We start from the raw sequence: 45099 nt of genomic DNA, 5'->3' as shown, positions 1-45099 counted from the left end.
TCGATCTGGTCAGGAGGCTTGCAGGGTGCCGAGGGTGGCGGTGACGGTGCTGTTCGAGCCGTCCGGCTTGGTGATTGCGACTGGCACCTGCTGGCTGGGCTTCAGTGTCGCGAGTTCGGCGGACAGCGCGTCCATCGAGGTCACGGCGACCTTGTTCAGCGAGGTGATGACGTCGCCGGCGACGATTCCGGCGTTCGCCGCCGGGCCGCCGGACGTGACTTCCACCACGCCGACGCCGACCGGCCTGGAGTTGGCGTCGATCAGCGACCGTCCGGTGATGCCGAGCGAGGCGAGTCCGGAGTCGGTAACCTTCCCGGAACCGATGATCTGGTCGGCGATCCGCTTCGCGGTGTCCGAGGAGATGGCGAACCCGATGCCCGGGTGCGCACCGCCGAGGGTCTGGTCCACGGCCGTCAGCGTCGGAATCCCGACCACCGCCCCGGACAGGTCGACGAGCGCGCCGCCGCTGTTGCCCGAGTTGATCGACGCAGAGGTCTGGATCATGTCCGTCAGCGTGGCGGCGGGCGTGTCCGAGCTCTGCGGCTCGGTGACGCTGCGCCCGGTGGCGGAGATGATCCCGTCCGTCGCCGAACTGGAGAGCCCGATCGGATTGCCCATCGCCAGCACGATCTGGCCTACGACCGCCTTGGACGAGTCGGCGAAGGCCGCCGGCTTGAGGTCGGACGGCGGGTTGGTCAGCTTGATCACGGCGAGGTCACCCTGCGGGAAGCTGTTGACCAGCTTGGCGTCGTAGGTCTGGCTCGAGGTGGACAGCGTCACCTTGTAATCGGACGCTCCGGCGACGACGTGGTTGTTGGTGACGATGTCGCCCTTGGTGTCGAGGATGATCCCGGACCCGAGTGAGGAGGGCAGCGTGATCAAAACGACCGAGGGCATCACCGTCGCGATGACGTTCTCGTAGTTGGACTGCAGGTTCGCACCGCCGGTATTCGCGGTCGACGTTGAACTCGACGAGCTCGAACCGCCCGAGGAGGAGCAACCGCCGAGCGCCAGCGCTCCGACCGCCAGCAGCGTGGCCGCGGCCGTCGTCACCGCCACCACCACCCGGCCGCGCCGCCGAGTCACGCGCCGTCCGTTCAGAGCCTGTCCCAACACCTTGGACCACCATCCCGTTTCGCGCCGCCCACTCCGTTCCAGGAGACGGCCGCGGGATGGCACCGCGCATGTCGGGTCCGCCGAACGTGTTACGCGGCGGCGGTGATGAGGATGACGTCCAGCTTCCGGGGGCCGTGCACTCCCTCGACTCGGTCGAGTTCGATGTCACTGGTGGCGGATGGTCCGGCGATCCAGGTCTGCGGGCGGACGGGGGAGAGGCGGCCGTGCTCGAAGGCCCGCGGCACGGAGGTCACGACCTGGTCGGGGACGCGTACGACGCAGATGTGGTGGTCGGGCACGAGGGTCAGCAGGCGGCGGCCCTGGCCGGGCCCGCCGTCGAGGACGATGGTGCCGGTCTCGGCGATCGCCAGGGCGCACGCGCTGATCACGGACTGGACCTCATCCAGCCGCTGCGGCGTCAGCTCGGGAGAGTCGGGGACGAGGGTGACGGTCGGGAGCAGTTCGCTCAGCCAGGCTTCGGGCAGCGCCTCGGGGATGGCGACGCTCGTGGAACCGCGTTCGGTGAGCAATCTGGCGATCATGGCGGGCAGTTCGGCCTCGCTGCCGCGGTGGACCTGCGCGCGGTAGTCGGCGAGGTTCTCGGCGAGGAGGTCGACGGTCTCGGCCGCGGTGCGCGTGCCGTGTTCGTGAAGGTAACCGCGTGCCATCCCAGCGGGTTCGTCCTTGGGCACGTCGGCGAGGGCGCGGCGGATGCGGGCGAGGATCTCCTCGCGGGCCGTGGCCGTCACGGGTGGGTCTCCTTCCACCACTGCCGGAAAGTCTGTCGAGGCAGTTCCGGTAGATCCCTGGACTCGGTCCATGCCTTGGCGGGACCGATGGGGAGCTTTTGGGCCTTCGGGATCAGTTTTCTGCTGCGCACGGCGGCGGCCTCGGCCGCGCGGTAGGCGGCGGGATGCGTCATCGCGTAGGTCGCGGCCTTCATGGCGGCGCGCTCGGCACGGTGGCCCGGTTCGGTCTCGGTGACGCGGGCGCGGAGGTGGACCAGTACCTCCGGGATGTCGATGGCGACGGGGCAGACCTCGTAGCAGGCGCCGCAGAGGGACGAGGCATAGGGGAGCGAGGCGTCCAGCGCGGTTCCGGTGCCGCGCAGCTGCGGGGTGAGGATCGCGCCGATCGGGCCCGGATAGGCGGAGCCGTACGCGTGGCCGCCCGCGCGCTCGTAGACCGGGCAGACGTTGAGGCAGGCGGAGCAGCGGATGCAGCGCAGAGCCTGGCGGCCGACGGTGTCGGCGAGGGTGTCGGTGCGGCCGTTGTCGAGCAGCACGAGGTGGAACTCGCGCGGCCCGTCGCCCTCGGTGGTGCCGGTCCACATCGTCGTGTACGGATTCATCCGCTCGGCGGTGGAGGAGCGGGGGAGCAGCTGCATGAAGACCTCGAGGTCCCGCCAGCTCGGGATGATCTTCTCGATTCCGACGACGGAGATCAGCGTCTCGGGCAGGGTCAGGCACATCCGGCCGTTGCCCTCGGATTCGAGGACGACCAGCGTGCCGCTCTCCGCGATCATGAAGTTGGCGCCGGAGACGGCGACCTTGGCGCGCAGGAACTTCTCGCGCAGGTGCAGGCGCGCCGCCTCGGCGAGGTCGGCGGGCGTGTCGCTCAGCTCGGCCGGGGCCGGACGGCCGTAGCGCGCCATGTTGGCGCGGAAGATGTCGCGGATCTCGGTGCGGTTGCGGTGGATCGCCGGCACCAGGATGTGCGAGGGCAGGTCGTCGCCGAGCTGCACGATCAGCTCGGCCAGGTCGGTTTCGTAGGCCGAGATGCCTTCGGCGGCGAGGGCCTCGTTGAGGCCGATCTCCTGGGTGGCCATGGACTTGACCTTGACCACCTCGGTCTCGCCGGTGGCCTTGACGAGCGCGGCGACGATGCGGTTGGCCTCGGCGGCGTCCCGCGCCCAGTGCACGGTGCCACCCGCCTCGGTGACCTTGGTCTCCAGTTGGACAAGGTACTGATCGAGATGGCGGAGGGTGTGGTCCTTGATCTGCTTGCCCGCCTCGCGGAGCCCGGACCAGTCCTCGAGCTCGCTGACGGCCTTGGCGCGCTTGTCGCGGATCGTGTGCGTGGCGCGCGTGAGGTTGGCGCGGAGCTGCTTGTCCTGCGTGGCGAGGCGCGCGGCGGCGGGGAAGGACGGCATGCCGAGGTAGGTGCCGCCGCTCACTGGGCCACCGCCTCGTACGGCGCGTCCTTGGTGGACGCGAGGACCTCGGCGAGATGCAGGGTCCTGACCGGTGCGGCGGAGCGGCGTGCGGTGCCGCCGATGTGCATCAGGCAGGAATTGTCCGCGGCGACCAGGTATTCGGCGCCGCTCTCCACCGCGTGCGCGACCTTGTCGGCGCCCATCGCCGCCGAGACGTCCGGATTCTTCACCGAGAAGGTCCCGCCGAAGCCGCAGCACTCCTCCGCTCCGGGCAGCTCGACCAGCTCAAGGCCCTCGACGCGGCTGAGCAGCCGGGCCGGGCGATCCCCGAGCTTCAGTAGGCGCGCGCTGTGACAGGTCGGATGATAGGCGACGCGATGCGGGAAATAGGCGCCCACGTCCGCGGTCTCCAGGATGTCGAGCAGGTACTCGGTGAGCTCGTAGACCGGCGGCGGCGCCGAGCTCCCGAGCAGCCGCGGATGGATGTCGCGGACGAAGGCCCCGCAGGAGCCGGAGGGCACCACGATCGCGTCGTACCCGCGGAAATCGCGCGCGAACTTCTCGGCGAGCGGCTTGGCCTCGGCCGGATACCCGGTGTTGTACTGCATCTGGCCGCAGCAGGTCTGCGCCTCGGGGAAGTCGACCGCGACCCCGAGCCGTTCCAGTACGCGGACCGTGGCGATCCCGGTGCTCGGGAAGGCCACGTCGTTGACGCACGTGACGAACAAGGCGGTGGTAGGCATCGCGGCTCGGATCACTCGATTCATCGGAGGTCTTGGGTCCTGATTGCGATACTACCGCCCGATTCCGCGCCTGATCCAGTGCGAATGAACGCTGGTTCCAGTTCGTTATCCGCCAGCCTGCATGAGGGGAAGGATCCGCCTGACCGCGGTGATCGGCATCATGTCCCACTCGCCGTACTGGATCTGCTGGCCGGTGGTCGGCGCGTGGATGACCAGTCCGTTTCCCACGTACATGGCCACGTGCGCGCCGTCGAGGTAGAAGATCAGATCGCCGGGCTGCAGGGCCGAAAGCTGGGCCGGGACCGGCTGGCCCACGTTGATCTGATCCCAGGTCACCCGCGGCAGCTGTACGCCGGCCGTCTGCCAGGCCGCCTGGACCAGGCCGGAGCAGTCGTAGCTCGGGTCGCCGGTGCCGCCCCACTCGTACCACAGGCCCAGCTTCGACTCGACGAAGTCGATCGCCAGCGCCGCCCGGCCGAGCGGCTGCGGCACCGACGCGATCTGCTCGGCGGTCACGCCCGAGTAGTCCAGGGACCGCTGCTGAGCCGCCGTCAACTGGCCGAGCAGCGACTGCGCGTGCTGCTGCTCGGCGAGGATCTCGGCGCGCGCGGCGGCCGCCTGCTGCTCCATCGTGGCCTGCTGCTCAAGGGCCTGCGAGGCCTGCGCGCGAAACTGCGTGAGCTGCTGCTGTTGCTGCACGACCGTCCGCAGGCCGACGGATTCGCCGCGACCGAGCGCCTGCAGGCTGACGGCCCGCTGCAGGAATTCATCGGGCTGCTGCGCGAACATGAGTTGCAGCGTGGGGTCGATGCCGCTGCCGCGGTATTGCGTTTCCGCCAATTGGCCCAGCGATCCGTAGTACTTATCCACCTGCTGCCGGATCGTCGAGGCCTCGGCCTGAATGGCGTTCACCTTCTGCTGCAGCGAGGCCATCTGCTGGGTCGCCTGGTCGTACCGCTGCGTGGCCGTCTCCGACTGCGCGCGCAGGCTCTGCACCTCGGCCTTGACCGAATCGAGCGTGACGGCCTGGCCGGTGCCCGGCGCGCACACCCCGGCCACCACGCCCACGGCTGCGGCCGACGAGGTCACGGTGCACACCCCGCGTACCCCGCGCACGCCGCGCACGGAGCCGGAGCCGTTCATGCGTTTCGTCCGTTTGTGGGACACCATCGCGGCATCACTCCAGACAAGGGAAAGGCGGGGCCCCGAACGCCGGCCGGTCGATACGGCGTCACCCTACGCTCCGCGTGATGGATTGGCCGCGTAGGGTGAGCGCCGCTTTGCCGGATCGTTACCGCTCCAACGTCCTTTCGTCGCCACTTGCCCGTTTTCTGGAACCCGATCGGGGTACTGCGGGCCTGGTGGCGCGCTCGGGCTGGCCGGATGGGCCCGGCTCGGATAAAAATTCAGCGACAGCGTCGCGGCGGCCCCCTAGAATCTTCGATTCAGTGAGACAAACCGTACGCTCAGCCCATGAGCGGATATTTGACAACCCGAAACCGCTCCCCAGCGATCGAGTACCACGGAGGCATCCATGTCGGCACAGGCGATTTCCGCGGCAGGCCCAGCGCCTACCCCTGTGCCGCCCTGCCGACCGTCCCGCACCCGGTCCCGACGGATGACGACCGCCGCCGAGGCCGCCGAGACCCCCGAGCCCATGAACGACGGACTCGGGTGGAGCGAGCCGGAGATCGCCGAGCTCGCCCGCCTCGCGCCGGGCCTGCTGCCCGGCCGGATAATGACCTGCGATCCGGTCGGCGCGCTGGTGCTGACCGAACTCGGCGCCACCGCCACGACCTACTGCGCCACCCTGCTGCTCGCCGTCGCGCGCGCCCGCTCCGTCGGACGCCTATGGCCCAAGCCGGGTGACCGGGTGGCGCTTCGCCGGTGGCCGGACGGACCGGTGACCGTCGAGGGCGTCGTCGCCTGACCTGAACAAGCTCCAGCACACGACAAGCTCCATCAAACGTCGAAGAGCCCCCCACCCGATCCACCGCGGGTGCAGGGGCTCTCGGCGTTCTCGCGCTACTTGTGCGTCGTCTGCACGATGCCGCCCCACGCGGCCCGCGCGCCGGAGTCGCCGACCTGGACCACGCGCACGAGGCAGATCGCGCTCGCGCCGATCGCCAGCGCCGCGATGACGACCATGGTCGCGTGGTGGTCCGCGTAGCCGCGCTTCTCGGCCAGCTCCAGCGCCAGCGCGAGCACGGCCACCGCGGCGACGAACCAGACCAGTGTGCTGCCGAGCGCCTTGTGCTGCGCCGCCACGCTCTGCAGATAGGAGTTGTGGTTGTACAGCTGGGTGCCCGCGAGCTGCGTGGCGTACGTCACCGGGACCATGATCACGGAGAGCCCGGCCACCCACCAGCCGAACCTGCGGCGCCAGGCCGGGCGGATCGCGATCGCGAGGACGCCGAGGCAGGCCAGCGGAATGCCGACGACCGTGACATGGATGATCAGAACGTGCGTGGGCAGACCGAACACGGTATACGGCATGGATGCGTCCTCAGCTGGCGTCTCGACTCACTGTTTCAACCGCGAACAACGTACGCCCCCGCCGTTCGGTTCAGACATCCACAGTCCCGCCGGAACGCCAATAGAAGCCGTCCTCGCGGGAAAGGAACGCCGAGTCGATCAGATAGCGGCGCAGCGCGGCGAAGTCCGGGTACAGGTCGCGCAGCATCATGTTCACCTCGGCCTCCGCGTACCGGGTGCCGGGCTCGAAGGCCTGCGCGATCTCCTCGAGCACGATCTGCCGCTTGCCGAACTTCTCCGGCAGGTACACGAGCTTGCCGTCGCGGAAGCAGTTGAGCAGCACGGAGAGCCGCGCCGGGTCGGTGGTCGAGAAGGCCTTCGCCGCCGCCTCGTCGCGCTTGCGGTTGAGCTCGCCGAGTGTGCTGCGGAACACGTCCGGGGCGGCCAGGAAGCGCTCCTCGCCCGCGTGCCTGGCCAGCCCGACCGCGGTCAGATTGGCGAGTGCGCGCCGCGCCTCGGCCTGGCTCACGGCCGTCGCCTGCGCCACCTGAGCGGCTGTCAGCCCCTCGGCCGGCTCGGCGAGCACCAGCGCCGAGAAGACCCGCAGCTTGGTGGTGTCGGCGAGCACGGCGACGAGTTGGCGCGGGTCGGGAATCCGCTGATCGATCTCCTCCATACCAGCGGAGCCTAGTTGACCTCGTCGCCAGGACGCAGGGGGATTATCCGCTCTCACCCCACCAGCAGTTCCCCGCGCAGCGGCAGTTCACGCGAGGACGGGCCGACCTTGACGAGGAACGCCCCGTCGGGCTGCGCCCACGCGTGCCGTGACTCGTCCCAGTGCGCGAACGCCCGCGCGGGCAGCGTCAGCCGGATCCGCGCGCGTTCGCCGGGCTTCGCGACCACCCGGCCGAACGCGGCGAGCGCGCTGACGCCGTCCACCGGCCTGGTCAGGTACACCTGCACGGTCTCCGTGCCCTGCCGCGGGCCGACGTTCCGCACGGTCACGCCGATCTCGACGTCCGCGCCCGCGTGCACCGGGCCGACCGGCAGCTGGACCTCCTCGTAGTCCCATTCGGTATAGCCGAGGCCGTGGCCGAAGGGATAGCGCGGGTCGATGCCGGTCCGCGCGTACGCCCGGTAGCCGACGCTCAGGCCCTCCTCGTACCGCAGGGCCCCCTCGTGCGGCTTCGCGATGCCCACCGGCACCAGCGGCTCGGTGCGCGGGATGCTCACCGGCAGCCGGCCGGTCGGTTCCTGATCGCCCGTCAGCACGTCGGCGAGCGCGAGGCCGAACTCCTGTCCCGGAAACCAGATCTGGAGGATCGCACTCACTCGTTCGGCCCACGGCATCAGCACCGGCATGCCGCTGTTGACCACCACGATGGTGCGCGGGCAGACGGCCGAGACCTCTTCGATGAGTGCGTCCTGGCGGCCCGGCAGCGCCAAGGTACTGCGGTCGTAGCCCTCGCTCTCCTCGCCCGGCGCCGGGCCGACGATGACTACGACGGCGTCCGCCTCACCGGCGGCCGCGAGCGCCTCGCCCATCAACTCCGGCGCGGTGCGAATGCGTTGCGCGGCCAGCCGGAACCGGACGAATCCGGGCTCGTAGTCGCCCGGCCTGCCGGTTGCCGTCAGCCGTACCCGCTGCCCGGCGCGCAGGTCGCGTTCGACGCCGGATTCGAAGGGCTGGGAGAAGACCTCCATCGGGTCGTTCACCTGCGGCGCGATGGTCTCGGTCGCGAGCTCGCCGTCGATGTCGAGGCGCAGTTCGCCGATGCCCGCGACGGCGAACCGGTAGCCGCCGTCCGCGGGGGCCGTGTACATCGTGCTCAGGGCCAGCTGCTTGGCGTTCGCGGCGACGCCTTCGGGCAGCGGGTCCCAGAACGTCAACTCGGAGTTCGGACGAATGCCCGAATAGACGAGTTCGTCGTCCTCGTCGTAGATCTCCAGCCGCGCGCCGGGTCCGCCGTCCACCGGATCCTCGGTGCACTCGGCATCGGGGCCCGAAGTGCGGTAGCTGTGCGCGCAGCCCTCCGCGACGGTGATGCTCACCCCGCCGCCCAAGGCCCCGCGCAGTCCCTCGAGCGGGCTCATGGTGACCGCTGGGCCCACCTCCGCGCTGCCCGCGCCCTGATACACCGGGTGTACCGCGTTCGGGCCGATCAAAGCGAGTTCCTTGATCTCCCTCGGCAGCGGCAACGCCTCGCCCACGTTGCGCAGCAGGGTGAACGAGCGCGCCGCCGCCTGGCGAACCACGTCGCGCCGCGCATGCGGCCCCTTGCGCACGTCCAGTGCGGGAGCGGGATCGCCGGGTGCGCCGACAGCGCCGCAGAATTCCGCCATTCGCAGGAGCCGCTCGACCTTGTCATCGATCAGCGACTCGGGGACCAGGCCAGCCTCCACCGCGTCGACCAGCGCCTGGCCCCACGGCCCGTCCGGACCCGGCATCACCAGGTCGAGGCCCGCCAACGCGGTCTGCACGGTCGCGCGCGCCGCGGACCAGTCGGAGAACACGACGCCCTGGAAACCCCACTCGTCCTTCAGGATCCGGGTCAGCAGCTCCTCGTGCTCGGTCATCGAGATTCCGTTCACGCGGTTGTACCCGGCCATCACCGCCGCGCATTCGGCGTCGGTGACGCAGGCCTCGAAGGGGACGAGATAGACCTCGCGCAGCGTCGCCTCGTCCGCCCGCACGTCCACCGTCCACCGCTCGACCTCGGAGTCGTTGCCCACGAAGTGCTTCACGGTCGTCGCCACGCCCTCGCTCTGCACCCCGCGCACGTACGCCGCCGCGATCCGCGCCGCGAGCACCGGATCCTCGCCGAAGGACTCGAAGCCGCGGCCGCCGTACGGCGTGCGGGCCAGGTTCACGGTCGGGGCGAGCAGCACGTCGATGCCCTTGGCCCGGGCCTCCCTGCCCATCTCCCTGGTGACCTGCTCGATCAACGCCGGATCCCAGGTCGCCGCGAGCGCGATCGGGGCGGGGAAGCTGGTGGACCGGTCCGCCGGGTCCATGTTCGTCCCGCGCACGCCCGCGGGCCCGTCCGAGGTGCGCAGGCCGCGCAGCCCGATCCGTGCCAGAGCGGGCAGTGTGAACGCGTCCGCCCCCGTCAGCAGGCCGATCTTCTCCGTCAGGGAAAGCTCTTCCACCCTCGGCTCCTTCACGTGGGTTGGGCAAAGGCGCGCGGCCCGCCCGCCGCCCGACAGGCGGGAGCGGGCGACGGACGGGCCGGGCGCGGTTACTCGTGGGCCTCTAGGAGACCGGGGTGAGGTGCAGGATCGTCACTTCCAGGAACGGGTCGTTCGGCCTCGGGTCGTTGAACGAGTTCGAGGACGTCGGCCAGCCGGTGAAGTGCTTGGTGCTGTACTCGTTCCAGCCCGCGCCGTAGAGCAGCACGGCGTCCGGGACGTCGGTCGCCATGGCATTGGCCACGATGCCGAGGTCCTTGGTGATCTCGGACTGGCTGTTGGTCGAGGCCCAGTCCTTCAGCGCCGCCTGCACGGTCGGGCTGTTGTACCGGCCGAGGTCGCCGTTCGCGGTCTGGCCGATCGGCGCCGAGGTGGAGTAGTCCAGCCAGGAGTCGTACTGGGTGTACGCGGTCGGGCCGCCCGAACCCCAGTGGATCGCGGCCTGGAAGGAGCCGGAGGCCAGGTCGGCGGCCCACTTGTCCGGGGTCACGCCGTTCACCGACACGTTGAAGCCGAGCGGGCCGAGCTGCGACTTGATGAGGTTCGCGTCCTCGTAGTAGTCGGTGTACGAGCTCGGATCCTCGATCGTGAAGGTGACCTGCTTGCCGCCCTTGGCCCAGATCCCGGAGGAGTCCTTGGCGTAGCCGGCGTTCTGCATGGCGGTTGCGACGCCGCTCGCGTTGGACGTGGCCTGGATGTCGTTCGCCAGGTTGCTCGGCACCTGGCTGGTGAAGTTCGGCAGCAGCAGGCCGCTGTCCGAGGTCGCCACCGGCTCGTAGCTCTGCTCACCCACCTGCGAGAGCTGGGTGCGGTTGATCGCGTCGCTCACGGCCTTGCGCACGGCCACGTCGTTGAACGGCGCGGTCTGCGTGTTGTAGACCATGATGACGGTGTTGGTCGCCGGGAACCAGTAGTGGTTGTTCTTGGAGTCCTTGTTGATGTAGGTCGTCTGGATGTTGGAGACGTCGTTGCCCGCCCAGTCGATCTGCCCGTTCTCCAGGGCCTGGTTGGCCGTGGTGTTCGAGGAGTACGCCGGAACGCTGATCTCCTTGACCTTCGGCGCCCCCTGCCAGTAGCTCGCGTTCGCCTTCAGCGTGTATCCCTGCGGGGCGAAGCGGTCCAGCGCGAACGGGCCGGTGCCGACGGGGTTCGGGTCGGTCCAGTGCGCCGGGTCGGACTGCGCCGACCAGACGTGCTGCGGCACGATGAAGACCTCGCCGGAGATGGCGTACAGGTTCGAGTACTCGGCCTGGCTGAAGGAGATCGTGGCGGTGTCGCCGCTGGCCGTGGCGCCGGTGATGGGCAGGCCGTAGCTGTTCAGGGCCTTGGTCTGCTGCATCAGCTGGAAGGTGTACGCGACGTCCTGCGCGGTGAACGCCTGGCCGTCGCTCCACTTCACGCCGCCGTGGATCTTGAACGAGATCGAGGTCCCGGTCGAGTTCCATGAATACGAGTCGGCGAGCCACGGCGCGTAGCTGTTGGCCGCGGTGATGTTCCACTGCAGCAGCGGCTCGTACACCAGGCCGGTGGTGTTCTCCGTGTCCCCGGTGCTGGTGGAGACGAACGGGTTGAAGTTGTCCGTGTAGTCGCCGACCGGGTTCGTCTCCAGCGTCAGCGTGGTCGACGCGCTGCCGGCGCTAGACGGCTTCGGGCTGCTCCCGCAGGCCGTCAGCCCCAGGGTCAGGGCGCCGAGCGCGGCCGCCCCGGCTATGATTCTTCGTGACATCTCTCGCACTCCTCTGTGTGTTGATGTCAACCTAGGTAATGTGTTCAGGCTGCCCCCGCCGTGCCAGCGGCGGGGGACGCTTGGGCGTTCTCGGTGTTCTCGTGCAGCCAGCAGGAGCTGGTGTGGGAGTCGCCGACGGACAGCGCCGGCGGGGTCTCGACCTTGCACTTCGCCATCGCGAAGGGGCAGCGGGGGTGGAAGCGGCAGCCCGTCGGCGGATGGATCAGGCTCGGCGGGGAGCCGGCCCCGGCCAGCCGCGGCGCGCCGTCCCGATCCGGGTCCGGAACCGCGGAGAGCAGCAGCTGCGTATAAGGATGCTGTGGCGAGTCGGCGATCGTGACCGCGGGCCCGGACTCCACCACGCGGCCGGCGTACATCACCGTGATCGTGTCCGCGAGATAGCGCGCCGAGGCGAGGTCGTGGGTGACGTACAGGATGGCCAGCTGCTCGCGATCGCGCAGGTCGGCCAGCAGGTTCAGCACGCCGAGCCGGATGGACACGTCGAGCATGGACACCGGCTCGTCCGCCAGCAGCACCTTGGGGCGCACCGCCAACGCGCGCGCGATCGCAACACGCTGACGCTGGCCGCCGGACAGCTCGTGCGGCATCTTCTCGATGAACTGGTCCGATGGCGTGAGCGCGACGCGTTCCAGCAGGGCCTTGACGGCGTCGTCCTGCGACTTGCCGTCCGCGGTGCCGTGGATCTTCAGCGGACGGCCGAGGATGTAGCGCAGGCCGTGCACGGGATTCAGCGACGCGAACGGATCCTGCAGCACGAGCTGTACCTCGCTCGCGTACGCGCGTCCGGCCGGGAGGGCGTCGCCGCCCTCCCACAGCAGCTCGCCGCCGGTCAGCGACGTACGACGTGCCAGCAGCCTGGCCAGCGTGGTCTTCCCGGAACCGGACTCGCCGACCACGGCGGTGACCGTGCCGCGGCGCAGCGAGACGCTCACGTCCTCGACCGCGTGCACCTTCGCCCCGCGCAGCGCCCAGCCGCGGCGCACCGGGAAGTGCTTGACGAGATTCTTCGCTTCCAGAACCGGAGTCCCGGCGGTCTCGGTCGTCTCGGTGGTCGCGGTCACAGCGTGCTCCCGATCTTCGGGGCCCTCATCAGGGACTCAGGGGCCTGGTGTCCGTCCGTGTGCAGCAGGCAGGAGGCGCTGCGCGGCTCGGCAGGCTCCCAGCTGATCGGCAGCAATGCGGGGGCCTGCGTCTCGCAGGCGTCCATCGCGTAGCCGCAGCGCGGGTGGAAGGGGCAGCCGCTCGGCAGATTGCGCAGGTCAGGCGGCGATCCCGGGATGCCGGTCATCGTCGTGCGCTCGCCGTGCAGGCCGGGGAAGGAGCCGAGCAGGCCCTCGGTGTACGGATGCCGCGGGTTCCGGAACAACGTCTCGGCGGGGGCGTGCTCGACGATCCGGCCCGCGTACATCACCGCGATCGTGTCCGCGAGCTCCACCAGCAGCGACAGGTCGTGCGTGATGAACAGGACGGCGAAGCCGAGCCGTTCGCGCAGTTCGCCGAGCTCCTGCAGGATCTCGCGCTGGGTGACGACGTCGAGCGCGGTGGTCGGCTCGTCCATGATCAGGACTCTGGGTTCCAGGGCCAGCGCCATCGCGATCATCACGCGCTGCCGCATGCCGCCGGACAGCTCGTGCGGATAGCTGCGCAGCCGGTCCTCGGTGATGCCCACCATGTCCAGCAGTTCGGCCGCCCGCTGCCGCCGCTCGCGGCGGCCGAGCTCCTTGCTGTGCGCCCGCAGCACGTCGGTGAGCTGGACGCCGATCGTGAACACCGGGTTGAGCGAGTTCATCGCGCTCTGGAAGACCACTGATATCTGCGACCAGCGCAGTTCCCTGATCTGCTCGGCGTCCAGGTCGAACAGGTCCTGCGCGCCGTCCCTGCCGTGGAAGAGCGCGGAACCCGCGGTGATCACGCCGGGTTCGCGCAGCAGCCGGGTGACGGCGTAGGCCAGCGTGGACTTGCCGCTGCCGGACTCGCCGGCCAGGCCGAGCACCTCGCCGCGGCGCAGGGTGAGCGAGGCGTTGTCCACCGCGTGCACCGCGTCGGGCCCGAACCCGTAGTCCACACTCAGCCCGGAGATTTCCAAGATCGGCTCGCTCGCAAGCCCGTTCACACTGTCTCCTCGATGATCTCCGCCGGGCTGGTGACGACGACCGCGGCGGTCGGCCGCAGGACCGGCGTCAGGCCGAGCGTGCTACGGCGGGTTACGCCCGCTGCGCGCAGGCCCCTGCGGGTGAGCCCGGCGGCCTTCAAGCGCGGATTGATGAACTCGTCGATGCCGAAGTTGAGCAGCGCCAACGACGTGCCGAGCAGCGCGACGGCAACGCCGGGCGCGGCGAACCAGACCCAGGCCCCTGATGCCGCCGCCTGGTCGCCCTGCGCCCAGAAGAGCATCGAGCCCCAGCTCCACGGCGTGTTCACGTCCACCGCGCCGACGAACGTGAGCGCCACGTACGTGCCCATCGCGTAAAGCGTGGTGAACAGGAAGGACGAGGCGACGACCGGCACGAGGTTGGGCACGATCTCGAACGTGATGATCCGCCAGGACCGCTCGCCGACGATGCCCGCCGCGTCCACGAAGTCCCGCTTGCGCAGCGAGAGCGTCTGCGAGCGCAGCACGCGTGCCCCCCACGCCCAGCCGGTGAGGCTGATGATGCCCGCCATCAGCGCCGTGGACGACTTGCCGCCGGCCGGCAGGTAGCTGTTGATCACGATCAGGAAGGGCAGCGCCGGGAGCACCAGGAAGATGTTCGCCAGCATCGACAGGAAGTTGTCCGCGAGCCCGCCGAAGTAGCCCGCCGCCACGCCGATGATCACCGACAGCACGGTCGCGATCACCCCGGACAGGAAGGAGACGACCAGGATCGCGCGGTCCCCGCTGAGGAACTGCGACCAGACGTCGTAACCCTCCTGCGTGGTGCCGAACCAGTGCGCCGAACTGGGCCCCAGCCAGGGCTTTCCGGCGATCTGCAGCGCGGGGTACGGCGCGAGCGTCGGCCCGAAGACCGCCAGGAAGACGAAGACCGCCAACAGGATCAGCCCGGCGAGCGTCTTTCGGTTTCGCAGGATGCGCATGGCTCAGGCCTCCTGTCGGGTGCGCGGGTCGAGCAGCACGTAGACCGTGTCGGCGAGCAGGTTCGCCGCCAGCACGGCGAAGGTGATGATCAGGAAGATGCCCTGGATCAGCGGATAGTCCTCGGACTGCACCGCGCTCAGCAGCAGGCTGCCGATGCCCTGATAGGAGAAGACGAGCTCGGTGAGCAAGGAGCCTGCGACGACGAAGCTCAGGGCGTTGGCGAAGCTGGAGATGCTCGGCAGCACCGCGTTGCGCGCCGCGTAGTAGATCACCCGGCTCTTCGGCAGCCCCTTGGCCTGCGCGACCAGGACGTAGTCCTCGTCCATGGTGGTGACCATCATGTTGCGCATGCCCACGATCCAGCCCGCGACCGAGGCGAGCACGATGGTGAGGGCGGGCAGGATCGCGTGGCTCACGGCGCTGCCGATGAACCCCGGATTCCAGCCGATGACGTAGTTGTTGGTGTCGTAGCTCTTGAAGTCCGAGTTGGGGAACACGTGCGCCTTCTCAGCGAACAGATACAGCAGCACGGTCGCCAGGAAGAAGTACGGGATCGCCTGGAAGAACGTGGTGACCGGCAGGATGTTGTCGAGCACCGAGCCGCGCCGCCAGCCGACGAGGGCGCCGATCAGCGTGCCGAGCACGAAGCTGATGACGGTCGCCGTTCCGACCAGGATCACCGTCCACCACAGGGCGCTGCCGATGGTCTGCGCGACCGTGGATGGATACTTCGATATGGATAGGCCCAAATTCCCCTGCAGCAACTGGCCCCAGTAGTGCCAGTACTGCGCCCACAATCCCTGCCCGGTGCCCACGCCGAACTGGGCCTTGAGAGCCTCGACCGAACGCTGGTCGAGTTGCCCGCCCGCACTCGCGATCATCGTCTCGACCGGGTTGCCGGGCATCATGTGCGGGAGGAAGAAGTTCACGGACACCGCCACGTAAGCGGTTACCGCGTAGAACATGAGTCGTCTTACGAGCACGTACACGAACTGGCTCCCGTCGCCGGTGACTGTTGCCGGTGATGCTTTGCGAAAGGTCCTGGGGGTGCTGTGAGGTGCTGGGGGATGCTTGCGGAGTGCTGTGGGAAGCTGTGGGTTACGACAGTCCTCGGCCGCCGGCGTTCTGCGGCACACAGCCGCAACTGCCCCGCAGGACGAGCTCGACGGGCAGCGTCAGCTGCCGCTGCTCGGGCTTCTTCCCGTCGATCATCGAGTAGAGGGCGTCGAAGGCCGCCGTGCCCATCTGCTGCACCGGTTGGCGCACCGTGGTCAGCGGCGGACTCGTGTGCCGGGCCAGCGGGATGTCGTCGAACCCGGTGACGAGGACGTCCTCCGGGATGCCGTAGCCGCGCTCGCGCAGCGCGTACACCGCGCCGAGCGCCGACTGGTCGTTGGCGCAGGCGATCGCGTCCGGCAGCGTTCCGCCGCCGTCCAGCAGATTCCTGATGACGCGCGCGCCGCCGTTCGCGCTGTACTCGCCCTCCCAGGCCGGACCGAGCAGAGCGGTCACGCCGTGCGCCGCCGCCGTCTCCTGTACGGCCTTGGCGCGCATCACGCTGTCCGGGCTGTCGGCGTGGCCGGAGAGGAACGCGATCGTGCGCGCGTCGTGCACCTCGATCAGGTGCTGGACGAGCTCGCGCATGCCGGTTGCGTTGTCTCCCACAACATTCACGCTCGCCCGCGTCGGCGTCCCCGCGAGGGTGACCACCGGCAGCCGGTCCGCCAGCCGCACGATCGCGGCCGGGGTCAGCACCCGGTCGTGCAGCAGGATTCCGTCGCTCTTACCGGCGAGGCTGTGCAGCCGGGCCACCGGCAGATGGTCGTGCACGTCCACGGAACTCATCAGCAGATCGAAGTTCCGCCGCCGCGCCGCGACCTCGATGCCGCGGTTCATCACGTCCACGAACGCGAGGTTCTCCGCCTCGGACTCGAAGACCGGCTCGTCCGCGCTGTCCAGCCACATCTGCCGGTAGACGACCGCGACGACCTCCTTGAGCCTGCTGGACAGCGCCCGCGCCGCCCCGTCCGGAACGAAGCCGAGTTCCGCGACCGCCTGCAGCACCCGTTCCCGGGTCTCCGGCCGCGGCGTCGTGTGCCCGTTCAGCACGCGCGAGACCGAGGCGATCGACACGCCGGCGCGCTGCGCCACGTCGTAGATCGTCAGTGCCTGGTCCTTCGCCTTCATGCCGCCAGAACCCCATCCGCCTCGTCGCGAACCAATGAGAAACCACCGCGAAACCACTGCGAACCACCTGATACCCACCCGAGTAAGCGCTTGCGTAAGCGCTTACTCGAAGGCGTCGCGGATGAACGTACCGCCCCCCGCCGGTTCCTACAAGTCCTCCGAGACAACAAAATCGGACGGCGAGAAGCCGATCCGGACGGTCGCCTTGCGGCTCGCGGTGGGTGTTCGGCCCTGCCTACGGCGACCCCTGGGGGTGGGCGGGCTGAGTATTCGGGCCGAACGTAGGCCCGGTGCGTAGCGAGGAACGAGCGCGGCACCGGGCCGTGGGTAGGGCCGAACGCGAACCGCGGGCCGTGCTGCGAAGCCCGACCGGCGACTCCGCCGACCCCGCCGGCCTACGCCGGGCGGCGGGACTGGATGAAGCGGAAGCGGCCGGCGACGAAGGCGTGGTCGGCGTAGGTGGCGTTGGCGGCGGGGTTGGCGCCGGTGCCGTGGTAGTCGGAGAAGGCGGCGGACTGGTTGACGTAGATGGGGCCGACGAGGTTGATCGACAGGTTGGCGCCCGCGTCCCAGGTCGCCTCCTCGGCGGCGGCGATGACGTCCTCGGAGGTCGAGTAGACGGCGGCGGTCAGTGCGCCGTGGGCCTTCACGGAGTCGCGGTAGACGTTGATCGAGTCCTGCGTCGAGTCCGTCGAGATGATGAACGAGATGGGGCCGAACCACTCGTGCGTGTAGACGTCGGCGTCGGTCGCGTCCACGGCGGCGATCAGCGGGGTGCGGACGGTCGCGTCGGGGAATTCGGGGTGGGTGACGGTGCGTGTGGCGAGGACGGTCTTGCCGACGTTCGCGGCGCGGTCCAGGCGCTCGAGGATGAAGGGGTTGACGACGGCGCCGAGGATGGCGGTGGCGCGGGCGTCGTCGCCGAGCAGCTTCTCGACGGCTCCGGCGAGGTCGGCGGCGAAGTCGTCCGGGGACTTGAGTTCGTCGCCCACCCGGATACCGGTGCGGGGGACGAGGATGTTCTGCGGGGTGGTGCACATCTGCGCGGTGTAGAGCGAGAGTGAGAAGGCCAGGTGGCCGAGCGCCGCCTTGTACTCGTCCTCCCGGAACGAGTCGACGATGATCGTGTTGATGCCCGCCTTCTCGGTGTACACCTGCGCCTGCCGCGCGTTCGCCTCGAGCCAGTCGCCGAACTCGTTCGAACCGGTGAAGTCGATGATCCGCACCTCGGGGCGCAGCGCGAGCGTCTTCGCGAGGCCCTCGTCCTTCGCCTCGGGGGCGAGCGCGACGAGGTCCGGCGGGAAGCCCGCCTCGGCCAGCACCTCGCGGGCGATCTCGACGGTCAGCGCGAGCGGCGCGACGGCGAAGGGGTGCGGCTTGACCAGCACCGCGTTGCCGGTGACCAGCGAGGCGAACAGGCCCGGGTAGCCGTTCCAGGTCGGGAAGGTGTTGCAGCCCACCACGAGCGCTACGCCGCGCGGGGCCGCGATCCACTTCTTCGCCAGCCGGGTGGGCTCGCCGCGGCCGCTCGGCTTCTCCCACACCGCCTTGTCCGGGTGCGCGTTGAGCGCGGAGTAGCCGTACGCGACGGCCTCGAGGCCGCGGTCCTGCGCGTTCGGGCCGGCCGCCTGAAAGGCCATCATGTACGCCTGGCCGGTGGTGTGCATCGCGGTGAGCGCGACCTCGAAGCTGCGCGCGTTGAGCCGGTCCAGGATCTCGATGCAAACGGCCGCCCGGGCTTCGCCGCCCGTGTCGCGCCACGCCGGGAGCGCCGCCTGCATCGCGGGCAGCAGCACGTCCGGGTCGACGTGCTCGTAGCCGATGCCGAGTTCGAACCCGTAGGGGGAGATCTCGCCGCCGACGGTCGTCCCGTCCGCGCCGGCCTCGCCCAGCGACCACGTCGTGCCCCGGCGCGCCTCGAACGCGGCCTGCGCCTGCTCCTTGGCCTCGGCGGGATAGGCCTTGGCGTTCTCCGGGAAGCGGGTGTAGTACTCCCGGGAGCGGATCGCGCCGAGCGCCGCGTCCAGGGTCGGACGGTGCCGGGCGATGAGTTCGTCGACGGTGGCGGTCATCTGGGCTCCTCGTGCTGGGTCGGCAGGCGAAGAATCGTTGCTTCGAGCCAGACTAACCGACCGTTCGGTAGGATCGAAGCGGACCTTGTGTGCGGAAGCGCACAGCGGCGCCCCGAGTGAGGGAGTTTCCCACGTGGCAGTGGCCAAGCGCGCGGATCGGCACACCCCCGAATCGCTGTTGGCCGTGGCGGTGGACGTGTTCAACGTGCGCGGCTACGACGGCACCTCGATGGAGGACCTGGCCAAGGCGGCCGGAATCACCAAGTCCTCGATCTACCACCACGTGTCCGGCAAGGAGGAGCTGCTCCGCCTCGCCGTCTCACGCGCGCTCGACGGCCTGTTCGGGGTCCTCGCCGAGCCCGGCGCCACCGAGGGCGCGGCGGTGGACCGGTTCGCCCACGTCATCCGGCGCGAGTGCCTGGTGCTGGTCGACATGCTGCCGTACGTGACGCTGCTGCTCAGGGTGCGCGGCAACACCGCGACCGAGCGCGAGGCCCTCGAACTGCGCCGCGAGTTCGACCACCGGGTGGCCGAACTCGCCGCGGCGGCCATCGCCGACGGGGACCTCCGCGCCGACCTCGACCCGCGGCTGACCGCGCGCCTCGTCTTCGGCCTGGTCAACTCGATGGTGGAGTGGTACCGGCCCGGCGGCCCCGACTCCGGGCCCGAGGTCGCCGACGCCCTCGCCTCGCTCGTCCTGGACGGTCTCCGCCCGCGCTGACCGCGGGTCCCGGGACGGCTCGGCGCTGCCCGGCACGCCGTCAGCCGTCGGCGATCCGCGGCCTACTTGTACGCCATCGAGAGGTTGCCGCTCTCCACCGGGATGCACTCGTTGGCCGAACCGCTGGCGAAGCTCTCGTGCGAGTCGGCCGGGGCCGAGGCGGCGCCGCTGGTGTTGACGGACGGGGTGGCGACGGACGCGGCGGCGGTGAGCTTGGTGCCGCTCGTGAAGTCCTGGCCGATGAAGACGCTCACGCCCTTCCAGGACGTGGTCGCCGACACCTCCGAGGTCGAGATGCCCAGCGCCGCGGCGACGGCGTCGGCGTCGGCCTGGGTGACCTCGTTCGGGTCGTAGGTGACCTGGCTGGACGAGACCGACTGCGCGTTGCCGGAGGAGACGGAGTTGGAGAAGCCGCCGGAGATCAGCGCCTGCTTGATCGTCGTCGCCCGGCCGCTGACGCCGTCCGCGTTGTAGACGTTCACCGGGACCTGGGACTTGGTCACGCTCGCCGCGGAGGACGTGCTGGCCGCGGCCGTGGGCGAGGAGGCCGCCGTGGTCTTCGCCGCGCCGGACGAGGACTTGCTCGACGAGGTGCTGGTGAACGAGGTGGAGTCCTGGAGCGCCGCGAACACCGACTTGGCCGCCGAGGAGGGGATCACCCGGCTCTGGTTGTTCGGGTCGTACTCCCAGGGCATCGTCAGCATCGTGATGTTGTTCGTCGGCACCCGGTTCAGGCTCTCGACCAGGCCCTCGAGGTTGGTCAGGCCCGTGTAGTTGTCGCTCACGGTCATCGAGCCCGCGGCGGCCTGGCCTATCGAGATCAGCGTGTTGAGGTCGGTGAAGTTCATGCTCTTGCGCAGCGTCTGGATCAGCTGGGCGAGGAAGTAGTGCGTCGCCTGCTCGCGGCCGAGGTCCGAGCCGTCGAAGAAGGAGTCGCGGGTGCGCAGGAACTCCAGTGCCTGCTGGCCCTTGATGACGCTGTCGCCGGCGGCCAGGTTCAGGCCCGAGTTCTTGTCGCTCACGGACTTCGTCACGCAGACGGGCACGCCGCCGAGCGCGTTGGACATCGTGACGATGCCGCTGAAGTCGAACAGCATGTAGCCGGTGAGGGTGATCCCGGTCAGCGCGTGCACGGCGGCGACCTGGCACTCCGGGCCGTCCTGCAGTGCCGAGTTGATCTGGTAGGTGGTGTACGCGCCGGTCAGCGAGGTGGTGCCGTTGCTGACCGAGCATTGCGGCAGGGAGGCGACGGTGTCGCGCGGGATGGACAGGATCGTCGCGTCGGTGCCCTCCGCCGAGACGTGCAGGATCATCTCCGAGTCGGCGTTGGCGCCGGGGTTCTGGCCGTTCTTGATGCAGTCGCCGCCGAGCTTGCAGTCCGAGGCGGAGTTGCGGGTGTCCGAGCCCATCAGCAGGATGTTCTGCGCGACGTGGCCGTACGGGTCGGCGGGCAGCGAGGCCTGGGTCATGCCGCTGGGCATCAGCGCCGTGTGCTTGATCGAGCCGACGGTGGTCTGGTAGATGTACACGCCGAATCCGGCCGCGGCGAGCACGACCAGGCCCATGCCCAGCGCGCCCCACTTCGTGGCCTGCTTCACCTTCGACTTCGGCCGGTTGGCCAGCTCCTGCTGCTTCGCCCACGCGTGCTGGGCCCGGCCGTTCGGGTCCACCTCGTCGAGGTCGAGGTCGTCGTTGACATGGCTCGGACCGGTCGACGCGCTCGTCTGGCGGCCCGGCCCGGTGCCCGCGGCGGCCCCGCGGCGGCGCCGGCTGCGGCCGCCGCCGGCCAGCTCCTCGTCGTAGTCGGGCTCGTCGGCGCCCGGTGCGCTCCACACCTCGGCGCGGTCCCGCGGCTCCTCGTCCCAGGGCTGCGCGGGCCGCGGCCTGGGCACGCCGCGGCTGTCAGGGTACTGACCGCCCTGCGGCTGCCGCGGCGGGGCCTGCCCGTAGCCGGGCGCCTGGCCCGGACCCTGCGGGTTCTGATACGGGCCTGGGCCCTGCCGCCGGCCCTGGCCGCCCTGCCCCTGCCCGTGACCCTGGCCCTGCCCCTGCGGGCCCGGACCGTACGGCTGCTGCCGCTGTCCCTGCGGCGGGCGCTGGCCGTAGCCGGGCGGCTGCTGCGGCGGCGCGTACGGGTCGTACCTCGGGTCGTCATCCCCGGGATACCAGCTCCGCCCGTCGCTCATGCAGACCGACTCCCTCTCCTGCCTTGCCGAACCGATTGATCGATTGTCTGCCTTATCCCGACTCCATCGTCGCCCAATCGGTTGCAGTTCCGGCGACCGCATTGTCGCAAGTTCGCTCCATCTCTCTGCCCAAAAGCCCTTGAACCAGCGGAGAACGGGCGCTCCGCGATCATCGGGCCGGGGCGAAAGCCCGATGGCAAGGTCTGATCGGACGGGGGTTCACCAGCGGGGGGTGTCCGAACTCTGGACAATTCACGGGGCCCGCGGCCAGACTGGGAGCACAACCTACCGACCGTCCGGTCGGGAAATGGGCACCCGCTGGATCAGCCGATGGAGACCCCATGACGCTGTTGGAACTGTCCGCGCGAGACCGGGAGGGTGCGACGGCGACCGCCGTTCGGCCCGCCTGGGACAGTGAGCCTCTGCGCTACCTGGACGAGCACGGGGCGCCCGTGGAGGGCGGAATTCGTCCGACCCCGGACACACTCGATCCGCGAACGCTGCTGCGCGGATACCGGGCGCTGCGCTTCGCCCGCGCGTTCGACACCGAGGCGACGAACCTGGTGATGCAGGGCAGGCTCGCGGTCTACCCGTCCTGCCGCGGCCAGGAGGCGTGCGAGGTCGCCGCCGTGCACGCGCTGACGGAACAGGACTGGCTGCTGCCCACCTACCGCGACTCGGCGGCCCTGGTGCTGCGCGGGATCCCGGCCGTGGACGCGCTGACCCTGCTGCGCGGCGCCTGGCATTGCGGCTACGACCCCAAGCAGTGGCGCACGATGCCGCAGTGCACGCCGCTCGCGACGCAGGGCCCGCATGCGGTCGGACTCGGCCTGGCGGCGAAGCTGTCCGGGGACGCGTCCGTGGCGCTGTGCTTCTTCGGGGACGGCGCGACCAGCGAGGGCGACTTCCACGAGGCCTGCAACAGCGCCGCCGTCTATCAGGCCCCTGTCGTGTTCCTGGTGCAGAACAACCAGTACGCCATCTCGGTTCCGCTGCACAAGCAGACACACGCGACGAGCCTCGCGGACAAGGCCATCGGCTACGGGATGCCCGGACTCCGGGTGGACGGCAACGACCTGATCGCGCTGGGCGCGGTGCTCGCCGAGGCCGTGGACCGGGCACGCGCCGGCGGCGGACCGACGCTGATCGAGGCGGTCACCTACCGGCTGCAGGCCCACACCAACGCCGACGACGCGGCCCGCTACCGGCAGTCGGCCGAGGTCGAGTACTGGAAGCGGCGCGACCCTATCGAGCGGCTCGGCCGGTACCTCACGGCCACCGGCGCGCTCGACGCGACCGTGGAGGCCGAGATCGACGAGGAGTGCGAGCGGTACTGCGAGCGGATGCGCACGCGGTTCGCCGAGGAGCCCGCTTACCACCCGGACGAGATGTTCGAGCACGTATTCGCCGAGCCGACGCCGCAGCTGTTGGCGCAGCGGGAGATGATCCGCGCGGAGTACGGCTCGGGTGTTGAGGGGGCGGCGAAGTGAGCGCGGCGAGCTCGGACGCGGCGGTCTCCGCCCCCGCGGCCCCGCTGACCATGGCCAAGGCGATCAACGCCGCGCTGTCCGACGCGATGGCCGAGGACGACAAGGTGGTCGTGTTCGGCGAGGACGTCGGCGCGCTCGGCGGCGTGTTCCGGGTGACCGACGGCCTGACCGCGAAGTTCGGCGAGGAGCGCTGCTTCGACACGCCGCTGGCCGAGGCCTCGATCATGGGCACCGCGATCGGCATGGCTGTCTACGGCTTCAAGCCGGTCGTCGAGATGCAGTTCGACGCCTTCGCCTACCCCGCCTTCGAGCAGGTCTTCAGCCACCTCGCCAAGATGCGCAACCGCACCCGCGGCGCCGTGTCCGTCCCGGTCGTCGTGCGCATCCCGTACGGCGGCGGCATCGGCGGCGTGGAGCACCACAGCGACAGTTCCGAGTCCTACTTCGCGCACACGCCCGGCCTGCACGTCGTCACCCCGTCCACCGTCGAGGACGCCTACAGCCTGCTGCGCGAGGCGATCGACTCGCCGGACCCGGTGATCTTCTTCGAGCCGAAGCGGCTGTACTGGGGCAAGGCGAACGTCGCGCTTCCGGTGCACACGGGCCGGATCGGCACCGCGGCCGTGCGCCGGCAGGGCACGCACGCGACGCTGGTGTGCTACGGCCAGACCGTCCCGGTCTGCATGGCGGCGGCCGAGCGGGCGGCGCAGGAGGGCATCGAGCTCGAGGTGCTCGATCTGCGCAGCCTCGTTCCGCTGGACGACGCGGCGATCGAGCGCAGCGTGGGCAGGACCGGCCGCGCGATCGTCGTGCACGAGAGCGTCGGCTTCGGCGGTTTCGGCGCGGAGCTCGCGGCCAGGATCGCGGAACGCTGCTTCTATCAGCTGGAGGCCCCGGTCACCCGCGTCGCGGGCCTCGATGTGCCGTTCCCGCCGCCCAAGTACGAGCACTGGTATCTGCCCGACGCCGACCGCGTGCTCGACGCGGTCGACCGGGCCATGTCAGCGGGCTGAATCAGCGCAGGTTCACCCAGGTGCCGTGGTCCACGGACCGCAGCACGCTGGTGAGCCCGGCCTCCTCGAAGGCGAGTTCGAGATCGGCCCTGCCCTCGGAGAAGTGCGCCCAGCCGTCGTAGTGCGCCGGAAGGACGACCGGCGCGTCGAGTACGGCGGCTGCCGCGGCGGCTCGGCGGCTGTCCAGCGAGAGCGGACGGCCGCCGTGCTTGACCAGGACGCGCGCCGCGCCCGCGTGCAGGACTGCCGCGTCGATCCGCGGCACACGGCGGGAGATCTCGGCGACGGTGCGGATCGAGGCGTTGTCGCCGCTGACGTAGACCGTCGGCAGACCCTCGCCGGACAGCACGAAGCCGACGACCTCACAGTTGACGAAGCCGTCGGCCTCGCGCTCGGCGTCCTCGGGACCGTGCACGGCGGGAACCGCGAGCACGGTCAGCTCGCCGTTCCCGTCCGGCCGGGCGATCGTGTGGCTGGACCAGGGCTTCAGCCCGACGGCGTGCGCACCCAGCCGCGGCGCGGAGCTGTCGGTGGTGAGCACCAGCGGGGCCTCGAGGGTGAACGCGCGGCCGCGGGTGTCCAGATTGTCAGGGTGCTGATCATGGCTGACCAGCACGACGTCCACCGCGCCGAGCTCGGCGGCGTCGACCAGCGGGTCGCTCAGCTTCGTGAGATAGCCGCTCGGCCCCGCGTCGTCGAACGTCGGGTCGGAGACGATGCGCAGACCGCCGAGGTCGATCACCGCCGTCGGGCCGCCGAGGACGGTCGCGGCGCATTCCTGCCTGTCAAGCGAAACCATGTCCGTGTCCCCATCTCATTCCACTCGGTCGAGCGCACGCACCGGAACGCCCGGATCGGCCGCCGCGTAGAGGCGCGCGAACGCGTCCCAGACCGGGATGTTCTCCTCGCGGTTGAGCGGCTCGCTCAGCCAGAACTGCGCGCCGGGGACCTCCTCTATCCAGGCGTGCACGGCGTGGCTGGACGAGGCGTGTGCGGCGACGAGCTCCTCGATGCGCGCGGAGGCGACGTACCAGGTGCTGCCGACCTGCCAGGCGCGGACCAGGAGCCGCTCACCCTGCACCATCGTGCCCTGGCTGCGCAGGATGAGGTAGCGCAGGCCGTCCAGGGGGCGGGCGCGGGTCCACAACTGCTCGAACTGGCCGACGGCGTAGACGCCGAGCTCGGAATGGCGCTCGGTCTCCAGCTGCGAGGTCATCGACGAGCGCCTGCGATAGGGCAGGAAGCCGACCACGACGCGGTCGTCGATCTGGTGGACGCTGATCTCGGGGAGCTGGTCGTAAAGACGAACCCTGAGCCGGTCGGGGTCGATGCCCTGGGACGGCAGCTGGGCCGCGAGGTGGCGCAGGCGCTGGATGTTCCGCTCGACCATCTGGTCGAAGTGCGTGTCGCGGATCTCCTTCGCGCGTTCCTTCGCGGCGGAGGTCGTCGGGGCGAGCAGCAGGATCTTGATCGTGGCGCCGTTCGACATCGACTGGAGCGCGGCCTGGACGAACGCCTCGGCGCCGGTCGGGTCGCCGTCCTGGCCGATGAGGATGGAACTGGTGTCGAGGATGCGCACGCTGCGTTCGGCCTCGCCGAGCCATTCGAGGATCTTCGTGGTCGGCAGCCGGTCGAAGTCGAGGGTGCGGCCGCGCGGCGCGGGCTGGCTGGCCGAGGGCCACATCAGGTAGAAGTGCGGCTCGCGGCGGCGCTCGGCGGAGTACTTGCGGTCGTGCTGCTCGAGCAGCTGCCGATGCAGGGTGGAGTCCGTGGGGACGGGCTCGGCCTCGTGCTCGGTTCCGTCGTGTTCGCCGAGCCAGAAGTGCTGGTCCGGCTTGGCGGCCAGGGCCTGGTCGATGCGGTTGGAGATGTAGTAGGTCTCGTCGCCGAGTTCCAGGTACCGCACCCACATCGGTTCGGTGCCCTCGACGGGGGAGAGCCGGATCGGGGCCAGCCGGCGCACCGAACGCGATTCCTCCCAGAGTTCCTCGTACTTCTCCAGGATCTGCAGGCCGGTGAGCGAGCCGGCGTTGATCTCCAGCTGCGGCGCGTCGTGGGCGAACTGGTAGGCGGGCAGCAGCGCGAAAAGCAGGGTGTTGTCGCGCTGGTAGAGCGTGAAGGGCGCGGCGACGGAGTACAGCCGCAGTTCGAAGGTGCCGACCGGGGCGACCGGTGCCGCGTCGGCCGGCGCCGGCGGGGTCGCGGTGTACACGCCGGTGTCCTCGCTGTCGCCGAGCACCGGGATCGGGTTGGGCGCGCCGAGCTGCCGCAGGTCCGTGGCGAGCTGCTGCTCCATCGTGCCGAGCGCGGAGATGTTGTTGTGGATCTGCCCGTCGATCGACAGCCCGGGATACGACGCCTCCAGCTGCTCCTGGCGCAGCCGGGACGCGTCGGTGGCCGGACTCATCAGCAGCACCTTGACGTGCACGCCGCGCAGCACGGCGGCGTGCAGCGCGGGCAGCGAGCGCAGGCCGTTGGTCGAGTCGAACAGCCCCGAGTACGTGTCGAGCACCCGGATCTCCTGCTCGGCCTGCACGATCCGCCGCGCGAACAGCCGGAAGTCCAGGTGCGCGTGCTGCCGGATCTGCACCGCGGCGCGGGAGACGATCGGTTCGATCATCAGAAGGATGATCATGCCGCCGATCATGTCGCCGGCCGAGTTCAGCAGCAGGTTCGGCCAGAAGCCGTGGGTGAACCCGGTGACCACGGCGCCCACCGCGAGCCCGAGGATCAGCAGCGCGAGCGCGCTGAAGCCGACCAGTTTCGGCTTGCGGGTGTACCAACGGCTCAGCCGGAGCATCCAGCCGAACGGAACCAAGGATCGTCCCCTCGTTGTGCGGAGGCGCTACCCCTGCTCGGCCTCCGGGATCCGCGGGTACTGCTCGTCCGCGCCGTCCGTGGACGCGGGCCTGGTCACCAGCTTGCGGTCGTCGCTGGTCAGGCAACGGCCATTATCGATGTCGAACTCCCAGCCGTGCAAGGCGCAGGTGAGCACGCCGTCCTCGACTGTACCGAAACGAGTGAGGTCCGCCTTCAGATGCGGGCAGTGCCGCTGCACCACGTGCTCGCCGGCCAGCGCGAAGTCCTCGACGCCGGCGGACTCCGCGTAGTAGCCCTCGACGAAGGTCATGTGCTCGACCGAGAGGGACTTGAAGAAGGAGTAGACGTACTCGTTGAACGGCCCCTTGCGCGAGGCCTGGAAGCGGCAGGACAGGAAGAGCTCGTTCACCCAGTCGGGCGTGCGCTCGCGGACCAGCTTCTCGATCAGCGGCCGCTTGGCCCGGAACGAGTAGCGCACCTCCTCGCCCGCGTACGGCTTGATCTTGCGGTCAAGGAAGTCGAAGACGATCTCCTCGTCCGGGCCGCCGTCCACCGCCGCGACCTCCAGCAGGATCCGGCCGTTGAGCCCCGCGCAGGTGTGGTCCGCGGTCTCCAGCAGCGGCTGCACCCAGTCCTGCAGCCGGCCGACGAGGTCCGAGCGGTCCTGCGGCAGCGCGCGCAGGATGTCGTCGATGACCGGCTGGACCTTCTTCTTATAGTCCGTCAGATAGCCGCGCCGGTCGTCCCGGATCCTGGCCACCTCGCGCTCCGGGATCTGCTCGAGGCTCGCGCCGCCGTCCGCGGTCAGCTGCACGCTCGTGCCGGTCAGGAACAGGTGCGCCCGGTCGAAGTCCTGCTCCCGCAGATAGTCCAGGAACACGAACTGGTCGGGGAAGACGTTCGCCTCGTCCCGGTCGAAGTCGTTGAACTCCCACAGCTCGTCGTCCAGGAAGCAGGGCGGGCCGGCGAACGGGAAGACGTGCGCGGCCTGGTACTGCTCGATGTACTTCAGGGCGCGGGCCATGCCGTTGCGGCGCTTGCGGGTGCCGACGGTGTGCTTCATCCGCTCCGGGAAGTCGTAGACCATCGGGTACCAGATGGCGCCGGAGTACTGCAGGAAGTGCCCGTGCAGCGGGCCGAACTCCTCGATCGGGCCGGTCTCGACCGGCCGCGAGTCGTTCTGGTTGTAGATCCGCACCTCGCCGTCGTCCACGGCCAGGCCGGAGTCGCCGAGCGGCCCGTCGGTCGGCGAGACCAGCGCGTTGATCAGCACCCGCAGGCCGGAGTCCAGCGTCACGGCCTCGTTGTCGCGGGTCTGCACGAAGTGCTTGAAGCCCAGGTCCTCGAGCGCCTCGCGCAGGTCCGGCACCGCGTAGTCCGGCAGCAGCACGGTCGCGTTCTTGTTCATGTGCGCGGCCAGCCAGTCCGGGTCGAAATGGTCCCGGTGCAGGTGCGAGACGTACAGGTAGTCGGCGGCGCCGAGCGGGGCCGGGTCGATGACGGTGTTGTCCGGGAACGGCACCCAGGACCCGAAGTAGGCCGGGGTGAACCAGGGGTCGCACACGATGGACCCGGCTGCCGATTCGATGAACAGCCCGGCGTGGCCGATCGATGTGATACGCACTGCTCGCTCCTCGTGATGAAACGCTGACCTTCGGTAACGCCCGGGCCGGGGGCGCTCGCCCCAACCTATCGCGGACGCGGTCACTCCTTTCGTCACATGGTCACGAGCCGGTACGGTTTCGGCCAACACCCGATCGCGAATCCACGGCGATCCAGGGCCTGGGGAGGAAGGCACGGCGCCGATGCAGCAGGAGCAGGCGAACGGGAGCGGCGCCGGCCTCGGCGTGCTCGTCGGGGCCCGCGCGGACGGCGATCCCGCCGCGTCCGTGGCCCTGGCCAGGCTCGCGGACGGCCTCGGGTTCGGCGAGATCATGATCGGCGAAGCGACCGGCCACGACGCCTTCGCCCTCGGCTGCGCGCTCGGCGCGGGGCCGGCGAAGCTGTGCCTCGGGCCGCTGCCAGCCGCGGTGCGCGACCCGGTGACCACGGCCCGCGGCGCGGCCACCGTGGCGGCGCTGACCGGCCGGGCGACGGGCGTGGCGCTGGCCGCCTCGACCTCCACGGTGGTGGAGGACTGGCACGGCCGCTCCCGGTCCGACGCGGTGACGATCGTGGCCGAATCGGCCCAGGCGCTGCGCGGGCTGCTCGCGGGGGAGCCGGTGGACTACAACGGGGCGCTGGTGCGCACCAAGGGCTACGTCGGTTCGCTGCCGCCCTCGAACGCCCAGCTGTCGGTGCTGGCCTTCGGAGCCGAGCTGATCGAGGTGGCGGCCGCGCGCGCGGACCGGCTGATCCTGCCGATAGGCACCGTGGAGCACGTCTCCCGGCTGCGCGCCCGGGTGCATGCCGCGTCCGAGCGGGTGGGCCGCGCGGCGGCGCCGAAGATAGCACTGTGGCTGCCGGTGGCCGTCGAGCCGGACGCCGAGCAGCGCCGCACGCTGCTCCGCGACCTGGTGCCGTACCTGCGCTCGGCCGGGTTCAGCGGGATGTTCAGCGAGGCGGGCTTCGGCGAGCTGGTCCGGCTGGCCAGGTCGGGCGCGCACGTGCGCTCGGTGGTGGCGGCCGCGGCCCCGGAGCTGCTGGCCGCGGTCGCCGCGGTGGGCGACGTGGCGGCCGTGCGCGCGGTCCTCGGCGAGTTCCGGGCCGTCGGCGTGGACGATCTGATCCTGGTCCCGGACCGCCCGGAGACCCTCGAGGCGCTCGCCGCCTGACTCACTCCTCGCCCGCGGCGCTCTCCTGCCGGGGCTCGAGATGCCCGTTCGTCGCCCCCGGCGAGTCCTGCCGCGGCAGCTTATAAGTCCTCGAATAAGGCCGGTGCGACCGGGGTTCGGCCGCCGAGTAAGGCTGCTGCGGGTACGCGTCGTGCGTCCCCGGCTCGACCAGAGTGGTCCGCGCGGCCGAGCGCTTGGTCCGGGAACGCACCGGGGCCCGCGCCGCTTCGCCGCGCCGCCGCAGCTCCTCCTCCCGGTTCCCGCGCCGTACCGCGAGCACCGTGAGACCGAGCACCAGCAGTCCCGAGCCGAGCGCGCCCGCGCCCAGGATCAACCCGGTGGCCGCCGTACCGCTCAACGCGCTCTCAACGCCCAAGAAGTACACGGGTGGCCCCCCCTCTCGCGCTCGCGTTTCTCACTGAGGGTTCCCGGCCCGTGCGGCGGACAACCCCGTCGCCCATTCGTTCCCTCCGGCGAGCGACCGCGCCGCACCCGCCTTAGTTTCAATGCATGGACGTCGAAACCCCGGAACCCACCGCCGTCGTACCGCTGGTCCTCGTCCTGCACGACGAGGCGGTGCAGCGCGACGACCTCGTCGAACGGCTGCGCGGCCACCTCGGCATGCGCTTCCGGGTGCTGGCCGCGGCCGGGGTCCGCGAGGCCGCGGACGCGCTGGCGCACGCCATCGGGGTCGGCCGGCCCATCGCGCTGGTGATCAGCCTGATGCGGCTGCCGGACGGCAGCGCCATAGAGCTGTTCGGCCACGTCAAGGCGGCCTCCCCGGCGACCCGGCGGATCCTGCTCTCCCGGCCCGAGGACACCGAGGCGACGCTGCAGGCGATCACCCTGGCGCAGGTGGACCGCTATCTCGCGCTGCCCGCCGAGCCGCTGGCCGAGCGGCTGTTCGCGATGGTCGACGACCTGCTCGGCGAGTGGTCCGCGCAGCACGGCGGCTCGCAGCTCGGGGTGAGCGTGCTCGGGCACCGGTACTCGTCCTCGGCGTACGTGATCAAGGACTATCTGTCCCGCAGCCTGGTGCCGTTCACCTGGTTCGACCTCTCGGACGATCCGCAGGCCCAGGCGCTGGCCCGGGATCTGAACCTGCCGAACCCGGCCCCGACCACGGTGCTGCTGGACGACGGCCGGGCGCTGTACGGTCCGTCCATCGCGCAGCTGGCCGAGGCGCTGGAGCTGACCGAGCCCGCGACGCTGGACCGGTACGACCTGGTCGTCGTCGGCGGGGGACCGGCCGGCCTCTCGGCTGCCGTGGCAGCGGCCTGCGACGGCATGACCGTCGTCGTGGTCGAGGACGACTGCCCGGGCGGCCAGGCGGCGGGCACCGTGCAGATGGACAACCACCTCGGCTTCCCCGCGGGCCTGACCGGCGCCGACTTCGCGCACCGCGCGCTGGCCCAGGCCAAGCGGCTCGGCGTGCAGTGGTGCAGCGCCAAGGTGGCGACCGGCCTGCTGCCGCTGCGCGGCGCGCACCGGGTGATGCTCGACGACGGCACGGTCGTGGTCGGCAGGTCCGTGCTCGTCGCGACCGGAATGACCTGGCGGCGGCTGGACGCGCCGGGGGTGGAGGACCTGCTCAACTCAGGGGTCTACTACGGATATTCGAAGGCGGAGACGCGGCAGACGCGCGGCGAGGACGTGGTCGTCGCGGGGTCCGGAGACGCGGCGGGCTCGGCGGCGCTGGATTTCGCCAAGCACGCGCGCTCGGTCGTGCTGGTCGTCCGCGAGCGGTCGCTGGACGAGGCGGCGGTCTGCGCGGAGATCGCCGAGCGCATCGCGGCCGAGCCGGGGATCCGCGTCGTGCCCGACTGCGAGGTCGGCGAGGTGCGCGGCTACGGCAGGCTGGAGAAGGTGGTGCTGCTGTTCAGCGCGACCGGCAGCACGGAGGTCCTCACCGCGTCGAACCTGTACGTGCTGACCGGCACGGTCCCCTTCTCCGGCTGGCTGCGCGACGTCGTGGCACAGGACGAGTACGGCTTCGTCCTCACCGACGTCGAGGTCGCGCGCAGGCCCGAACTGCTGCCGATGCCGTGGTCCGAGGAGCGCCAGCCGCTGCTCGCCGAGACCTCGATCCCGGGTGTGTTCGCGGCCGGCGACGTAAGGGCCGGATCGGTGAAGCGGATCAGCTCGGCCATCGGTCAGGGTTCTGTCGCGGTCGCCGGAATCGGCAGGTATCTGGCGTCGCTCTCGCCCGCCGACTGAGTACGAGTGGTCTAGGCCGTAGGTCTAGCATTGTCCCTACTGGTCTAGGAGGGGACGATGCAAGAGCGGCAGAGCGACGCGTACGTCCCGCAGACATCCGACGTCGACACGCCCGATTCCCCCGCGGTCCGCGCAGTCCCCGGCGTTCTCCCCGCCGTCCTGCGTCCCCCCACCTTCGACCCGTGGCCGGACACCTCCGTCCACGTGGAGTGGGGCAGGACCGGAGCCGCCCTCGCCGCCGCCCGCGGCGACGTGGTCGTCGTGGTGGACGTGCTGTCCTTCTCGACAACGCTGTCCATCGCCGCGTCCCGCGACTTCACCTGCCTGATCTACAGCGGCGCCGAGATCGAATCCCTCGGCGGCCCCGCCATCGCCGCGATCCGGCTCGGAGCCAGGCCGCTGAGCCGCCGGCGCAAGGTCGGACAGGGCCAGGTCTCCCTCTCGCCCGCGAGCCTCCTCGAAGCGGAGCCCGGCCAGCGCGTCATCTTCACCTCCCTCAACGGCGCCGCCGTCGTCAGCGCCGCGTCGAAGGCCCCCGCCGTGCTCATCGGCAGCCCCCGCAACGCCACCGCCTGCGCCACCCGGGCCACCGACCTGATGACCGCGGTCCGAGCGGGCCGGGTGACGGTCGTCGCCTGCGGCGAGCAGTGGAGCTCGGTCGAGGCCGCCGCCGAAGGCGCCCGGCCGGCGATCGAGGACTGGCTCGGTGCCGGCGCGGTCTGCGCGCGCATGGCAGACCTCGGATACTCGCTCTCCGCCGAGGCCCGGCTCGCCGCGTCCGCCTGGGCCCATCCCTCGGCGCTCGACGACGTGGCCGACTGCGTCTCCGCCCGCGAACTGCGCGCCGCGGGCTTCGCCGCCGACGTCGAGCTCGCCCTCCAGGTGGACGCCGACTCGAAGGTCCCGGTCCGCATGGCCGGCGAGCAGACCGGCCGAGTCTTCCTGGGCGGGTGACCCGTTCGGCGACGCGTCGGCAGGGGCCTGACGGCCGCTCAGCCGGCCTGGCAGGGCGAGGTCACGGCGGACCGCGGACCGGCGAAGTCGGGGATGGGGCGCGGGTCGGCGACGGGGCGGTACCGGCCGTCGACGAGCTCGTACTCCCAGGCGGGTCCGTTGGTCAGCAGGCCGTGCAGCGCGCCGATCAGCCGGTCGACGTCGGCGGACGTCGAGCCGACGCCGAACGAGGCGCGGATGGCCCCGTCGGCGGCGAGGCCGAGCTTGCCGACGAGGGGGTGCGCGCAGAAGCGGCCGTCGCGGACACCGATGCCGTGCTCGGCGGAGAGGTACGCGGCGACCCAGCCGGCGTGGTAGCCCGCGACGGTGAAGGAGACGACGCCGATGGAGTCGTCTTCGAGCTCGGCGGCTTCGGCCTTGTCCGAGTGCACCGGGGCGCCGGTCGGGTCGGGCGCGTCGCCCGGCCAGATGCTCAGCACGCTGATCTCCGGCAGCCGCGCGAGCCCGGCCAGCAGCCGCTGCCGCAGGGCGCTCTCGTGCGCCGCCAGGGCCTCGCCGCCGACCGTGGCGAGTTCCTCGCAGGCCCGGGCGAGCGCGGCGGCGCCGAGCACGTTGGGGGTGCCGCCCTCGTGCCGCGCGGGACCGGTCGCCCAGTCGGTGCCCGTCGTGCCGACCTCGCGGACCGCGCCGCCGCCGGCGAGGTGGGCGGGGGCCGCGTCGAGCCAGTCGCCGCGGCCGACGAGCACGCCGGTGCCGTACGGCGCGTAGAGCTTGTGGCCGGAAAGCGCCAGGTAGTCGACCCCCGATTCGGTCAGCGAGACGCGGCGGTGCGGGGCGAGCTGCGCGGCGTCGACGGCGATGCGGGCGCCGTGCCGGTGCGCGATCTCGGCCAGCTTCCTGATCGGGAGCAGCTGCCCGGTCACGTTCGAGGCGCCGGTGACGGCGAGCAGCGCGGTCGGGGTCGCGGCCAGCGCGGCCTCGACGTCGGCGAGGGTCTCGCGGAGTGTCGGGGCGGCCTCCAGCACCACGTCGCCGCGCCGCTGCCAGGGCAGCAGGTTGGCGTGGTGCTCGATGTCCAGGTAGAGCACCGAACCGCCCCGCGGCACGCAGTGCGCCAGCAGGTTCAGCGCGTCGGTGGTGTTGCGGGTGAAGACGACCAGGTCGTCCTCGCGGGCGCCGAGGAAGCGCCCGATACAGCTGCGCGAGTTCTCCAGCAGCGCGGTGGACACCTGCGAGGCGTAGCCCGCGCCGCGGTGCACCGAGGCGTAGTACGGCAGGGCGGTCGCGAGGTGCTCGGCGACAGCGCGAAGGGCCGGCGCGGAGGCGGCGTAGTCGAGGTTCGCGTAGGGCGCCGAGGCCCCGGTCACCAGCGGTACGGGCAGTCCGGCGCCCACCACCGGAAGAAGCGCGTCAGTGCATTCGGCCGTTGCGAAAACAGTCATGCTCTCGGTCATAGCGGTTCACCCCAAACGGGATCAGGGAAACGCGACGACCGTTATGCCGGGGAGACGGCGTACCGAGTGCCGTACCGGCGCGTAGGGAGCATCACGAATCCGCGCTTGCCGTGCGCCTGCCGCACGGCCCGGTCCTCACCCGGGGCACCCCATCGCGGACGAAGGGTTGCCGGCCAGCGAGCCGGGGCTTGTCGCTGGCACTCATGACCTTGATCAGAGAAATTAGCACGCGGTGCCCGGCCGCGCACCCGCTGTCCGAACCGTAAGACGCATTCGCCGGTTACCATCGTTGGCGCGGGCGGTTGCGATGAGCGATGGGGAACCGGTGGAGATCAGGCGTTTCGTAGGTGCGGAGGCCGGCGAGGCCGAGCTGCGGCAGTGGCACGAGCTGTACATCGTCGAGCGGAAGCGGGACTTCCCCGGCTTCCCGCTCCAGCCGTTCCCGCACTTCGCGGCGGTCTGGCGCGATCCGCGGTTCATGGACCTCGGCCCGCGGCACGCGTGGGGCGCCTACGCGGGCGACGAACTGCTCGGCTTCGGCTCGGTCGTCTACCCGGACAGGCAGCTGCTCGACTGGGCCATCGTGCGGGTGGTGGTCGGCGCGGCTCACCGCAGCCGCGGCATCGGCATCGCGCTGCTGCGCGAGATCGTCGCCGACGCCCGATCCAGGGGCCGTCTCACGTTCGTCAACGACCAGGTCAGGCTCGGCTCGGTCGGCGATCGCTGGGCGCGGGAAATGGGCTTCGCGAACGTGCTGAGCAACCGCTGGCAGATGCTGCACGTGCTGGACGTGGATCCGGCGCTGTGGGATGTCCCGGTTCCCGCGGGCTTCCGGTTCGAGCAGTGGTCCGACGCCGCCCCCGACGATCTCGTGGCCGAATTCGCCAGAGCCCGCAACGCGATCGGCGACGCGCCGACCGGCGGGTCGTCCTACGAGCATCGGGAGTGGACGGTCGAACGCGTCCGACGGAACGAGGCGGACGTTCGCGAGACCGGGGACGAGATGCGCCACGTCGTCGCCGTGCACGAGGAGACCGGCGCCCTCGCCGCGCTCACCGGGATGCTGCTGCGGCCCGGCCGGGTGGATCTGTGCTGGCAGCAGGACACCGCGGTCGTCGAGCGCTTCCGCGGACACGGGCTCGGCCGCGCGGTCAAGGCGGCGATGATGCGCTGGCTGCTGGCGGAATTTCCCGACCTGGAGCGGGTCGTCACGAACAATGCGGCCGACAACGCGCACATGCTCCGGGTGAACGAACAGGTCGGCTACGTCTACTACGCCGACATCGGCATGTTCGAGGCCTCGGTCGAACAGGTCGGCACGGCCCTGAGGATGTCCGCCGCCATCCCGGGGCCTCGTGCTGCATCTGAATCAGAAGACGAACTCGTCTGAGCCTTCGCTACCGCGCGCTGTACTTCTGCAGCCCCGCCTGGACGTCGGCGAGGTCCATCACCGGAATCACGTCGATCTTGGCGTCCAGCTCCTGGAAGAACGGCTCGGCGATGCTCGGGATGTCCGAGGCGTCCACGAGGTCGAAGACGATGTATCCGGTGCGCAGGCCGTCCTTCGTCCCGAAGTACGTGGCCTCCGGCTTGACCGCTTCCAGCGAGGACGTCATGATCTCCGCCAGCTTGTTGTTCCGGATCGCCAGATTGGCCTTCTCGGTGTCCATCGAGACCGTCATCAGAACCCGCATCACACCACCACCTGAAATTGATTGCTTTATTGCATCTGACAATCAATTGTCACCCGCGTGGGTCAAAAAGGACCCGCATGGCGCAGTTGATGCGCCATGCGGGTGAGGATGCTTAGCGCGGCTCAGGAGCCGGCCGGCTACGCCTCCCGAACCGCCTTCGCGAGTTCGGTGCCGAACACGGACTCGTCGCCCTCGACCGCGACGACCAGGTCCGACGGGCGCAGCACCGCGCGCAGGGCCGTGTCGACGTCGTCGAGGGTGACTTCGAGCAGCCGGGCGTGCTCGGCGGTCACGTAGTCGCCGGGCAGGCCGTGCCGCACCATCTCGATGAGGCGCGAGCCGACGGCCCCCGGGCTCTGCAGGCCGATCGGGGTGGCGCCGGCCAGGTAGGCGCGGGTCAGCTCCAGCTCGGCCGGCGTGGCGCCGTCGTCGAAGAACTCGTGGATGATGCGCAGCGCGTCGGCCACGGCCGGGGCGGTGGAGTCCGTCTGCACCTCGGTGGTCATCGCGTAAAGGCCCTGCGGACGGCCCAGGTCGAAGGACGAGTGCGCGCCGTAGGTGTAGCCCTTCACCTCGCGCAGCTCCTTGTTCAGCCGGGAGCTGAACGAGCCGCCGAGGATCGTGCTGGCCACGCGCAGCGCCACGATGTCGACCCCGGCCGCCGTCAGTTCGGTGCGGGTGGCCGCCGGGTGCCCGATGCGCAGCGTGGACTGCACCGCGCCGGGGCGGTCGGCGATGGTCAGCCGCTTCGGATCGGGCAGCGGGGCCTCGGCGTCGGGGGTGTGCGGGTTCTCGGTCGCCGCGTCCGCGAAGACCGCGGCGGCCAGCGCCTCGAGGTCGAGCACGTCCAGGTCCCCGGCCACCAGCAGCACGCCGGGGCCGCGCAGCCACTGCTCGTGGAACGCCCGCACCGCGGCGCCGTCCAGCACGGCGGCGCTCTCCGGCGTGCCCCCGGCCAGCCGGCCGTAGCGCGTCCGTTCGCCGTAGAGCGCGTTGCGCAGCGCCTGCTGGGCGCGCACGCCGGGCCGGGCGAACTGCTCGCGCTTGGCCGAGGTCAGGTCACTCAGGAAGCGGCGGGTGTCCACGTCGCGGAACGCGGGCCGGCGCACGGCCTCGGCCAGCAGGCTCACGCCCGCGGCCGCGCGGGAGACCGGCAGGTCGATGGTCACCTTCGTGCTCTGCCAGCCGCTGTCCACGCCCCAGTGCCCGCCGAGCGACTCGACCGCGGCGCCGAACTCGTCGGCCGTGTAGTGCTCGGTGCCCTCGTCGAGCAGGCTCGCGGTGGCCCGGGACAGGCCGTCCAGCGCGAGGGCCTCGGCGGCGGGCGCCGGCTCGGCCAGGGCGCCGCCGCCCAGCATCACGCCGAGCCACGCGAGGGGCTGGCCCGGCAGGTGGGCTGCGACCACCTCGCCGCCGGACAGCGCGAGCCTGCGCACCTCGGGGAAGACATACGGCCGCTGGGCCGCCGGAGCCGGACGGGAGGCCAGTCGAGGTGACGTCACGTCAGTTCCCTTCACTGTCAACGGAGACCTCAACGGGCCGGTACTCGAGGGTGACCCGGTTGCCGGGGGTGAAGATCCGCTCGGCGGCGGCCCGCACGTCCTCGGCCGTCACCGCGAGCAGCTCGGGCAGCCGGTCGCGCACCCGCTCCGCGTCGCCGAAGAGCACCGCGTGCCGGCTCAGCTGGTCCGCGCGGGCGCCGACCGAGGACAGCTCGCGCGCCCAGTCCGCCTCCAGCATCGACCTGGCCCGGTCCAGCTCCGCCTCGGTCGGCGCGTCCACCGCCGCCCTTTCACAGACCTCGAAGTACGCCGCGTGCAGCTCGGCCGCGTCCACCCCGGGACGCGGGGTGACCATCCCGCTGAGCAGCGACTCGTACCAGGCCAGCTGCCACGAGGCCAGGTACGAGCCCTCTGCTTGGGCCAGCTCCCGCTTGGTGACCAGTTCGGTGAACAGCCGGGCGCCGCGGCCGCGGCCGAGCACCGCGGCGAGCACCTCCTCGGCCGCCGCGCCGGGCTCGCCGAAGCGGGTGGCCCGGAAGCCGAAGAAGAACCGGGGCAGCGGCACCGGCTCCTCGATCACCTCGTGCACCGGGCCGTCGATCGCGGCCGGCAGCGCGGCCACCGCGGCGGGCTCCGGCCGGGGCCGCGCGGACAGGCCGCCGAAGTACTCCTCGGCGAACCGGCGCACCTGCGCGTCGTCGGCGTCCCCGACCACGGTCAGCACCGCGTTGTCCGGGGAGTAGTAGGACTCGTAGAAGGCCGTGAAGTCGGACTGCTCCGCGCTGTCCAGCTCGGCCATCGAGCCGATCGTCGAGTGGTGGTACGGGTGGCCCTCGGGGTACGCGAGCGCCAGCAGGATCTCCGCCCAGCGGCCGTACGGCACGTTGTCATAGCGCTGCCTGCGCTCGTTCTTGACCACCTCGCGCTGGTTGTCCAGGTTCTCCTGGGTGAGCGCGAGGCTGCCCATCCGGTCCGCCTCGAGCCACAGCGCCGTCGGCAGCGCCGCGCTCGGCACCGTCTGGTAGTAGTTCGTCCGGTCCGCGCTGGTGGTCGCGTTGATCGCGCTGCCGCCGACCTCCTGCAGCACACTGAAATGCTCGGTCTTGCCGACCTGCGCCGAGCCCTGGAACATCAGATGCTCGAAGAGGTGCGCGAAGCCGTGCTTGCCCGCGGGCTCGTGCCGCGATCCGACGTCGTACCAGAGGTTCACCCCCGCGATGGGCCCGGTGCGGTCCTCGCACACCACCACCCGCAGGCCGTTGTCCAGCGAGAACTGCCGCACCGGCCAGCGGAAGCCGCCGTCCGCTGCGGTGGTCTCGGCGGTACTGTCGGTCGGCTGTCGCACGCGCCCTCCAGGCAGGCTCTCAGATCCACACGCTCCTGACGCCCAACATACATGCCGGGCAGCACGATCGAGGTGTGCCGGACCCGCTCAGGAATTCGTCGGGAATTTCCCAGCTTGCCCGAAGGTTCTGGATGCATGCTGCGGTACCGCGCCGGGGAGATCTATACCGAGCGGACCGGCAGAGAACAGGGGAGCGTGTGATGCGATTCGAGTTCGGTGCGTCGAAGATCCTGCCGAAGTGGGTCGTCGTCTTCTTCCTCGGCGGCGCGGTGGTGCTGATCCCCTGGATCGTGCTGATGTTCACCGTGCCCGGTGTGGTGAACGTCTCCCCGCGCTGGACCCTCGTGTGGGGCGGCTTCGACTGCTTCCTGGTGCTCGGCTTCGCGGTGACCGCGTTCAACCTGATAAACCGCTCGCCGCGCGGCGCGGTGACGGCGGCGATGACCGGCACGATGCTGCTGATCGACGCGTGGTTCGACGTGCTGACCACGCACCGCGGCGGGCTGCTGCTTTCGATCCTGATGGCCGTGTTCGCCGAGATTCCCTGCGCGGTGATCTGCTTCTACGTCTCCCGGCGCATCATGAGCCTGTTCGAGCAGGCGAAGGACTACCTGGCCGAGGCCGGGTACACGGTCTGCAGCGGACGGCTGGTGTCGCCGGACGGACTCACCGGCCTCCCCGACGAGGCGGTGGCGGTCGGCGCGGTGCCCGTCGGCGCGGCGGCCCTCGCCGCCGCCCCCGTGCCCGCGAACGTATCAGGGCCCGGATCCGCGGGGCATGCCGCGGATCCGGGCCCGGTCGGCCGCAAGTCCTCAGAGCGCGGTCTTGGCGCTCCAGTAGGCCAGCAGGGGCTCCTCGCCGAGCAGCTCTAGTCCGGGCGCCGCGTCCGGGATCCGGTGGTTGATCCACAGCGCCAGATCCCGGGCCGTGCCGCGCACCGCGGCCGCGCCCTTGACGTGCGCGTGCGACCAGCGGAAACCGTGCGGTTCCAAGGTGATCAGCCACTCGCCGGGCAGCTCGCTCCCGGCCAGGTCGGTGGCGTGCAGGTGGATCGTCTCGCCGTCGCCGTGCAGATCGCGCACCTCAGGCCGGAAGCGCTTCGTGTGCGGCAGGTTCGCCAGGAACTCGTCGATGTTGTCCACGGCCACCGCCGGGTCCAGCGCGCCCGCCGTGCCGACGACCGCCAGCTCCGCGTCCACCCGGTGCATCGCCGTCTCGTGCAGCTGCCTCCGCAGCCAGAAGCGCACGTGCTGGTCGGCGCCCCACGCGTAGCACGGCGCGTCGAGGTCGGCCCCGCCCAGCGCCTCGACCAGCGCCCGGCCGCCGGCGGCGAACCACTCCGGCGCCGCGGACCAGGAGTCCCTCGGGAAGCCGAGCTCCTGCTCGCTCAGCTCGATGCGTTCCTGCGGCAGCCGGGTGACGATCGCCGTCGCCCAGCGGTGGATGTGGCCGAGGTGTTCGACCAGCCCGGCGAGCGTCCAGCCGGGGCAGGAGGCGACCGGGCGGTCCGGATCGGCCTCCGTGATGAGCGCCGTGACGCGCGCCACGTCCGCCGTGATCAGGTCGAGTACTCGGGGGGATTCGAGGGCATGGCAGGCGGGCGACGGAGCGAGGGTGGGCACCGGTCGGACTCCTTCACGGATGACGGCACCGTCCGCGGGTACGCGGAAGCGGCGAGTTGGCTACGGTCTGGTGGTGGAGCGTTCTCGCACAACGCCCCAGCCGAGGGAATGAAATACGCGGTATCGCTGGATTCTGCCCCCTTCAGGGCGTGGCCATGCGTTCCGCGGCTGAGTTGATTCAGCATGCCCGCTCGGCGGCCGGGGCGCCACGTGAGATAGGTCATGCGCCCTGCGGTTCGAGGGCCGCGGACCTCGGTACAGTTGAATTCCTTAAGAAGATCAGTGGAATCCCCTCAAGGGAGTCTGAGTTGAGTTGGGGACTGGCCGGCGCTTTGATCGCCTGCCTCTGCTACGGGGTGGCCACCGTCTTTCAGGCGATGGGCGCGCGCCGCGTCGAGGGTTCGGAGGGTGTGGACCCGCGGCTGCTGATGCGCGTGCTCGGCTCGCTGCCGTTCCTGCTCGGCACCGGGATGGACGCATTCGGTTTGATCTTCAACCTTTTCGCGCTGCGCCAGCTCCCGCTGTTCGAGGTCCAGGGCATCGTGAACACCAACCTCGCGGTCACGGCCGTGTTCGCGGGGCTGCTGCTGAACATCCGGCTCACCAACCGGGACAAGCTCGCGATCGCGGCCGTCGTCGGCGGGCTCGTGCTGCTCGGCCTCGCCGCCGGGCCCGAGGGGCACGGCAGCTTCTCGGGTGCCGGACGCTGGGCGCTGCTCGGCGTCTCGCTGCTGCTCGCGGTCACCGCGCTGGTGCTCGGCAACGTCTACAAGAGCGCGCACCCGGCGCTGCTCGGCACGGTCGCCGGCTTCCTGTTCGGCGTCTTCGGGATCGCGGTGCGCATCCTGCCGTCGATAGCGCCGGCGCGGCTGGTGACCGATCCCGCCGCGTACGCCGCGCTGATCGCCTCGGTCACCGGCTTCCTGTTCTTCACCACGGCCCTGCAGCGCGGCTCGGTGAACGCGACCGCCGCCGCGCTGGTCGTGGGGGAGACCGCCGTGCCCGCGATAATCGGCCTGACCCTGCTCGGCGACAGCGCGCGCCCCGGCTACGGCGTCGTCGGGGTGTTCGGCTTCCTGCTCGCGGTCGGCGGCGCGCTCGCCCTGGCCCGCTTCGCCGAGATCCCCGCGGAGGACGACGGCGGCGATTCCGGGGAGCAGAACGGCGCCGAGGCGCACAGCGGCGTGGCCTCGGCGGGATAGTCGGAACTCTCGGCGGATCCTCAGACCTCTGAGGTAGGCGTCGCCTGCTCCGGGGTCAGCTCCTCGCGCTGCTCTCCGGCCATCTCGTCCAGCGTCTCCTCGTCCCGTACGCGCTGCCTGCGGTGCTTGACGACCACCACCGCGACGATCGCCAGGATGATCGCGCCGAACAGCGAGTAGCTGACGACCGAGGTGTAGTGCTCCACCCGCTGCCAGGCCGAGCCCGCGAGGTAGCCGAGCAGGATGTAGCCGGTGGCCCAGGTGATGCCGCCGATCGCGTTCCACAGCAGGAAGGTGCCGTACTTCATCCGGCTCGTCCCGCACAGGCCGGGCACCAGCGCGCGCAGCACCGAGATCCAGCGCCCGGCGAAGACCGCGCGGCCGCCGAGCCGGTGGATCGACCGCTTGCCCTGCTCCACGTGCTCGGGCTTGACCAGCCGCCTCGGCAGCTTGGCGAGCAGCGTGTCGCCCCAGCGCTCGCCGACCCAGAAGCCGATCGAGTCGCCGATGATCGCGCCCAGGATCGCCGCCGCGAGCACGCCCGCGAACGAGACCCGGTGCTCGTACGCGAGGAAGCCGCCGACCACCACGGCGGTCTCGCCCGGGATCACGAAGCCCAGGAAGACCGAGGATTCCAGCGCGGGCAGTATGAACACCAGCGCCAGCGCCGACCATCCGCTGAAGATCAGCAGATGGTTGATGATCGTGTTGAGCATGTCAGTCCCCCGTGTCGTCGCCGAGATACGCCAGCAGCGCCTCGTGCAGCAGCCCGTTCGATGTCATCCCCGAGCCGGCGGCCGGCGAGGGATCCCCGTCCACGGCGCTGAACCGTCCCCCCGCCTCGGTGACGATGACGGCGGGCGCGGCCACGTCCCACAGGGAAAGCTCCGGCTCCGCCGCGATGTCCACCGCGCCCTCGGCGACCAGCATGTGCGACCAGAAGTCGCCGTAGGCGCGGGTGCGCCAGCAGGAGCGGGACAGGCTCAGGAAGCCCTCCAGCTTGCCGTACTCCTCCCAGGAGATCACCGAGGAGTAGGCGAAGGAGGCGTCCTTCAGCTCCCTGACCTGCGAGACCTGCAGCCGCGAGGCCTGGGACAGCGAGCGTCCGGTGTACGCGCCGTTGCCGTGCGAGGCCCACCAGCGGCGGCCGAGCGCGGGGGCCGAGACGACGCCGACGACGGGCTTGCCGTCCTCCATCAGCGCGATCAGCGTGGCCCATACCGGCACCCCGCGCACGTAGTTCTTGGTGCCGTCGATCGGGTCGACGATCCAGGTGCGCCGCCCGTCCGCGCGCCCCGCGACGGTGCCGAACTCCTCGCCCAGCATCGAGTCGCGCGGACGGGACCGGCCCAGCCCGGTGCGCAGCAGCTCCTCCACGGCCCGGTCGGCGTCGCTCACCGGGGTGAGGTCGGGCTTGGTCTCGACCTTGAGGTCGAGGGCCTTGAACCGCTGCGTCGTGAGCGAATCAGCCTGATCCGCCAGCACGTGCGCGAGCCTGAGGTCGTCGTCGTGTCCCGTCACACCACCAACGTACCGTCATCCGCCGCCTAAGAGCCGGTACCGGGCTGCACCGCCTCCACGTGAAGGGTGACGACATCGCCCTTGCAGCCGGTCGAATCGTAGGCGACGTACAGCAGGTTGCTGGTGTTCGGCGGATAGACCTGCAGGTACGTGGTCGGCACCGGCTGGCAGGTGGGCGGCGGCCAGTTGGCCGCGTCGCCGATCTGCAGAATCGCGTAGGCGTGGCCGCCCGGCTGCAGCGTGACGAGCTTCGGGCTCACCTGCGGGTTGCGGCCAGCGGGCTGGCCGACCTGCTGGACCGGGGTGCCCGCGCCGAGGGAGACACCGGGGTAGCCGTACATCGTGCACGGCTTGTTGTCGAGGTTCTTGAAGACGATGTTGACGTAGATCGAACCGGCCGTGCCCTGCTCCCCGCTCACGGTGCCGTTCAGATACCGCGTCAGGCACGTGCTCACGCCCGAGGAGCCGAAACCGCCGTTGCCGTTGCCGGTAGCGGTGCCGCTCCCTCCGGAACCGGTGCTCGTGCTGCCGGTCGACGCGCTCGTGCCGGTGCCCGCCGTCGTCCCGGTGGCCGGCGCGCTCGTCGTCGTGCCCGACGCCGACGTCTTGCTCGCGGTGCTCCCGGCGCTGCCGCTCGGCGAGGAACTGCCCACACAGGCTGTGCAGAACACCAGCGTGCAGGCGGCCACTCCCAAGGCCGACAAAACGTGCTTCATGCGTCCCACTCCCTTCACCCAAGGCGGCTTCTACAGTCCGTACCCGCTCACCCACAGAGAGAGACCTCCCGCGGGCCCGCTCGGTTGGACTAGATCAGCGCGGATCTGTTGACGTTCCGGTCCGCCTCGGCGACACTTGAACCGAACGTTCGGTCGGCAAGGAGGCCCCGGCATGACGACCCTCGCCGAGTCCGGCACGAGCGCCGGCGCGTCCGGCTCGCGCTTCGAGGCGCTGATCGCCGCGGACGAGCGGGTGGAGCCGCGCGACGCGATGCCGGAGGCGTACCGGAGCACGCTGATCCGGCAGATCGCGCAGCACGCGCACTCCGAGATCATCGGCATGCAGCCGGAGGGCAACTGGCTCACCCGTGCTCCCTCGCTGCGCCGCAAGGCGATCCTGCTGGCCAAGGTGCAGGACGAGGCCGGGCACGGGCTCTACCTGTACGCGGCGGCCGAGACCCTGGGCGTGGACCGCGGCGAGCTGCTCGACGCGCTGCACACCGGCCGGCAGCGCTACTCCTCGATCTTCAACTACCCGACGCTGACCTGGGCCGACGTGGGCGCGATCGGCTGGCTGGTGGACGGCGCCGCGATCGTCAACCAGATCCCGCTGACCCGCTGCTCCTACGGCCCGTACGCCCGCGCGATGGTCCGCATCTGCCAGGAGGAGTCCTTCCACCAGCGGCAGGGCTACGAGTCGCTGTACGCGCTGGCGCACGGCACCGCGGAGCAGCGCGCGATGGCCCAGGACGCCGTCGACCGCTGGTGGTGGCCCTCGCTGATGATGTTCGGCCCGCCGGACTCCGCGTCCACGCACTCCTCGAAGTCGACCGCCTGGAAGATCAAGCGGCACTCGAACGACGAGCTGCGGCAGCGCTTCGTCGACCTCTGCGTCCCGCAGGCCGGGATCCTCGGGCTCACGTTGCCCGACCCCGACCTGCGGCTGGACGAGGAGACCGGCCGCTACGCGTACGGCGAGATCGACTGGTCCGAGTTCAAGGCCGTGCTGGACGGCGACGGACCGTGCAACCGGCAGCGGATCGAGCGCCGCGTCGCCGCGCACCGCGAGGGCCGGTGGGTGCGCGAGGCCGCCTCCGCGTACCGGGAG

The 45099-nt window shown here is 70.7% G+C and carries 39 protein-coding genes and 1 riboswitch; of the genes, 11 read left to right on the top strand and 28 right to left on the bottom strand.

Features of this window, described 5'->3' with window-relative positions; genetic code table 11:
* Positions 1-9: 9 nt before the first annotated feature.
* The 5 genes from VG296_RS11020 to VG296_RS11000 all read right to left on the bottom strand — a co-directional run bounded on the left by VG296_RS11020 (position 10) and on the right by VG296_RS11000 (position 5157).
* The gene (locus VG296_RS11020; RefSeq protein ID WP_325565551.1) at positions 10-1086 is read right to left on the bottom strand and encodes a S1C family serine protease; all 1077 of its coding nucleotides are present in this window, start codon (positions 1084-1086) and stop codon (positions 10-12) included.
* A gap of 119 nt (positions 1087-1205) precedes the next feature.
* Positions 1206-1865 (bottom strand): LutC/YkgG family protein, encoded by a 660-nt coding sequence (locus VG296_RS11015; protein ID WP_325565550.1) that lies wholly within the window; start codon positions 1863-1865, stop codon positions 1206-1208.
* Complete coding sequence (locus VG296_RS11010) at positions 1862-3268, bottom strand: LutB/LldF family L-lactate oxidation iron-sulfur protein (RefSeq protein ID WP_349259523.1); 1407 nt, start codon at positions 3266-3268, stop codon at positions 1862-1864. The genes VG296_RS11015 and VG296_RS11010 overlap by 4 nt, the downstream gene beginning before the upstream one ends.
* 20 nt (positions 3269-3288) lie before the next feature.
* Positions 3289-4014 carry a (Fe-S)-binding protein gene (locus VG296_RS11005; protein ID WP_325565548.1) on the bottom strand — a complete coding sequence of 242 codons (726 nt, stop codon included), beginning with the start codon at positions 4012-4014 and terminating at the stop codon, positions 3289-3291.
* 105 nt (positions 4015-4119) lie between these two features.
* Positions 4120-5157, bottom strand: a complete 1038-nt coding sequence (locus tag VG296_RS11000) for a C40 family peptidase (protein ID WP_325565547.1) — start codon at positions 5155-5157, stop codon at positions 4120-4122.
* A 475-nt stretch (positions 5158-5632) separates the two neighbouring features.
* On the opposite strand from VG296_RS11000, the gene VG296_RS10995 reads away from it, so the two are divergent.
* Positions 5633-5944 carry a hypothetical protein gene (locus tag VG296_RS10995; RefSeq protein ID WP_325565546.1) on the top strand — a complete coding sequence of 104 codons (312 nt, stop codon included), beginning with the start codon at positions 5633-5635 and terminating at the stop codon, positions 5942-5944.
* Positions 5945-6039: 95 nt separating this feature from the next.
* On the opposite strand, the gene VG296_RS10990 is transcribed toward VG296_RS10995, so the two are convergent.
* The 10 genes from VG296_RS10990 to paaN all read right to left on the bottom strand — a co-directional run bounded on the left by VG296_RS10990 (position 6040) and on the right by paaN (position 18760).
* On the bottom strand, positions 6040-6510 hold the full coding sequence (locus VG296_RS10990; protein ID WP_325565545.1) for a DUF2231 domain-containing protein: 471 nt from the start codon (positions 6508-6510) through the stop codon (positions 6040-6042).
* Positions 6511-6580: 70 nt separating this feature from the next.
* Positions 6581-7165, bottom strand: coding sequence for a DUF2087 domain-containing protein (locus VG296_RS10985; protein ID WP_325565544.1), 585 nt, complete (start codon positions 7163-7165; stop codon positions 6581-6583).
* A 53-nt stretch (positions 7166-7218) separates the two neighbouring features.
* A complete protein-coding gene (locus VG296_RS10980) occupies positions 7219-9639 on the bottom strand; it encodes a beta-glucosidase (RefSeq protein ID WP_325565543.1) in 2421 nt (806 codons plus the stop codon).
* Between the two features lie 103 nt (positions 9640-9742).
* A complete protein-coding gene (locus VG296_RS10975; RefSeq protein WP_325565542.1) occupies positions 9743-11404 on the bottom strand; it encodes an ABC transporter substrate-binding protein in 1662 nt (553 codons plus the stop codon).
* Positions 11405-11448: 44 nt separating this feature from the next.
* Positions 11449-12486: an ABC transporter ATP-binding protein gene (locus VG296_RS10970; RefSeq protein WP_325565541.1), complete on the bottom strand. Its 1038-nt coding sequence runs from the start codon at positions 12484-12486 to the stop codon at positions 11449-11451.
* The gene (locus VG296_RS10965) at positions 12483-13538 is read right to left on the bottom strand and encodes an ABC transporter ATP-binding protein (protein WP_325565540.1); all 1056 of its coding nucleotides are present in this window, start codon (positions 13536-13538) and stop codon (positions 12483-12485) included. The genes VG296_RS10970 and VG296_RS10965 overlap by 4 nt, the downstream gene beginning before the upstream one ends.
* Positions 13535-14500: an ABC transporter permease gene (locus tag VG296_RS10960; RefSeq protein ID WP_325565539.1), complete on the bottom strand. Its 966-nt coding sequence runs from the start codon at positions 14498-14500 to the stop codon at positions 13535-13537. The genes VG296_RS10965 and VG296_RS10960 overlap by 4 nt, the downstream gene beginning before the upstream one ends.
* A 3-nt stretch (positions 14501-14503) precedes the next feature.
* On the bottom strand, positions 14504-15490 hold the full coding sequence (locus tag VG296_RS10955; RefSeq protein WP_349259521.1) for an ABC transporter permease: 987 nt from the start codon (positions 15488-15490) through the stop codon (positions 14504-14506).
* Positions 15491-15599: 109 nt separating this feature from the next.
* On the bottom strand, positions 15600-16688 hold the full coding sequence (locus VG296_RS10950; RefSeq protein WP_325565537.1) for a LacI family DNA-binding transcriptional regulator: 1089 nt from the start codon (positions 16686-16688) through the stop codon (positions 15600-15602).
* A gap of 395 nt (positions 16689-17083) precedes the next feature.
* Entirely contained in the window at positions 17084-18760 is a 1677-nt protein-coding gene (paaN, locus tag VG296_RS10945; protein WP_325565536.1) for a phenylacetic acid degradation protein PaaN, read from the bottom strand.
* A gap of 133 nt (positions 18761-18893) precedes the next feature.
* On the opposite strand from paaN, the gene VG296_RS10940 reads away from it, so the two are divergent.
* Positions 18894-19481 carry a TetR/AcrR family transcriptional regulator gene (locus tag VG296_RS10940; protein ID WP_325565535.1) on the top strand — a complete coding sequence of 196 codons (588 nt, stop codon included), beginning with the start codon at positions 18894-18896 and terminating at the stop codon, positions 19479-19481.
* Positions 19482-19543: 62 nt separating this feature from the next.
* Here VG296_RS10940 and VG296_RS10935 read toward each other — a convergent pair whose 3' ends face one another.
* Positions 19544-21667 (bottom strand): LCP family protein, encoded by a 2124-nt coding sequence (locus tag VG296_RS10935; RefSeq protein WP_325565534.1) that lies wholly within the window; start codon positions 21665-21667, stop codon positions 19544-19546.
* Between the two features lie 356 nt (positions 21668-22023).
* Between VG296_RS10935 and pdhA the strand changes: the two genes are divergently transcribed.
* Together pdhA and VG296_RS10925 are read left to right on the top strand one after the other, a co-directional pair.
* Entirely contained in the window at positions 22024-23157 is a 1134-nt protein-coding gene (pdhA, locus tag VG296_RS10930) for a pyruvate dehydrogenase (acetyl-transferring) E1 component subunit alpha (RefSeq protein ID WP_414641083.1), read from the top strand.
* Positions 23158-23207: 50 nt separating this feature from the next.
* Complete coding sequence (locus tag VG296_RS10925) at positions 23208-24170, top strand: alpha-ketoacid dehydrogenase subunit beta (protein ID WP_349259522.1); 963 nt, start codon at positions 23208-23210, stop codon at positions 24168-24170.
* A 1-nt stretch (position 24171) separates the two neighbouring features.
* Here VG296_RS10925 and VG296_RS10920 read toward each other — a convergent pair whose 3' ends face one another.
* From VG296_RS10920 to VG296_RS10910, 3 genes are read right to left on the bottom strand one after another with little or no spacing between them, the layout of a single operon-like run.
* Positions 24172-24969 carry an MBL fold metallo-hydrolase gene (locus tag VG296_RS10920; RefSeq protein ID WP_325565531.1) on the bottom strand — a complete coding sequence of 266 codons (798 nt, stop codon included), beginning with the start codon at positions 24967-24969 and terminating at the stop codon, positions 24172-24174.
* 15 nt (positions 24970-24984) lie between these two features.
* Positions 24985-26970, bottom strand: coding sequence for a DUF5919 domain-containing protein (locus tag VG296_RS10915; RefSeq protein WP_325565530.1), 1986 nt, complete (start codon positions 26968-26970; stop codon positions 24985-24987).
* 45 nt (positions 26971-27015) lie between these two features.
* On the bottom strand, positions 27016-28614 hold the full coding sequence (locus tag VG296_RS10910; RefSeq protein ID WP_325565529.1) for a Rieske 2Fe-2S domain-containing protein: 1599 nt from the start codon (positions 28612-28614) through the stop codon (positions 27016-27018).
* Positions 28615-28795: 181 nt separating this feature from the next.
* Here VG296_RS10910 and VG296_RS10905 point away from each other — a divergent pair, with 181 nt between their 5' ends.
* A complete protein-coding gene (locus VG296_RS10905; protein WP_325565528.1) occupies positions 28796-29764 on the top strand; it encodes an LLM class F420-dependent oxidoreductase in 969 nt (322 codons plus the stop codon).
* 1 nt (position 29765) lies between these two features.
* Here the strand turns inward: VG296_RS10905 and VG296_RS10900 are convergent, their stop codons facing one another.
* Entirely contained in the window at positions 29766-30149 is a 384-nt protein-coding gene (locus VG296_RS10900) for a hypothetical protein (protein ID WP_325565527.1), read from the bottom strand.
* A gap of 125 nt (positions 30150-30274) precedes the next feature.
* On the opposite strand from VG296_RS10900, the gene VG296_RS10895 reads away from it, so the two are divergent.
* Together VG296_RS10895 and VG296_RS10890 are read left to right on the top strand one after the other, a co-directional pair.
* Positions 30275-31981, top strand: a complete 1707-nt coding sequence (locus VG296_RS10895; protein ID WP_325565526.1) for an FAD-dependent oxidoreductase — start codon at positions 30275-30277, stop codon at positions 31979-31981.
* 57 nt (positions 31982-32038) lie between these two features.
* Positions 32039-32935: a 2-phosphosulfolactate phosphatase gene (locus VG296_RS10890; protein ID WP_325565525.1), complete on the top strand. Its 897-nt coding sequence runs from the start codon at positions 32039-32041 to the stop codon at positions 32933-32935.
* Between the two features lie 38 nt (positions 32936-32973).
* On the opposite strand, the gene VG296_RS10885 is transcribed toward VG296_RS10890, so the two are convergent.
* On the bottom strand, positions 32974-34377 hold the full coding sequence (locus tag VG296_RS10885) for an aminotransferase class V-fold PLP-dependent enzyme (protein WP_325565524.1): 1404 nt from the start codon (positions 34375-34377) through the stop codon (positions 32974-32976).
* 108 nt (positions 34378-34485) lie between these two features.
* Positions 34486-34598, bottom strand: a riboswitch (SAM riboswitch).
* A 98-nt stretch (positions 34599-34696) separates the two neighbouring features.
* On the opposite strand from VG296_RS10885, the gene VG296_RS10880 reads away from it, so the two are divergent.
* The gene (locus VG296_RS10880; RefSeq protein WP_325565523.1) at positions 34697-35779 is read left to right on the top strand and encodes a GNAT family N-acetyltransferase; all 1083 of its coding nucleotides are present in this window, start codon (positions 34697-34699) and stop codon (positions 35777-35779) included.
* A 7-nt stretch (positions 35780-35786) separates the two neighbouring features.
* Here the strand turns inward: VG296_RS10880 and VG296_RS10875 are convergent, their stop codons facing one another.
* The 3 genes from VG296_RS10875 to VG296_RS10865 all read right to left on the bottom strand — a co-directional run bounded on the left by VG296_RS10875 (position 35787) and on the right by VG296_RS10865 (position 38930).
* Positions 35787-36083, bottom strand: coding sequence for a DUF3303 family protein (locus VG296_RS10875; protein WP_325565522.1), 297 nt, complete (start codon positions 36081-36083; stop codon positions 35787-35789).
* Between the two features lie 137 nt (positions 36084-36220).
* On the bottom strand, positions 36221-37585 hold the full coding sequence (locus VG296_RS10870; RefSeq protein WP_325565521.1) for a pitrilysin family protein: 1365 nt from the start codon (positions 37583-37585) through the stop codon (positions 36221-36223).
* A 1-nt stretch (position 37586) separates the two neighbouring features.
* Positions 37587-38930 (bottom strand): pitrilysin family protein, encoded by a 1344-nt coding sequence (locus VG296_RS10865; protein ID WP_325565520.1) that lies wholly within the window; start codon positions 38928-38930, stop codon positions 37587-37589.
* Positions 38931-39130: 200 nt separating this feature from the next.
* Between VG296_RS10865 and VG296_RS10860 the strand changes: the two genes are divergently transcribed.
* A complete protein-coding gene (locus VG296_RS10860) occupies positions 39131-39802 on the top strand; it encodes a hypothetical protein (RefSeq protein WP_325565519.1) in 672 nt (223 codons plus the stop codon).
* On the opposite strand, the gene VG296_RS10855 is transcribed toward VG296_RS10860, so the two are convergent.
* A complete protein-coding gene (locus VG296_RS10855) occupies positions 39743-40552 on the bottom strand; it encodes a maleylpyruvate isomerase family mycothiol-dependent enzyme (protein WP_325565518.1) in 810 nt (269 codons plus the stop codon). The two genes, VG296_RS10860 and VG296_RS10855, sit on opposite strands and share 60 nt — an antisense overlap.
* Positions 40553-40860: 308 nt before the next feature.
* Between VG296_RS10855 and VG296_RS10850 the strand changes: the two genes are divergently transcribed.
* Positions 40861-41754 carry a hypothetical protein gene (locus VG296_RS10850; RefSeq protein ID WP_325565517.1) on the top strand — a complete coding sequence of 298 codons (894 nt, stop codon included), beginning with the start codon at positions 40861-40863 and terminating at the stop codon, positions 41752-41754.
* Positions 41755-41774: 20 nt separating this feature from the next.
* On the opposite strand, the gene VG296_RS10845 is transcribed toward VG296_RS10850, so the two are convergent.
* From VG296_RS10845 to VG296_RS10835, 3 genes are read right to left on the bottom strand one after another with little or no spacing between them, the layout of a single operon-like run.
* Positions 41775-42470: a DedA family protein gene (locus VG296_RS10845; RefSeq protein ID WP_325565516.1), complete on the bottom strand. Its 696-nt coding sequence runs from the start codon at positions 42468-42470 to the stop codon at positions 41775-41777.
* A 1-nt stretch (position 42471) separates the two neighbouring features.
* Positions 42472-43275: a histidinol-phosphatase gene (hisN, locus tag VG296_RS10840; RefSeq protein WP_325565515.1), complete on the bottom strand. Its 804-nt coding sequence runs from the start codon at positions 43273-43275 to the stop codon at positions 42472-42474.
* Positions 43276-43301: 26 nt separating this feature from the next.
* Positions 43302-43991, bottom strand: a complete 690-nt coding sequence (locus tag VG296_RS10835; RefSeq protein WP_325565514.1) for a DUF4232 domain-containing protein — start codon at positions 43989-43991, stop codon at positions 43302-43304.
* Positions 43992-44163: 172 nt separating this feature from the next.
* On the opposite strand from VG296_RS10835, the gene paaA reads away from it, so the two are divergent.
* Positions 44164-45099 (top strand): 1,2-phenylacetyl-CoA epoxidase subunit PaaA (gene paaA / locus VG296_RS10830; RefSeq protein WP_325565513.1); only part of this gene is annotated, 936 nt, incomplete at its 3' end.

This window comes from Actinospica sp., from assembly GCF_035552695.1.
Classification (GTDB): domain Bacteria; phylum Actinomycetota; class Actinomycetes; order Streptomycetales; family Catenulisporaceae; genus Actinospica.
Note: the sequence above shows the minus strand (reverse complement) of the source record. Positions and strands in the feature narration are given on the sequence as shown.

Bases quoted from the DNA above. Each gene is read 5' to 3' on its own strand.
- VG296_RS11010 (WP_349259523.1), bottom strand. From the start codon at position 3,268: ATGCCGTCCTTCCCCGCCGCCGCGCGCCTCGCCACGCAGGACAAGCAG.
- VG296_RS11005 (WP_325565548.1), bottom strand. From the start codon at position 4,014: ATGCCTACCACCGCCTTGTTCGTCACGTGCGTCAACGACGTGGCCTTC.
- VG296_RS11000 (WP_325565547.1), bottom strand. From the start codon at position 5,157: ATGAACGGCTCCGGCTCCGTGCGCGGCGTGCGCGGGGTACGCGGGGTG.
- VG296_RS10995 (WP_325565546.1), top strand. From the start codon at position 5,633: ATGACGACCGCCGCCGAGGCCGCCGAGACCCCCGAGCCCATGAACGAC.
- VG296_RS10990 (WP_325565545.1), bottom strand. From the start codon at position 6,510: ATGCCGTATACCGTGTTCGGTCTGCCCACGCACGTTCTGATCATCCAT.
- VG296_RS10985 (WP_325565544.1), bottom strand. From the start codon at position 7,165: ATGGAGGAGATCGATCAGCGGATTCCCGACCCGCGCCAACTCGTCGCC.
- VG296_RS10975 (WP_325565542.1), bottom strand. From the start codon at position 11,404: ATGTCACGAAGAATCATAGCCGGGGCGGCCGCGCTCGGCGCCCTGACC.
- VG296_RS10960 (WP_325565539.1), bottom strand. From the start codon at position 14,500: ATGCGCATCCTGCGAAACCGAAAGACGCTCGCCGGGCTGATCCTGTTG.
- VG296_RS10950 (WP_325565537.1), bottom strand. From the start codon at position 16,688: ATGAAGGCGAAGGACCAGGCACTGACGATCTACGACGTGGCGCAGCGC.
- paaN (WP_325565536.1), bottom strand. From the start codon at position 18,760: ATGACCGCCACCGTCGACGAACTCATCGCCCGGCACCGTCCGACCCTG.
- VG296_RS10935 (WP_325565534.1), bottom strand. From the start codon at position 21,667: ATGAGCGACGGGCGGAGCTGGTATCCCGGGGATGACGACCCGAGGTAC.
- VG296_RS10925 (WP_349259522.1), top strand. From the start codon at position 23,208: ATGGCCAAGGCGATCAACGCCGCGCTGTCCGACGCGATGGCCGAGGAC.
- VG296_RS10920 (WP_325565531.1), bottom strand. From the start codon at position 24,969: ATGGTTTCGCTTGACAGGCAGGAATGCGCCGCGACCGTCCTCGGCGGC.
- VG296_RS10915 (WP_325565530.1), bottom strand. From the start codon at position 26,970: ATGCTCCGGCTGAGCCGTTGGTACACCCGCAAGCCGAAACTGGTCGGC.
- VG296_RS10905 (WP_325565528.1), top strand. From the start codon at position 28,796: ATGCAGCAGGAGCAGGCGAACGGGAGCGGCGCCGGCCTCGGCGTGCTC.
- VG296_RS10895 (WP_325565526.1), top strand. From the start codon at position 30,275: ATGGACGTCGAAACCCCGGAACCCACCGCCGTCGTACCGCTGGTCCTC.
- VG296_RS10890 (WP_325565525.1), top strand. From the start codon at position 32,039: ATGCAAGAGCGGCAGAGCGACGCGTACGTCCCGCAGACATCCGACGTC.
- VG296_RS10885 (WP_325565524.1), bottom strand. From the start codon at position 34,377: ATGACTGTTTTCGCAACGGCCGAATGCACTGACGCGCTTCTTCCGGTG.
- VG296_RS10880 (WP_325565523.1), top strand. From the start codon at position 34,697: ATGAGCGATGGGGAACCGGTGGAGATCAGGCGTTTCGTAGGTGCGGAG.
- VG296_RS10875 (WP_325565522.1), bottom strand. From the start codon at position 36,083: ATGCGGGTTCTGATGACGGTCTCGATGGACACCGAGAAGGCCAATCTG.
- VG296_RS10860 (WP_325565519.1), top strand. From the start codon at position 39,131: ATGCGATTCGAGTTCGGTGCGTCGAAGATCCTGCCGAAGTGGGTCGTC.
- VG296_RS10845 (WP_325565516.1), bottom strand. From the start codon at position 42,470: ATGCTCAACACGATCATCAACCATCTGCTGATCTTCAGCGGATGGTCG.
- VG296_RS10835 (WP_325565514.1), bottom strand. From the start codon at position 43,991: ATGAAGCACGTTTTGTCGGCCTTGGGAGTGGCCGCCTGCACGCTGGTG.